The following is a 57,671-nucleotide window of genomic DNA, read 5'->3' as shown; positions in this document are numbered from 1 at the left end:
TGCAACTTGTTAGGAAACGTTTCACGCTGGTGGCGCCGAAGTACATTCGCACCCACGGCGACGGCCACGTAGGCAACATATTGTCACGTAATGACGAAACGTGGCTGGTAGATTTTGACGACAGCCGCATGGCACCCGCCATTCAAGATTTATGGATGTTTCTGTCTGGCGAGCAAGATACTCAACAGCGCGCCATCATGGAGCTAGTAGAAGGATACCAAGAGTTTTACGACTTTTCGCCCAGTGAATTGGGCCTCATCGAGGCACTCCGCAGTTTACGAATAATGCACCATGCAGCATGGCTAGCGCGACGCTGGCAGGATCCAGCGTTCCCTAAGGCCTTCCCCTGGTTTAATACCGAACGTTATTGGGGTGAGCACATACTGCAATTGCGGGAGCAGCTCTCACTTATGCAAGAAGCTCCTTTGCGAATGCCTTACTAGCATTCGCGCGCCACCGCGCTACCCCAAAACATTATTTATGTAAATTTAAAAACGGTGATCCACCCCCAGTGTTTACACGTATCACATCTGATATGATTTAAAAACCGTAGAAATAGCCAGCGATTAGTTATTTTCTGATCGTCGTTATAAGACCAATAAATAATTGCGCGAGGCAAACTCGCACCGACGTATTTTTCACCACCCAAATTAAACAAATCTTTCGGCTATGCTTGGCTGTTAGACACGATTGATGTTTAGCAAATCAAAAAATAAAACGCTCGCTTAAGAGTGCAGGAGCCTACATGTTTAACATCCGAGTGAACGGTGTTGCACGCACTGTCGACGCTGTAGAAGACAAGCCCCTATTATGGGTCCTCAGAGAAAACCTAAAGCTGACCGGCACCAAGTTTGGCTGCGGCCAAGCACTATGTGGCTCGTGCACGGTATACGTTGACGGTCAACCAACGCGCTCATGCGTAATGCCAATCAAAGCAGTTGGCGACAAAGATATTCGCACCATCGAAGATATCAGCAATGAGCACATCGGCAATCTTGTCCAGCAAGCATGGCAGGAACTCAATGTTCCTCAGTGCGGCTACTGCCAATCAGGGCAAATTATGGCTGCCACCGCACTCTTAATTGACAATCCCTCACCCACCGACCAAGACATAGACAAAGCAATGTCAGGCAATATTTGTCGTTGCGGCACCTATCCTCGTATACGCAAGGCCATCCATAAAATCGCCACTGAACAGCTATAGAGGTTGCCGTAATGACTGACTTAAGTACTTTATCTCGTCGCCACTTTATTCGCGTTAGTGTCTTGGCGGGCGGCGGCCTTCTGGTCGCCTGTGGTGGCGGTTCCAGTTCATCTGGGAACAGCGGCGCAAACAACTCGCCCGACGACAATGCTGGCACACCATCAACGCCAGCTGACGTGATTCAAGTGGGCGAATTTATGCGTATCAGCACAGATAATCAAATTACTATTTTGGTAGGCGCGGCAGAAATTGGCCAGGGTGCGCTAACGGCAATCCCTATGATTGTCGCCGAAGAATTAGACGCAGACTGGAGTAAGGTAACTTCAGAGCTATCGCCAGTTGCCATCAAATTCAACAACCCCTACTTCCAAAACTTACTTCAGTTTACTGTGGCTAGCTCCGCCATTCGCGGCTACTTTGAAGGCCAACGCCGTGTTGGTGCGACGGTTCGCCAAATGCTGATTAACGCTGCTGCAAAACGCTGGGATGTCAGTCCCTCTAGTCTAAGGACCGAAGCTAGTCACGTTATCGACGATGTCGGCGGACGCAGCGCCAGCTATGGCGAGCTATCAAGCGCCGCTGCTCTGGAAAACGTACCGAGCAACCCAACATTAAAAGACCCAGCAAGCTATCGCATTATCGGTACATCGCCACAACGTTTAGATGCAGTAAAAAAGACAAATGGCAGTTTTAAATACGGAATGGATGTCGATATTCCAAACATGCTCACCGCTGTTATTGCTCGTCCACCCAGGTTCAACGGGCAAGCGCTGAACGTGGATGACAACGCCGCATTAGCCGTGCCGGGCGTGCGCAGTGTGCATACTATCCTTAACGGTGTGGCCGTAGTTGCCGATGATTTTTGGGCCGCAGAACAAGGACGTAAAGCCTTGGTCGTTCAGTGGAACGAACTCCTTGCCGGCAGAACTGACTCAGCGACACAACGCACTGCCTACAACCTCAGACTCAACATACCCGGCGTACCCATCCGCAATGACGGTCTGGTATTGGCGGCTCAAACATTGGCCAGCCAAACCTTAAGCGCGGACTACTATTTTCCATTTATGGCCCATGCGGCAATGGAACCGCTGAATGTCGTGGTTGATTACGACGGAAGCAGCGCAGAAATATGGACAGGCACTCAATCTGCCAGCTTGGATAAAATTTTTGCAGGGCTGATCCTTGGCCTCCCACCTGGGCAAATAAACTTCCATGTCATGCCCTCGGGCGGTGGATTTGGAAGACGAGGCAATCCCCTAGCGGACTATGTTCGCGATGCATGCGCAGTAGCCAAATCCTTACGGCAACCGGTTAAGGTTATCTGGACTCGAGAAGATGATATGAAGGGCGGATTCTATCGGCCTGCTGCAGCGGTCAGGGTGTCTGCATCCATAGATAGCGCGAACAATATCAGCGCGTGGACCCATCGTTCGGTCACCCAAGATGTTACCGCCTTACTCTATGCCGAGAATCTCCTAGACAGCGTGGCAGACTTCACTTTACCCCCGCTAAAAGAACTGACCGATTTTGAAACCGGCATGCCCTACAAAATCGACAACGTTTTTATGGACGCACATCTCACTGTCAACCTCGCCATGCCGGCACTGTGGATGCGTTCAGTAAATAAATTCACTGATGTCTTCGCACAGGAAACATTTATTGATGAACTCGCTCTTCGCGTTAACAAAAACCCCTATAACTTTAGACGCGATTTACTGACCGAAAAACCACGCCACCTCGCTGTTCTTGACGCAGTCGCAGAGGCCGCAAACTGGGGATTCAGCGGCACAGGGATAAGCCAAGGCATCTCGGTGATGGGTCACTGGAATAGCTTTGTAGCTCAGGTCGTAGAAGTCTCGATATCAGCATCAAGAGAGCTAACCGTGCACCGCGTGGTCAGCGCCGTCGATTGCGGTACTGCGGTAAATCCAGATTTAGTGAAGGCGCAAGTCGAATCGGCTGTCATATTTGCCTTATCCAGCATCTTATTCGGCGAGATACTGCTCGAGGACGGAGTTGTACAGCAAAGTAATTTTGACGATTATCCAGTGCTTCGCATGTATCAGACGCCGATTATCGAGACCATCATTGTCGATAGCGGCAACCCAGTAGGTGGAGTCGGTGAACTCGGTGTCCCTTGCGTGGGACCCGCACTCGCTAACGCAATCTTCGCCGCCACAGGGGAACGTATTCGCGAGCTGCCGCTCACCCACAGCAATTTCAAAATAGTATAATTAGGGAGCCACCATGAAACTCAATTTTGCACACCGTGCTCGCCTAGTACTAGCATTCACTATTATCGGAGCCGCAAGCTTAACTACACAAAATGTACATGCGCAATCACCACTGTTCCAGCCACTGTACGAGGTATTAACCCACCCTAGATGCATGAACTGCCACACTATTACAGATTTCCCTCGACAAGGAGACGAACGCCGTCGCCATGCACAATTAGTTGTTAGAGGTGCGGACAACCACGGTGCACCAACCTTGCAATGCTCTGCCTGCCATCAGGATGAAAATGTCATCGATGGCGCTGTTCCTGGCGCGCCGCACTGGGGCTTAGCACCCTTAAGTATGGGTTGGGAGGGATTAAATGCCCGCGAGCTATGCCTCGTGTTAAAAGATACTAGCAAAAACGGAAATCGCAGTTTACAGGACTTATTTCTTCACATGAGCGAGGACGAATTAGTACTGTGGGGCTGGACTCCCGGCGGCAATCGTACAACACCACCGCTGAGCCAACCGGATTTTGTCAAAGCTTTACAAGCGTGGGTGAGTGCTGGAGGACCTTGTTAACGGGCAAATAAAAATACCAAAGGATATTTGGCACAAAGTCAAGTGTGGTTTAAAACAACAAGAGGAGAAACTTAGAGGGGCTTGTCTTTCATATCACGCAAATTGCTGATCACCGACTCTAAAGCACGATCAAACATGCGGTCATCATCAATCAACAGTACTTTTTGCTCAATTAGCGCCGCTTCGAGCTCGTCACGATTAAGCTCTGCGACCTTAATGCCCGAGCGATTGACAAAAATATATTTGCCAATGCCATTTATCACTGCTGCTAAACGGCAGCGTAGCATTCGGCCATCATCTTGACGAAAATCGACCCAATTCCCCACTCGCAAGGTTTGAATTCGACTGACAAGTTGCTCCAGCTCAGGCTTGCTGGTTTCAGATACCGTAGCTTTGGCAGGCACCTGCGGCATCAACGGCATAGAATGCACCGGTAACGTCTTATCTCTCTCATCATCCAAGCTTGCTGCCAATGAAGCATCCAAGCCAGCCAGCTCAGCATCATCAGAGCTCACTAAACTAGCCCCAGATTTCAACATCACTGGGTCAATGTCACTACCATTGGCAGAAGAATCAACACCTAGACCCTCGCCCGATTCGCTTGCGATATCCGTCTCATCGCTCAATGCAGAAGCTTGAACAGTCGCTTTTCGACTCAATTTAGCAAGATGCAAACGCTCAAGCTGATCAAACCAGCGATCGGTTTCGAAAGTATTTAAGGAAACACGCGTAAAGCCTAATCGAAGTGTTTCCACTAAGACGGGGAGCGCAGAAATAAGCTCGTTGCGATGGCCTGAATCATCAGATGGTAAAACACTCCACAACAAGCGCTCAATCAAACCCGCATCATCACTGAAACGTTCGCTGTCCTTGCCGTGCTGTATATAGCTTAAAAATAAAACCTTACTCCAACCCAGCTGTAAAATCTTAGTGACAACAGGTGGACAATCTACCCCACCCAATTTACTTTCTAATATAGCGGCAATATACATCCGTGCATTTTCAGCAGAGGCCTTGCCATCTTCAGCATCAATGGTGCGGCGAGCAACTAACTCGGCTCGGCGCTTTGCTTTTTCACTGAACGCCGAGAAATCTTCGTAGGCATCAACAAAAACCTGAGTATCGACGCCAAAGTCGCGTAAAACCCGCATAACGACTTCTTCGGTCTTCTTATAAAGGGGATCTTTATCTAGTCCCGCCACCGGTGACCAGCCAATACCTGCGCTGACTAAGGCACTAAGTAATTTACGTGCGGGATGCTCGTCGTGACTAAAGAAGCCCTTATCTAACATCGCCATTTTCAAAACAGGTATTTGCAATCGCGCGATCAGTCCTTTCAATGACTCCGCAATACCATCGCCATCAAGAATAAATTGAAACAACGCGCCGACAAAATTAATGGTGTCTTGATCACGCTGAAAAGACAGCGCCGATATATCCGTATTCGACACCCAATTCACTTGTTGTAAGCGCGCGACTAACTTTTGTCCCATTAGAGTAAAATCAGTTTGAACGCCACCATCTACGGGAATTTTTATATTGAACTGGGCATACTGCTCGTTCTGCATTTCCTGCAAAGCGACCATAAATGAGGGCTTAGAAATCGCTGTTTTTGGGCCAGTTTGATTAGTTGCAGCTTTACCTAGTAAATTATCTAAAGCATCAAATAAACGGGTAACTAGCTCAGCGGCTCGGGGAATATCTATCGATGCATTTTGACTTTGCGAGGCTTGAGAGGTTGCGTCTTTATCCGAGGCACTCTCTTTATGAGCATCAGCATTCTTAGCGGACTTTTTCTCTAGCTGCTCTAATGGCAATCCCTGCGCATCAAGCACTGGAACTACTATTTGGTATAAATCACCAAACGTCGCTATCACACTCTTATCAAATAACTTAAACAGTACCAACTTAGCTTTAATATCGATATCTAAGGTTTGGCACGCGACCCCCATGGCCGCGGCAATTTTAGCCGGTCCCATCGGTAATTCTTTTGCAGCAACGACTGGACCGCTAACGACCTGCTGCCACGCAGTACATAAAATCCATACTTCGTGCAGAAAACGCCGCTCTGCTTTATTCGCCATACCTTCCAGCGCAACAAGCTCTTCAAGGGCCTCAGATTCCAACAACTTCAATTTGGCCTGACCACGCTCAAGCGCAGAGCCAGCTTTACTGCCTGATGCTAGCGCGGCAAAAGCATTGAGAAATGTTTCCGAAAAACACTTTTCAATATTCTCGCGGTTAACCCTAATCTCCCGCATTGCATCAAAGTATAAATGCTGTTCACGGGCGTTACTCGCCTCGTCAGCTAACTCAAATAAAGTGTCATCAACTTCATCCAGAAATACCGCAATACGGCTCTGTAAAAAGCTATGTGACTTGTCACGAATCGCGACCAGCGCTTCTGGCAGCGGCGCAGAAGACAGTCCCGGCTCGCGCCGCGAATGTAAATTCACCACCTTTGAAGACTGATCAGTCATATAATCCAACTATTTATTGCTACATTAGCGCGATGAAACCTTCATACGGGTTCGCAACACTAGAGTAATTTAGCCTAACTCAGTACTAAGGCCAAGCGAGTTATAGTTATACTTTAAATAGTAAGTATACAACCATCGCTAAAACTACTTATGCCCCTTTATTACAAAGCATAATTCGCGCACATTTCAGTCGGTACTGGTAGAATACTTGCCACTCATTATTATCATTAAAATGCTTGGAACATCACGATGCAATTTTCAGACGCCCTACAACGCGACATCACGGAAACCGTGCGTTTCGCACTAGCTGAAGACATTGGTAGCGGCGATATTACAGCGCAACTTATCCCACCCGAGCACACCGCCACAGCACGTATCATTACCCGTGAATCAGCCGTCATTTGCGGGGTGAACTGGGTCAATGAAGTTTTTCAACAAATTGATAACTCCGTCACAATTACGTGGCATGTTGCCGATGGAGATAGTGTTTCCGCAGATACCGCCTTATTCGAGTTAAGTGGCCCAGCCCGCTCACTTCTCACCGGAGAGCGCACTGCGCTAAACTTTCTACAACTGCTTTCCGGTACTGCAACCATCTGCAAGCACTACGCAGACTTGGTTGCTCATACCAATGTAAGACTACTAGATACCCGAAAAACCATACCTGGCTTACGAACAGCACAGAAATACGCGGTTACCTGCGGGGCTTGTCACAATCATAGAATTGGTTTGTACGACGCCTTTCTGATAAAAGAAAACCACATCGCCGCCTGCGGTGGGATTACTGCAGCGATTGAAACGGCACGCAATATTGCACCACTGAAACCGATTGAAGTAGAAGTTGAAAACCTGGCCGAGCTAGACATCGCGCTAAGCGGCAATGCCGACATTATTATGCTCGACAATTTCTCCCTAGAGGACATGCGTAAAGGCGTTGCTATTACCGCAGGCCGTGCACGGCTGGAAGCCTCAGGCAATGTAAGCATGCAAACCTTAGCGGCAATTGCGGAAACCGGTGTGGACTTTATTTCAATTGGCGCACTCACTAAACATGCGCAGGCTATCGATTTATCGATGCGCTTTATCTAAACAAAGTAAATATCACGCCAAATGATCACTGCCGGCCCGATTTAACTACCCGGCGCAAGCGTTAAAAATTGCAGAAACAGAAGCCAATAGGCCATGTTTCATAAGCGATCACCGGAGAATCCAATGCAGAAAACCGTGCTTAGCAACAAAGCTACCCGACTTTTTATTCTGCTTGGCGGTTTCTTTGTTGCCAATGCCGTGCTCGCGGAATTAATCGGGGTCAAGATATTTTCCTTAGAGCACAGCATAGGCATTAGCCCTCTAAATTTCAGTGTATTTGGTATAGATGGCCTATCGTTTAATTTAACCACAGGGGTCCTACTTTGGCCCTTTGTGTTCGTGCTAACCGACTTAATTAACGAATACTATGGAAAGCGTGGCGTTCGCTTGCTGTCCTATCTAACCGCAGGACTTATCGTCTACGCCTTCGCGATGGTTTTTGTGGGCATACATCTCACCCCTGCAGACTTTTGGCCACAATCGCATATAAACCCAAACCTTCCTCTCGAAGAACAAGCCCTGCTACGTAGCCAAGTTGGGAATTATGACGCGGCCTTTGGATTAGTTTTTGGACAAGGTCTTTGGATTATTATCGGCTCGCTAGTCGCATTTTTAGTTGGCCAGATAATTGACATCACCGTCTTCCAGCATGTAAAAAAAATAACGGGGGAGCGCATGATATGGCTTAGAGCAACCGGATCCACACTGGTTAGCCAATTTATTGATAGCTTTGTTGTTCTATTTATTGCGTTTTACATCGGTGCAGACTGGAGCTTACAACTCGTCTTAGCGATTGGTGTAGTAAATTATATCTACAAATTTTTAATGGCCGTTTTGATGACACCGCTAATTTATTTGGTGCATTACTTGATTGAAGGCTATCTTGGCGAAAGTACAGCAACAGCCATGAAACACGACGCCCTGCTCGATTAATAAATTAACTGGTGATATGTCCGCACTGTGGTCGCAAAACAATATCTTCTATCACTACATTACGATCCATGCGGTAAATATCTACAAATGCTCTAGCAACATCTTCCGCAGGCATCAATTGTTCTTTAGCAACGCCGCTTGCCCGCCACGATGGCGAATAAGTCGGGCCGGGAGACACACAGGATACTCGAATTCCTTTCCCCCGAACCTCTTCTCTCAGCGCTTTAGTAAATCCGTTCACACCATGTTTGGCCGCGCAATAGGCCGACACACCAGCGTACCCTTCAAATCCTGCCGTTGATGACATGTTAAAAATATCACCAAATTGCCGGCGCAACATACTCGGCAGTACCATGCGACTCAGCAAAAACGTGCTCCGCAGGTTAACGGCAATAATGCGATCAAAATCCGCAACCGACATGTCTTGAATAGCTGCGCCATGCCAGGCACCGGCATTATTAATCAACACACTGACATCGCCCAACTCACTATCTAGCGTCGCTGAAAAGTCCTGTACTTGCTGTTCATCACTTACATCAACGACGTAGCTTTGCACATCCGTAGCCCCGCCACAGCGCGCTTTGACCTTTTCAAGCTCAATCTCATTTCGGGCAATAAGGGCCAAACGAACAGGAAAATCTGCGTTGGCAAAACACTCCGCAATAGCCGCGCCAATACCCTGCGACGCACCACTAATAAGAATTAGCGGCGTTTGAGTTTCTTCAGGCATAAAAGCTGTCGCTCACTTAAAGGCAATACTTATAGAGTGCTAACTAGATATCGCTAAGTCTACTTTCGCAAAATGTGATTATTTAGAAATAGTTAATTCTGAGAGTTTTCTGGCGCGCAAACGCTCTTGCCACGCGCCATGATCATTATTGCGAATATATAATTTTGTACTTATTTGAGTAAACTTAAATCCACTTGTTTGTCAGCATGGTACGACGAGCGCACCAGCGGGCCGCTAGCAACGCTTTTAAAACCAAGCTCTTTCGCAATACGTCCAAACTCATCGAACTCTTCCGGCGTCACAAACCGCTCAACCGCCAAATGATCGCGGCTAGGCTGTAAATACTGTCCCATGGTAATCATATCGATATCATGGGCCCGCATATCTTTCATCACCTGAATTAGCTCATCTGCGGTTTCACCCAAACCTAACATCAAGCCCGACTTAGTCAACACATCTGGACGTCGCTCTTTGTACTTTTTGAGTAAATCTAACGACCACTGGTAGTCAGAACCCGGACGAATTTTTTTGTATAAGCTCGGCACCGACTCAAGATTGTGATTAAACACGTCAGGGGCTTCTTTCTCTAAAATATCCAGTGCGATATCCATTCTGCCGCGGAAATCAGGGACTAAAACTTCGATACGAATTTCCGGGCTGCGAGCACGGGTTTCTCTGATGCAATCAGCAAAATGTTGCGCACCACCATCACGTAGATCGTCACGATCTACCGAGGTCACCACAACATACTTCAATTTCATTTCCGCGATAGCTTCTGCTAACTCGCGTGGCTCGCTTTCATCCAACGCATTCGGGCGGCCATGGGCAACATCGCAAAACGGGCAACGACGCGTACAAATTTCGCCCATAATCATAAAAGTCGCGGTACCGCCGCTGAAACACTCCCCCAAATTTGGGCAAGCGGCTTCCTCACACACCGACGCCAATTTATGCTTACGTAATATACTCTTAATACGGCTAACTTCGGGGCCAGTAGACATTTTGACCCGAATCCAAGCAGGCTTGGCAGGCAACTCAACTGTAGGAATGACCTTGATTGGTATGCGCGCGACTTTCTCCGCACCGCGCAGCTTTTCGCCTTGAACCACTTTTTTGGAGGCCGCTTTAGAAATCACACCCACCGCACCTTTTGCAGAACTATCTGCAGCGCTACCCGTAGTATTACCATTTTCTGACTTCATGAATTCCCCGTTACCGGCAAAATGTGCTCACTCACATCACGACAATGTGAATAGCCTAATCGCTTCGCTAATTCTTCGCTAAGCATCATTGTAAGTTCGTTTTGAGACCGCAGCTCCGCCTCATTCTGATGACGAATATCCGTCACCTCCAAGCCCCTATGGCCGCAGGGATTAATACGATCAAAAACACTGAGATCCATATCGATATTTAAACTCAGGCCATGGAATGTACTACCACGACGGACACGCAAACCAAGTTGCGCAATTTTCGCTCCGTTTTCCACATACACGCCGGGAGCATCTGGCCTAGGATGTGCGTCAATGTTCAGCCTTGCCAGCACCGCGACGATGCTATTCTCTATCGCCGTTACCAACTCGCGAATACCAACGCCCAAGCGACGCAAATCGACCAAGACGTAACCTACTAACTGGCCCGGCCCATGATAGGTGACCTGTCCACCGCGATCGACCTGCACAACCGGAATACTACCCGGCATGAGAATATGCTCTGCCTTGCCGGCCTGCCCCTGAGTAAACACTGCGTCGTGCTCTAAAAACCACAACTCATCGGCGCTATCAGCATTCCGCACATCAGTATAACTTTGCATAGCGCGCCATACTGGCTCATACGGTTGCCGACCAAGCTTACGCAGCCAAAGCGTATCGGGGCGACTCATTAAAGTACCATCTTAACAATGCCCGTTGCCTTTAATTCGGCAAATATCGTATCTAGCTGCGGCTTACCTGTTGCGGTAATAACTACGGTCACAGATAAAAATCGGCCTTCGCTGCTTTCACGCTCAGTAATCAGCAGTTCATCAATTTCACCGGCATGAATACGCATGATTTCAACAACCCGGTGACGGAGGTTTTGCCCAGTCACGCCAATAACTTTGATTGGATACTCACACGGAAACTCAAGCTTTGGCGCGCCACCTTCAGCATCGCTAGTTTCAGTCATTGTAAATTTATTCATAAGATAACTCGCGCGCTTTATAAGCGCGCATCTTCAGTAGATCAAGAAACTAGGTTAACAAAAAACAGTACGATACTGTCCCAAAGGCGTTTCAAAATACCGCCCTCTTCGACGGCCTGCAAGGCAACCAGCGGCACACGAAGTTTTTCTTCACCCGCCAAACTTACCACTAACTCACCGTGTTCCTGATCTGCAGTGATAGGCGCAATTAGGACTTCATCCACGTTAAGCTGGGCATCCAAAGCATCGCTTTTCCCACGCGGGATAGTGATATACACATCTTTTTGCACACCAAGGCTCACTTCCTCGCTATCACCTTTCCACACTTTCGAACGGGTCAGTTCAGTACCCGCTGCATAGAGCTGATGAGTCTCAAAATAGCGGAAGCCATAAGACAATAATTTTTGTGTTTCACGCTCGCGAGCTTGCGTACTACTCGTCCCCATCACCACCGAAATTAATCGCATACCTTCGCGCTTCGCCGAGGTCACTAGGCAGTACCCAGCCGTTGTGGTGTGGCCAGTCTTCAAGCCATCTACACTCGGATCGCTCCACAGCAAGCCATTGCGGTTACTTTGCTTAATATTATTGAACACAAAGTCGTGTTCACTATAGAGGGCATATTCATTTTTGTAGGCAATAATCGCTTTCGCCAAAATTGCTAGGTCGCGAGCCGACGTGTAGTGTTCTGGGTCCGGTAAACCGTGAGAGTTCACGAAATGGCTATTTGTCATTCCCAGCATAGCCGCATGCTGATTCATCATGCCCGCAAACGCGTCTTCGCTACCGGCAATATGTTCGGCAACTGCAACGCTGGCGTCATTACCGGAAGAGATAACAACACCCTTGTGTAATTCGCCAAGTGGAACCTGTTTGCCGACCTCAATCCACATTAACGATGAACCGTTAAAAATAGGGTTTTGAGCCCAGGCATTCTTGCTTATCGTCACCATGTCTTCATTGCTGACTTGGCCGCGTTCAAGCTCATAAGACAGCACATAGCTTGTCATTAACTTGGTTAAACTTGCTGGCGGTAGGCGTTCATCTGCGTTGTGTTCAATCAACACCTTTCCGCTATTCGCGTCCATCAAAAAATAGGCCGACGCCGCTACGCTAGGTGCTGCCGGAACCAAATCTGGCTGAGCCATAGCAGTAGACGACATTACTATTGTTGCCGCAAAGGCTGCAAACACGTGCTTAAACATAAGACCCTTATCTGCTCTCGTTAACTTCAGGAGTCACCGGCTTCGACCACTAAATGTGATTCGCCGGACCATTGTTGTTGTAGTATCTTTTTCGCAGCCTGTGCTGACGAATAATCGACGAACGGCCCTACTCTGACACGATGCATCGCCGATCCATGTGCGCCGCTAGACGCAATCATTACCGGGTAGCTAAGACCCGCACTTAACTGCCGCTGTAACGCATTCGCCGAGTCTAACTGAGTGAACGCAGCTACCTGCAAATAATAACGCGCAGCATCTGTACTTGAGGACGCGTAGGTATTATCCGTGTCAATGACCTCAATTTCCACCCGTGCGGTGCCCCGGTCTGCGTATCCTAGCTTCACGGCGGCGGCATATGAGAGATCTATAATCCGCTCTGAATGAAATGGCCCACGGTCGTTCACTCGTACCACCGCGGTGCGGCCATTATCCAGATTAGTCACTTTGACATAAACTGGAATTGGCAAAGTACGATGAGCGGCACTCATTTCATAAAGGCTATAGGTTTCGCCATTCGACGTAGCGTGACCATGAAATTTAGTCCCGTACCACGATGCGATGCCCCGTTCTTTGTAGCCGCGATATTGTTCAATTAGCTGATATTCTTGGCCATTAACAATATAGGGGCTAATATTCCCGGCAACACGCAATACCTCATGACGCGGCTCGGCATCCATAATACTATTGGGATCTAACTTCTGCAGTGGTGCGCCGTCCTTATCTAATTGATAACGAGAGCTGCCCTGACTGGTCACTGGCGGCTTGCTAGTGACGGTACTATCTTTCTTTTCTGAATCAACTTGCTGTAGCGGCGCGCACGCAGCTACAGCCAACATTGTCAGTAAGACAAGTGCTCTAGATCTCAAGATGATGACGCCTCATGCATTTGCGCAGCGATTAACTGGCTTAGCTGATACGCCGCCATCGCATACATCGCACTATGGTTATAGCGAGTAATAACATAAAAGTTTTGCAAACCGATCCAGTACTCATCGCCACTTTCACCATCTAACTTCATTGCTGTCGCTTTTAAACTCGGCGCGAACGCATGATCGGCGTCTATTCCTGCCTTACTTAATTCAGCAAGAGTTTTCTCTGGTTTCAGACCTGCATTGAACAAGCTTTCATCAACACCTTTCTTTATTACTGCGCCGGAAACAACCGGCTCACCATAGCGCCAACCATGGCGTTTAAAGTAATTCGCCACGCTGCCGATAGCGTCCACTGAGCTATTCACAATATCAATTTGACCGTTGCCGTCAAAATCAACCGCATAGGCACGATAGCTACTTGGAATAAACTGCCCGAACCCCATAGCGCCAGCATATGAGCCTTTTAGACTAAAAGGCTCAAGTCCCTGTTCGCGCACCATCAACATGTATTCTTCTAACTGACCCAGAAAAAAAGTTCCGCGACGGGGAAAATCAAAACCCAGCGTCGCCAGCGCATCAACTACTCGGTAGCTGCCTTTATTGCGACCAAAGCGAGTCTCTACACCAATAATACCGACAATCATCGATGCCGGAACGCCGTATTCCTTTTCAGCCCGCGCTAGCTCTTCTTTATGTTCATTCCAAAATTCAACACCTTGAGCAACGCGGGAATCTTGGATGAAAATATTACGGTAGCGCCCCCAGGTCATAACCGACTCGGCAGGTCGTGACATCGCATCTAATATAGATTGCTTTGGTTCTGCTTGTTTCAAAATCGCCATTACCCACTCACGATCAAAATTATGCTTTTCGACCATGGTGTTAACAAACGCTTCCGAACCAGGATGATGACTATAGTCGGCGTGTGCCGTGACCGATACCATCAACGCAACAACTGCTCCGCCAACTAACTTTTTAATGACCTGTCTTTGCTTATTTTGTTTTTTCACGTTGTGTCCTATCATTATTGATGCACCAATCGCTCATCAGCGCAAATACCCATCAAAACACCAAACCCTACCAATAAGCTGACCAGAGAGGTTCCGCCTTGACTCACCAACGGCAGGGGAACTCCCACCACTGGCAATAAACCTGACACCATGCCCATGTTTACAAATACATAGACAAAGAAAGTAAGAATAATACTCCCGCCTAAAAGGCGTCCGAAGCAATGTTTTGCCTGCGAGGCAATCCACAAGCCCCGACTAATAATCAAGCCATAGAGTAACAGTAACAGCAACACGCCTCTTAGGCCGAATTCCTCAGCCAAAACTGCGATGATAAAATCGGTGTGACTTTCAGGCAAAAAGTCCAAATGTGATTGAGTGCCGAGCATCCAGCCCTTACCCTCAAAGCCGCCGGAACCGATTGCAGTCTTTGATTGAATGATATTCCAGCCAGCACCTAGTTTGTCGAGCTCAGGATTAAGTAGGGTCAAAATACGCTGACGCTGATAATCATGGAGCACAAATTCCCACATGGGATACGCCATTAACGCGAGCAGTCCCATGCAAGAGGCGATGAAAGTCCAGCTAATACCCGACAAAAACAAGACGAAAATACCGGATGTCGCGATCAATATCGACGTACCCAGATCAGGCTGCATTACAATCAATATTGTAGGTAGAAAAATAAGCAACAAACTGATTAAGGTATGCCTAAACCCTGGTGGTAAGGGATGTATCGACAGATACCAAGCCACCGCCATCGGTAAAACTAATTTTGCCAATTCAGAGGGTTGAAAACGGAAACCGCCGACACCAAGCCAACGCTGGGCACCTTTGGCACCCACACCAACAAAGTCGACTGCCAGCAAAAGAAGTAGCACACCAATATAGGCGAAGGGAGCCCAGCGCTGTAATTGCTCTGGATGGAGCTGGGCGACTAAAATCATGACAACAAAGGCCACCGACAGAAAACGCCCCTGCCGCAATACCGCAGCCATGCTGCCATCACTGGCACTATAAAGTACCGCCAAGCCGACGCCGCTTAATATCAGCAGGAGTATTAACAGGGGAATATCAATTCGCAAACGCTGACTAATACTGCGCTGGTTGCCCATACTCCGGCTATCGCCCGGCATTTGCCGCAGAAAATCAGAATTATTCATGGTTTTCCGCTCCAGCTAAGGCGGCTACTGCGTCTTGGCTATTTTCAGTCTCGGGAACACTATCTTTTGGCTTACCTAGCAAATAAGCATCTATCACTTTCCGCGCCGCAGGGCCCGCTACGCTTCCGCCATGTTCGCCATTTTCTATAACAACCGCAACGGCAATTTTCGGATCATCGGCCGGCGCAAAGGCAATGAACAGGGCGTGATCTCGATTGCGAGCGTGCAGCGCACTCGAATCGTATTTTTCGCCAGCCGCAATGCCCACAACCTGCGCAGTACCGCTCTTCGCCGCCATCCGGTAAGTCAACCCTGCCTTCAAACCCCTACCTGTGCCACGCGCGCTATTTACCACTTGTTCCATAGACCGAGTAATCGCATCCCAATTGGCACTCGAGACATCTTCCATCTTACCCATCAAGGGAGCAACTACTGGTACATCCCCCACCGACGCCAATAAACGCGGCGCGCGCAACTCACCGCGCGAAGCAATCACCGAGGTCGCCACCGCTAGCTGTAATGGTGTTGCAAGCATGAAACCTTGACCAATGCCGACATTAATCGTCTCGCCAGGATACCAATGTCCACCGCGACTCTGTTCTTTCCACTCGCGGGACGGCATTAAACCCGAGCGCTCATTGGTATTGTCAATTCCGGTGGCATTACCGAGGCCAAAGCGAATACCAAAATTATGCAACCGATCTATACCGAGCTTGTAGGCAAGCTCATAAAAATACACATCGCAGGATTCAACTACCGCATCCTCTAAATTTATTGACGAACCGTGACCACCCCGCTTCCAATCGCGATATCTGCGGCTATCATCAGGCAAACTAAACCAACCGGGGTCATAAATTCTAGTCGTCGGTGTTATCACGCCGTAATGCAACCCTGCCAACCCCCAAATCGGCTTAATTGTTGAAGCCGGTGGATACTGGCCCTGCAGGGTACGGTTGTACAAAGGAAGATCAGGGTCGTTTTGCAAGGCGTTGTAGTCAGTTGAACTGATGCCATTTACAAATAGATTAGTGTCATAACCCGGCGCACTCACCATGGCAATCACGCCACCTGTATGGGGATCCATCGCCACGATGGCGCCCCGCTGCCCTTCAAGTGCGTCATAAGCAACCCGCTGGACATAGGCATCTACATTCAGCTTGATGTCGCCACCGGGCAAGGGGTCATGCCGCTCTAAGACACGCAAAATACGACCATGCGCATTACTTTCTACGTTTTGGTAACCGACCGTACCGTGCAGTAATTCTTCATAATATTTTTCCAGCCCAATTTTGCCGATATAGTGAGTGCCGCTGTAATTTACCGGATCAATTACATCGACTTCGCGCTCACCAATACGGCCAACATACCCCAACATGTGGGCAAATAGCTCGCCCTCTGGGTAATGACGTACCAACTGAGCGTCGATCTCTACGCCAGGAACGCGGTGGCGATTGACCGCCAATTTAGCGATATCTTCATCGCTAACACGAAATTTTAAGGGCACAGCTTCATAGGGACGGCGACGGCTTAAGCGTTTACGAAATTGCTCAATATCGTCATCACTTAGGGGAATAATTTCATTAATAATCGCCAAGGTGTCGTCCAAGGACTGCACCCGCTCTTTAACCACTGTCAGGGTATAGCTTGGAATATTCTCAGCCAACAACATGCCATTACGATCAAAAATAAGTCCGCGCTTTGGCGCAATTGGCAATAATTGGATTCTGTTGCGATCAGACTGGGTCTTATAAATATCGTAATCTGAAATTTGTAACTGCGAGTATCGCGCGACAACAATCGTCGTCATCGTCAACAGAATTAAGATCGATACAGTAACGCGATGACGATAAACACGACGTTCATGGAAGGTATTTTTAAGCTGCTGGCGTCGCGTCATATTACTCAGCCATTAGCGATGATAGGGATGGTTATTGAGAATAGTCCATGCGCGATACAACTGCTCTGCGAAAATCACCCGCACCAAAGGATGCGGTAAAGTCATCGCTGACAGCGACCATTTCTGCTTTGCCAGCGCTAAGCAAGACGCGCTTAAGCCATCTGGGCCACCCACTAAAATACTTATATTGTCGCCATCCATCTGCCAACTGCGCAAAGCCTCAGACAGCCCTTCTGTACTGACTGCTTTGCCAAGTACGTCAAGGGCGATCACTCTGTCACCCGCTGGAATCGCCGCCGTCATCGCCTCTCCCTCTTGAGCAATAGCGCGGCGAATATCAGTATTCTTGCCCCGTTTAGGCAGGGGTAATTCTTTAATCTCGAAATTAATTTCCGACGGAAGGCGCTTACGGTATTCCGCAACCCCTTCTTCAACCCAGCTCGGCATTTTAGTGCCGATGCAAATCAGACTAATCCTCATCGCTTCCCGGCACGGGTACTTGCCATAGACGCTCAAGATCGTAGAACAAACGCGCTTCAGGGAGCATAACGTGAACAACCACATCACCTAGATCAACCAACACCCAGTCGCCGGTATCTTCGCCTTCCATACCTAAAGGCACGATGCCACGTTTTTTTACTTCAACCCAGACATTGTGAGCCAGTGATTTCACATGGCGATTAGACGTGCCGCTGCACACCACCATAAAATCAGTTACGCCGCTCATTTCACGTATATCCAAAGCCACAATTTCGCGACCTTTTACATCTTCAAGCGAGTCAATAACTAGCTTTTTAAGTTGTTCAGCATCCATCAAACAGGAGTTCCTATGTCTTTCACTAAGTATATAAACCGTGTTCAGCGATATAGTCCGCGACGACGTCGGGAACAAGGTATCTAATCGACCTACCGGAGGCCAGCCGTTGTCTAATATCCGTCGCCGAAATTGGCAACTGAATTAGACCTAACTCAAAAAAACCACCGGCGCTCATCGCCGTCAGTGCTCTCGCGCTCAAAACACGCCGTGCAGATACAAATTCGTTTACCGACGAATCCGCCGCTAAAGGGTAATCCGCGCGATGTAATAGCAACACATTCGCCAAACCAAATAGCGACCGCCAATCCTGCCAGCGATGCAATTTATTGTACGCATCGCTGCCCATTACCACTGTTAATGACACCGCGGCCCCTAACTCAGCGCGCAAATCACGCAGCGTGTCCACCGTATAGGATGGCCCATCGCGCAATAACTCGCGGTCATCAACTCGTATACCAAACTCATCCCGTATCGCCGCGCTTACCATTGCCAAACGCTGGCGGCTCTCGGCTCCCGGCTCACCGCGCAGGGGCGGTCTATGGCTAGGCATTAGCCTCAGTTCATCTACACCAAGGGCTTCTTTAATCTCAATTGCTGAGCGCAGATGACCATTATGCACAGGGTCGAATGTACCGCCGAAAATTGCGACAGAACTCTCTATGCCATTAATCCCTGATGTTTGTTGCGACAACTCTGTCATTTAGCCACGGATATGGCCGTCGCCCAGCACAATATATTTCTGCGAGGTCAGACCCTCTAAACCAACAGGGCCACGGGCGTGAATTTTATCCGTTGAAATACCAATTTCGGCACCCAGACCATATTCAAAACCGTCGGCGAAGCGAGTTGACGCGTTGATCATTACCGAACTGGAATCCACTTCACGCAGAAAACGACGGCCCGTGGTGTAATTTTCAGTCACAATAGATTCGGTGTGACCCGAGCTGTAATGAGAGATATGATCCATCGCCTCGTCTAAACCCGACACCACACGAATCGACAAAATCGGTGCGAGATACTCCGTCGCCCAATCTTCATCCGTCGCATCGGCAGCCCCCATCAACACCTGCCGAGTACGCGGACAACCGCGTAGTTCAACACCCTTCTCAATCATGGCGTCGGCGATTCTAGGTAACAGCTCTTCTGCTCGGCTTTCAGCGATCAAAAGGGTTTCCATGGTATTGCAGGTACCGTAGCGATGAGTTTTCGCATTTAATGCAATCGCAAATGCCTTGTCGGCGTCAGCTGCATCGTCGATATACACATGACAAATACCATCTAAATGCTTGATCACTGTTACCGTGGCATCACGAGCGATGCGCTCAATAAGCCCTTTACCGCCGCGTGGTACTACCACATCGACGAACTCTGGCATGGTAATTAACTCACCTACTGCGGCTCGATCCGTTGTTTCCAATACTTGAACCGCGGTTTCCGGCAGTCCGGCCGCCGCTAAACCTTCGCGAATACACGCAGCCAAAGCCTGATTAGAATGAATAGCCTCGGAACCGCCACGCAAAATGGCCGCGTTGCCTGACTTCAAACATAAACTGGCCGCTTCTAAGGTGACGTTGGGCCGAGACTCATAAATGATGCCAATGACACCCAGCGGCACACGCATTTTGCCGACTTGAATACCACTAGGCCGATAATTCATATCCGTAATAGCGCCAACCGGATCTGCCAACGCAGCAACCTGTTGTAAACCTTCAATAATTCCGTCGATGCCCTTGGCATCGAGAGCCAATCGATCCATCAACGCTGGCTCCAAGCCGTTAGCTTCGCCAGCGATAAGATCCTTTGCATTGGCGGCAAGAATTTCAACGCGATGTGCGTCCACCGACGCCGCCATGGCGAGCAGGGCACTATTTTTTACACCGCTATCAGCGGCAGCAACCGCCCGCGACGCTTGCCGAGCTTGGCGCCCCAACTGACTCATGTATTGCTTAATGTCCACCGACATAGTCTTCCCCGCACTCCTCGCCGCACTCTTCAACAAAAAACAGCGAGGTTAAATAACCGATATCATCTCAGCAGCAATCTGCAAGACAACAAGCTGCAACGCAAAAACCTGCGCCGCGCATAAAAAAAGAGGACTAGTATAGCGGATTGGAAATGGTCTCACTATCGACAATATATGTATGTCGCGCTAAGCCTAGCTAGCGAGGCTGTCGAGAACATCGTGAAGCGCATTTAAACGAAGCAAGGGCTCGTCAATACTCAGCAGTTGATAGGCTTGCTCTGCTGGCAATGGGAGGATCTGAGCTAATCGATTGGCGAGGGCACCCGCCTCATCGATATCCATTGTCATGCCTAGGCGCTGAACATGGGGATGCTCTCCCAACTGAAGCAACATATCGTGCAATTCTTCACTGCGCGCCGGCAAAGGTTGATCTTCACGCTCAGGCAACCACGCAATATCGCCCAGATATAAACCGCTATCTGCTTGCCCTGCCTGATTAATTCTAAAACGACGACCACCCTCGACAACCACACCCAACAAGCCGTCTGGCAATTGATCCCAGTCAGCAATTCGCGCCTCAGTACCAATTAGCGCCAGCGTCGATGGCCGTTCGCCAGGAGACAGCACCTCTTTACCGCCCTCTGGCAACCACACAATCCCAAAACTATCTTGTGCGCGCAAGGTGTCGCGCACCATATCCAAATAGCGACGCTCAAAGATCCGCAAACCCATGCGACCACCGGGAAAAAGCACCGAGCGCAGCGGAAAAAACGGAAATTCCTTACGCTCGCCGGGCGTGACCTCAGGCATTAGGCCTTGTCTCCCGCCTCTGGCCCCAGAGGTTTAATCAGCAAAATCAACTTAGGCAGTAAGAGCATAGCGCCGAGCAATGCCGCTACCATCGCAAGCCCGGTCAGCAAACCGAAGTAAATACTGGGTGTAAAATTAGACAGTGCCAAGATGGAGAAACCAAAGACAATAATCACCGAGGTGTAATACATTGCCTTACCAATACTGGCATGACTGCGATACATCGCCGCCAGATAATTTCGGTCATGGGCAAATTCTTCTTTAAAACGATGAACATAGTGAATGGTGTCATCCACACCAATACCAACGGTAATCGCTGCAATCGTAATGGTCATCATATCAAGCGGAATACCCGCCAAGCCCATCCCGCCGAGCACCGCACCCGCCGCCAACAGATTTGGCGTCAAGGCGATCAAGGCCAAACTCAACGAGCGGAAAAGCACCACAAACATAGCGAGAATAGCCACAAATACCGCGCTCAACGTCATGATTTGCGAGGTAAACAAGCTTTGCAGCATATTGTTATAAAGCACCAGCATGCCGGTAAGATGAACCTGATCTGGCTCAAAACCCAGCTCATCGATTAGATGCGCACGAATATCCAATAACAACTGCTGACGATGCAAGGTACGGCTAGTTTCCTTAACCCGCACACTGATGCGCACCTGATCAACATCAGCTGATAAATACGGATCAACCAAAATTGAGGTTATCGACTCTGGCAGCGAACGCTGTGCCAACGCTAATTGCAAATCATCGACATTGCCCATCACGATCTGCATAACATCGTAGAATGTTGCCAATGACAGCACTTTGCCAGTCTCAGGTAGGCTATCGATGTAATCGTGAACAGACTGAATACGTTTCATACCCGCCACGGTAAACCATTCGCTCTGTGATGCTGCGTTATCATCACTGCCAAAATCATCACCGAAGTCATCGCTGAAGTCATCGGCAAAATCATTACTAAATTCATTGTCGGCGGCAGCAGGCATAGCCGCGGCAGGCTTGGCTTTTGGCAGATCGAGAATAATATCTAGCGGGATTGTGCCACCCAATTCAGAATCGATGGTCTCCATACCCTGATATATTTCGGTCGTATCATGGAAGTAATCGATAAAGCGATTTTCAACTTTTAACTGCGTAATTCCCCACACACTCAGTGCCAACAAGCCAAAGGAAACCACCAAAATAGTTTTACCGTAATGCTCGGCAGCTGCCGCAAAGTAGTGGGTTAAGGCAGCTGAGTTATCCTTGCTGAGTTTTTCTTCCCGCGGCTTCATCAGCATCAACACACAGGGCAATACAATAAAGGTCATCGCCAAAGCCGCGAGAACGCCAATTGCCATCATCCAACCAAAATCGATCACCGGCCGAATACCACTCACGACCAAAGATCCAAAAGCCACCAAGGTGGTCAATGACGTGTAAACACAGGGGCGTATCATTACACCCACTGTTTCAGAGATTAGGGTGAATTGATCTGCATCTGGCTGCGCAGACGCATACTCGCGAAAGCGCACCACCAAATGTATGGTGATCGAAAGCGTAATAATTAATAACAGGGCAACAAAATTCGCGGAAATAACCGTCAAACGCCAATCGAGAAAACTCAGCAAACCCAACATAAACGTCACGGTTAGCACGCAGGTCGCCAGGGGTAACAAGACCCATCGCCAGCTCCGGAAGATCACCACCAATAACGCGATAATAAACAACAAAATACCGGTACCAAACACCCGCAAATCGCTTTTTACAAAGTCGATCATGTCCACAGCGATCATCGGCACACCGCCCAAGAACACGGTAGCGTCGCCGCGATAGTCCTTCACGATATCCCTAGCCTGCGCGACCAATTCCGCCTGCCTTTCGTGGGCCTCGCTGGTGTAATCTGCAAATGTTGTTTCTAACTCAGCAAGCTCGGCTCTTTCGGCACTATTAATCGTTTCCTTAGTCGCTTTTTCACGCAGCGCGTCACGCGCGTTGAGTAATTCAAAGTAGCGTTCATCACGCTTCAAATTTACCTGTATCGCCGTAGTGGAGCCGTCAACACTGGTCAGCAAAGATTTATAAATCGGGCTATTCGCCAGCTCTTTTTTTACTAACTCAATATCAATTCCCGGCGTTCGGAGTGTCGGTATATCACCCGCGGTGACCTGACTCAGTGACACCCTTGGGCTTTGTAGTAGGGGAACATCCAGAATCGAATTTACTGAGGAAACATTAGGCAGCGCCGCCATGCGACCACGCAATTCATCCAGCGTTTTCAACTGTTCCGGTGCGAAAAGGTCACCTTTAGGCTGGTAGGTAACCAATAAGAAGTCTTCCGAGCCGTAGCGCTTACTAATTTCGCGATAGTATTCCAGTGACGTATCGCCCTCGAGTACGAGAGCATCCGCAGAGGCATCCAACTTCAGTGTGGGGATATATGTCGCCAAAAAGCCGACACCCAGCAGTAACAAGGCCATCACCCAAAATGCGTTCTTTAACACCACGCGTTGATACAATGAAAACAGCGCCGCACCCATGCCAAACCCTCAAGAAATCAATTATTGCCGGCGTAATTGCAACCGGTTCTTTTCGTAATACACTATCCGCCCAAGCGGTAAAATAACCTTCGATCTACTCACCCCAGCGCGGTACTAGGGTCTGCGCCACACCAAGATGATCAAGAATACGCGCCACAACAAAATCAACTAAGTCTGCCACGCTTTGGGGTTGCCGATAAAATCCCGGCGACGCGGGCATAATCGTCGCCCCCATCTGCGTCAAACTCAGCATATGCTGCAAGTGAATGGCCGATAGCGGCATTTCCCTTGGCACCAAAATCAATTGGCGACGCTCTTTGAGCGCAACATCCGCCGCGCGTTCAATTAAATTATTACTGGCACCACAGGCAATAGCAGACAAGGTTCCCGTACTCGCCGGACACACTACCATAGACGAAGGCGCTCCACTTCCCGAAGCTACCGGCGCCATCCAATCTTCTGGACCATGAACTTTAAGTTGTTCTGGGGTCACCGAAAAACGCTCGCACAAATGACGCAACAAGGCGCTGGGGCGCGCTGGCAAAGGCTCATCCATCTCCGTTGCAACGACTAACAGCGCGGCCTTCGAGATCATAAAATGCACTTCGCAGCCGGCATTGAGCAAACACTCTAGTAAGCGAAGACCATACTGCGCACCAGACGCGCCTGTCATCGCCAAGGTCACGGCTTTCATTACGTTGTCTCCCAGCGCGCCTTCAATGCCGCCATTATTCGCTGGTGCACACCGGCGAAGCCACCATTACTCATTATGACCAAATGATCACCATCGTTTAAGGAATCTGCCAATTCACGAACACTTAAGTCGAGATCAGTACTTAATCTAGCCGGTGTCGGGCTTCCCTCAATCACGGAATCTAAAGACCAGTCCAAGCCTGGGGGTTGATACCAAATAACCTCGTCTGCACAAGCCGTGGCGGGCGCTAGTCGATCTTTATACACCCCCATACGCATAGTATTAGACCGCGGTTCAATCAAGGCGACAATTCGACCACTATCGACCCGCCCGCGCAAACCCTCAAGGGTTGTCGCAATTGCCGTAGGGTGATGCGCGAAATCATCATAAACAGAAATACCGGCAACCGTTCCGAGCAACTCCATGCGCCGTTTAACGCCACCAAACTGGCAGAGTGCGGAAATGCCATCTTTCGGCTGAACGCCGATATGGTGCGCCGCCGCAAGTGCCGCAAGCGCGTTATTCACATTGTGCTCGCCGCTATGCGTCCAGTTCACCTGCCCCTGCACCACGCCACGATATAGCACGTCGAAGCTAGAAAAATCATCACTATGCACGTCGGCCTGCCACTCGGCAGACTTATCTCGGCAACTGCTTACCCGCTCGACTTCACTCCAACACCCCATCGCTAACACAGCATCAAGCGCCGGCTCATCCGCAGGTACAACAATGCGTCCTATTGCCGGAATAGTGCGAACCAAATGATGGAACTGACGCTGAATCGCCCCCAAGTCATCAAAAATATCCGCATGGTCAAATTCAAGATTATTGAGAATGGCAGTATAAGGACGGTAGTGAACAAATTTAGAACGCTTATCGAAAAAGGCGCTATCGTACTCATCAGCTTCAATGACGAAAAAGTCAGAGCCGCCAAGGCGAGCAGATAACCCAAAATCCCCAGGCACACCGCCAATCAAAAATCCCGGCTGAAAGCCACAGTCTTCAAGCACCCACGCCAACATACTGCTTGTGGTGGTCTTACCGTGAGTACCCGCGCACGCCAAAACCCAGCGACTCTGCAACACATGATCACTCAACCACTGCGGCCCAGAAGTATAGGGAATACCACGGTTTAACACATGCTCTACCGCAGGATTACCCCGTGACATCGCGTTACCGATGACCACTAAATCTGGCTCAGGGGATAAATGAGCCGGATCATAACCTTCCATTAGGGTTATACCCTGAGCCTCAAGCTGCGTACTCATGGGTGGATACACATTGGCATCTGAGCCAGTAACCGTATGGCCTAATTCCCGAGCGAGAATAGCCAAGCCACCCATAAACGTACCGCAAATACCTAATATATGGAGATGCATAAATGAAAACGCCACACGAAAAATTCTGTGTGGCATGGTATCACCGCTATCGCGCCAGCTCTACGCAAACGCAAGAAGAGCTGCGAGCAACTGTAATTTTACATAGACAAGGTCAGCCAGCGGCAAATCGGTCATCCGCGTAGACCGCAAAACGACAAACGGATGGGCGTGGCCGAGACACCAGCGCTGAACTCGGCTAGATTTACAAACCGACACCAACTACTGCACGGATCATTCGCCACACCACTAGCACAAATGCGCGCTAAGTCCCAAAACGTGACCGCGCTAATTGCTCATCAATACACATGCAGATACCCTTCAGCACACAACAATATCAATCGATAAACCACTTAGCTATTTACGACGTAATTGATACATCGACATTTTTTACACTTGGAGCTGACATGAACCCCTTGAAAATAATTCTAATAAGCACTGCCCTATCTATAGCGAGCACTGCTCACTCACAAGTTGGATCCGAAGGACTAGTAGGAGGCCTACTCCCTTCGGTAACAGGAATTGCAAGCCAATCACTTCTACCAGTTGTAAGCGGTCTTTCCGCCGAAAATGAACTTATTGGCAGCGTAGCGTCCATGGCCAGCGACCTACTAAACACCACACTCAATACCGCACTGCCTCTCCCTGTACAAGGCTTAGACGTGTTGATTACTGCAGTTGACGGGCTAACTGACAATGGCGCAACTCTGCAACTAGGTGGCCTTACACCTGTGATTCTTAATCTCACGGAAACGGCATCAATACCGTTGATAGGCGGCGCAGTAGAAGGTGGGATTTTTTAGTTCCTAGCAATCGCGCTTTACGGAGTTAGCTTGCTGTTCATCGATGAAATAAGAACAGCAAACCAACTCCGTTTTGACTCTCCAAATCAACAATTCTACTAATAATCCATCACTGTCACGCTAGCTATATGCTAACGAAATCAGCTTTAGTTACTCAGAAAAATTAATAATTAATGTTAAAGGTTAACCACACTTTTTGGGTATCAACCAAGATCAAACCACCGCCATTAAATGGCTTAGAATCACCAGCGCGGTAACTTGCGTAACGCAACTCCGCAGAATATGGGCCCCAGCTTTTGCCAATAAAGCCACCAAACTCCGTACCAAGGTCATCGCCGCCGGTCGCATTATCTTGGTCTGGGGTAAAATCGTGGTAGGCTACTTGCCAATTCATTCCGAAAGCGGCGCCGGACAACGTCACATAGGCGTCGTTTATACCTTCACTAATATTACCTAGACCCTTGTTAAGGAAGTTATCTGTCCAACCTTGAAATTTAAACAAGGTTGCCAAGGGAGTAATAAAAAAGCCATCGTCGTCGGCACTTAAGACTTCGTAACCAAGCCCAATGACAATCGGCGCAACATTAATATTTGCCTCAGCTAACATGTAATCAGCAGTGTAATCTGCTGGGTTATCGCCTGCACTTTCCTGCGTGGCATATTCAAGGTTATAAGAAACGACGCCCGCCTGCCCCTGCCAACGTAAACCGTAGGTATCGGTATCCATGCGCTTAAAGCCAGCAAAATTATCATCGGTTTCTAGTAGATAGGCGTAGCCGGTCAAACTGCCAGCCGGGAAGGTGTAATTAGCATTAAGTATATGGGAGTCCATTTCGGTATCACCGACGGGACTCGCTTCGCCAAAAATACGATTCACATTTGAAATATGCGCGTAAGTTATCTTTAAGTTTTCTACACTGCTATTTGCAAGGGTAAACGCATCATATGTCTGCTCATTTTGACGCCAGCCAACATGACCAACAAATCGATGATTATCCAAGGTTAAACGCTGACGACCGTATTTAAATTCGATATCCCAATTTTTATACGCTAAAAAGACTTGGTTAACTTCGGTGCCAACAGGATCCGCAATTAATGGCTCAGACACATTGCCATTGACACTATCGTTGGAACTACCTGCGAAATTACTTACGTCATCCATTTCGATAAAACCAGTAAAACCCTGATAAGCGTCAGTCTTAAAATTTAAACGCGTTCTAAGCGTTACAGCTCTACCGGTGTTTTCACCACTCGGCATATCCTCTGTCATGGACTCATATCGCAAACGCATATTCAAATGCGCTTCACCTTTGCTAAAGGCTTCGCCAAGAGATTCAGCGGAATAGGAATTTTGCGCGGCGAAAATTGCACACATAAAAAAAGCCAACCAAGGAAATTTAATAATATTCAAAACATATCTCCGAAAATTTAGGCATTAACGCCCTTAACTTAAGTAGCACTGCAATATTTTCTGAACGAAACACATTCACAAACTACCTTTAGCAAGGACAACGCCAAAACTTTCGAAAATAAAAAAATTATTATAAATCGTTATTTTTCATAAAGTTAAAATCTTAAAAATTATAAAAACAAAAAAACGCACCAAAAAATCCATCAGCACAAGATCAATAAGATTCATAAAAAAGCGCACCAGCACCAAACTAGCGCACAAACAAAAAATTACGCAAAATATATCGCACCGACATAATGCATAGTTATTTATATGGTAAACAATGGGAATTCAACAACATCTAACTACCGATAATTTTTATTTAATTTACGAAATATGATCTCGATAAATGTGATCGCTTAACGCTGCAAGCTCCACAGCAAACACACCAATAGGAAGAGGGAGATTGCCTGCCACGTACGCAACGGATTGCGTGTGAACAAGGGCTGAAATTCATTTTTCATGAACTCCGGATTCGGATGCTCTAGGTCATACACGAATTCTGATACATCGTTATAGCGCAGTTCAGGGCTAATACTTAGGGCGCGACTTAATGTAGCATCTAACCACAGAGGAACGTGCGGATTGTAATGACAAGCCGAAACGTACTCCAACCGAGAAAACGCAGCGGTCGTTGTGCAGTTTTGCAATCGACCCTGATAAGGCTGCTGACCGGTAAGCATCTCGAAAACAATAACGGCCAGCGAAAACTGGTCTGCCTTACTACTCGATCGCCGACCTAGCACGTGTTCCGGAGCCGAGTATTGCGCGGTCCCTAGCACCCTATCACGCTCTATCGGAACAGCTATCTCCGCCAAGCCAGCAACATAACAAGAGCCGAAGTCGATAATCTTAATCCCGCCATCGTCTCCCACCAGAATATTGTCAGGCTTTATATCTTGATGATATGTGTCTCGCCTGTGCATTGCTTGCAGCCCTTTCGCTACAGGCACAATGATATCTAGCATCGATTTCGTCGCGGGCTTTTGATTTTTTGTCATCCACTGCCTGAGCGTTAATCCCGGCGAATACGCAGACAAATAATATAAACAACTTGGCGCGTTTGGCGGCTCAATAACATCAATGACGTAGTCACTTTGAATACGCCGACCGATCCAACTTTCTAAAATAAAGCGCTCTATATAGGCAGGATCATCGTTAAAATTTGCCGACGGAGTTTTCATCACATAGTGACAATTTGCGGTTGCATCAAATACTTTATAGAGCTGACTGCGGGGACTGGCATGGATCTCTTCTTCAATAACCAAACCATCTACCACCATCCCCGCACTTAGGAGGGGAGGAAAAGACAACGCCGTTAACTTTCTATATACATCACCAGCATCTTCCAAGGGCAGGGCATCAACTAGTAACAACTGACAACTCAAATTGTCGTCGCTGCCCGCGGCCAAGGCCCCCTCTATTAAAAGCTGGCTAGCCGCCTGAAGATCCCCAGCACATTCACTAATTAGCGCCTGCATTCGCGAACTGCTAAGAACGTCGTGAATACCGTCTGTCGTCAATAAAAAAATATCATTTATAGCAACGTCAACTGCGCGATAATCGACGTCTAAATTAATATCTAGACCCATTGCGCGGGTCAGGTAAGACCGCCCACGGCCAATAGGCATTGCGTGATCACGGGTAAGCTGCTCGAGAAAGCCATCTCTCAAACGATAAATTCGGCTATCACCGACATGGAATAAATGCGCCGTTTGAGACTTAAAGATGGCGATGCTTAATGTAGACACATAGCCTTTTTCAGCCTGCAAATAATGCTGACCCCGACCATACAGCCAGCGATTAAGGGCATTTAGAATTTGCTGCGCAGAGCGCTTAACAGACCATGAATCTGGCGTAGAGTAGTAATCACTTAAGAAACTTGTCACACAGGTTTCCGCAGCTTCTTTCCCCGCCTCTGCCGCCGACACACCATCGGCAATAACGGCCACCGCGCCTTTTGTGGTAATTTGCTGATCTTCTGGCACCCGAATACCAAGACTATCTTCGTTAACCGCCTTTTGCCCAGCACTACTGTGCTGGGCAATGGACAATTTTAAACCGCCATCGAAATGCATCGGAGGGATTCCAAAAACTAAAGGCTAGGTCGCACTTTAGCCTACTTCAATCAGCGCAACACTACCGTCATCATGTAACTCTGCAGTATGTCCCTGTGGCTCCTCGAGAAATTGCACCGCCACAAACACCACCGCCGCACAGGCCGCAATAACCATAAAGAAGTTTGCATTACTCACAAACGACAACACCGTTAAGAAAATCACCGCACCGACATTACCGTAAGCCCCTGTCATGCCTGCAATTTGGCCAGTCATGCTGCGCTTAACTAAGGGCACTATCGCAAATACTGCACCCTCGCCCGCCTGAACAAAGAAAGAACAGCACATAGTTGCAATCACAGCCAACCAAACGGGCCAAGCCGATTCGATCTGACTCAACACCATATAACCCACAGCTAAGCCTGCAACCAAAATAGACAACGATTTACGACGACCAAATTTATCAGACAAGTAACCGCCACCGGGACGCGCCGCCAAATTCATAAACGCAAAACCTGACGCCAACAAACCGGCCTCAACCGCGCTCAAGGTAAACGTGTCCATAAAGAACAGGGGCAGCATAGAAACCACCGCCAACTCAGACCCAAAGGTTACAAAATACGCAACATTAAGAATGGCCACCTGCTTGAACTTGTACTGCTGCATTGACGGAATAGCAACATTATTAATCACATCACTATTCACCCGCAAAATTTGGCTGACCTGCACCACAAACAAAACCGCTAACACCACATATAGCGCGACAGAGGCAAATTCGCTGAGCAATCCCAAATTCACCGGCGACAACTTCCAAGTCAGCACGGCCAAGGCAAGGTACATGGGCACACACATGACAATGTAAAAGATCAAGTCGCGCTTACTGCTCACTACCAAGCCACCGGATTTCTTAGGCTTAAAGTAAGTTGACCCTTTTGGCGTATTGCGAGCGCGCCAGTAGAAGAAAAAGCCGTAGAGAAACGCCAGCAAACCCGTGCTTGCGATTGCGTAGCGCCAACCGTCATCGCCACCAAAATACAATGCCAAGGTCGGCAGGCTCATTGCCGCGGCGGCGGAACCGAAGTTACCCCAGCCACCGTAAACGCCCTCAGCCAAACCTACTTGACGCGCGGGAAACCACTCACCAACCAGGCGAATACCGATAACAAAACCAGCGCCAATAAAGCCCATTAAAAATCGCAACAGGGCGATCATTTCATAGCTATTTGCCATCGCAAAAGCGACGCACACCAGACCACCGGAAACAAGCAAGGCACTAAAAACAATACGTGGGCCGAAGCGGTCCACCAACATACCAACAATCACCCGCGCCGGTATTGTTAGCGCCACGTTCAAAATCATGAGCGCTTTAACCTGCTGAGTACTCAGATCAAAGGCTTCTTTGATAGCCGACAGCATCGGCGCAAAGTTAAACCACACAACAAAAGTCAGAAAGAACGCAAACCAACTTAAGTGCAACAAGCGAATCTTATCTTGCTTGAGATCAAGCACATTTAAGGTTGAAGAGGACATCAACGGCTCCTAAAAGGTCACAAAGGTATCTGCAGACCCAGGGGCAATCCCTATGCCAAACTAATTTTTCGCATTAATCAACAAAACATAAGCCATTGTTTTAAATAACCTTATTAGTATAAATTAAAATCAAATTTGCCAAAACGCACCAGAATGAATCACCCCAAGAGATAGATCTCAACACCCAGATCGCACCATAACAATGCGCAGCGCCCCAACACGCCCCGACCACCCAAGGATTTTTCTTTCGAAATCGCCCCAACAAAGCGCACAAACACAAGAAGACCCAATAAAATCAACGACTTAAATGCTCAACCATGCCATGGCATAGCTTTTGCTAATAACCTTTTAGATTGCATGAGCACCTAAAACAGCGACGGCCAGCGGCCAACGCATGAGTATGTATTAAAGGATGTAAAGATGACTGACAAACAACGCCTGCTTATTGTTGGTAACGGTCCCGTTGGCCACCAATTTATCGAATCCATAGTCGAGAGCGGTCAGTCCGATCAATTCGACATCACGGTCATCGGCGAAGAACCCCGCCCAGCTTACGACCGCGTTCACTTAACCGCTTGGTTTGAAACCCGCGAAGCCGACTCTCTTAATATGGTGAAAGAAGGCTTTTATAGTAATAACAACATCACGGCGCTGAGTAACGAGAAAGTCACCGAAATTGATCGCGCGAATAAAGTAGCCACCACCGACAAAGGCGAAAAATACGCCTACGACAAACTCATCTTATCTACTGGTTCCTTCCCATTTGTGCCACCGGTACCGGGTCACGACCGCCAAAACTGCTTTGTATACCGCACCATAGAAGATCTAGAAGCAATCACCGCAGCGGCAAAAAACGCTAAAGTCGGCGCAGTCGTAGGCGGCGGCCTATTGGGTTTAGAAGCCGCTAAGGCAATAAAAGACCTCGGCCTAAAAACCCACGTTATTGAATTTGCACCGCGCCTGATGGCGGTGCAAGTAGATGAAGGTGGCGGTGCCCTGCTGCGCAGAAAGATTGAAGATTTGGGTGTGTCTGTTCACACCCAGAAAAACACCCAGCAAATTATTGATGGCAACGATTGCATTCATAAACTGCAATTTGCCGATGGCGCAGAACTAGAAACCGACATACTTGTATTCTCCGCCGGTATTCGCCCACAAGACGCACTAGCCCGGCAAAGTGACTTGGAGGTGGGAGAACGTGGCGGCATTGTTATCAACGACAACTGCCAAACATCTGATCCAGCAATTTATGCCATTGGCGAATGTGCTTTATGGGGCGGTCGCATTTACGGCCTTATCGCGCCAGGTTGGGATATGGCCCGCGCCGCGGCCGACCACGTAATAGGTAGCAGCGAAAAAACCTTCACCGGCGCTGACATGAGCACCAAGCTCAAACTTATGGGTGTTGATGTCGCCTCAATCGGTGATGCCCACGCCAGCACCCCCGGCGCCAAGTGCTACACCTTTATCGACGAAAAAGCCGAAGTGTATAAAAAGATTGTCGTCACCGAAGACGGACAGCATTTATTGGGTGCAGTATTAATTGGTGAAGCAAACGACTACGGCACCCTGCTGCAGTTTGCCCTTAACAAAATCGAGCTACCTGAACACCCAGAAAGCATGATTTTACCTGCGTTAGACGGCAGCGCAGGAGTTGGCCTTGGCGTAGACGCACTACCCGACGTCGCTCAAATCTGTTCTTGTAACAACGTTAGCAAAGGTGATCTTTGTGCTGCCGTACAAGACGGCGCAATGACCGTTGGCGATTTAAAAGCCTGCACTAAGGCGGCCACTACCTGCGGCGGCTGTACTGCGCTGGTTGGCCAAGTGTTGAACGCAGAGCTCACCAAAATGGGCGTTGAGGTCAACACCGATCTCTGCGAGCACTTCCCTTACACTCGCCAAGAAATTTATCATTTGGTTCGCGTTGGCGAGATTAAATCATTCGATGAGTTATTGGAAAAGCACGGCAGTGGCCACGGCTGCGAAATTTGCAAACCTACAGCAGCGTCTATACTTGCCTCCTGCTGGAATGACTACATACTCGAACCCAAGCACGCTGCGCTACAAGACACCAACGACCGCTTCTTAGCCAATATGCAAAAGAACGGCACTTATTCAGTCGTACCGCGCATGGCGGGCGGCGAGGTCACCCCCGACGGCTTAATTGCCGTTGGCCAAGTGGCAAAAAAATACAATCTTTACACCAAAATTACCGGAGGCCAGCGCGTTGATCTATTCGGCGCCACCCTCGACCAACTACCACGCATTTGGGAAGAGCTCATAAGTGCCGGTTTTGAATCTGGTCACGCCTACGGTAAGTCGCTACGCACAGTAAAATCCTGTGTCGGCTCTACATGGTGCCGCTACGGCGTGCAAGACAGCGTGGGCAAAGCGATAGACTTAGAAAATCGCTATAAAGGCCTGCGCTCCCCCCACAAACTGAAAATGGCGGTATCGGGTTGCACACGGGAGTGCGCGGAAGCACAGAGCAAAGACGTCGGTGTCATCGCCACCGAAAAAGGCTGGAACCTGTACCTATGTGGCAATGGCGGTATGAAACCACGGCACGCGGACCTGTTTGCATCAGATATAGATACCGACACCATGGTCAAATATATCGATCGCTTCCTGATGTTTTATGTGCGCACCGCCGACCGCCTACAGCGTACCTCGGTATGGATGGAGAATTTAGAAGGTGGCCTAGATTATCTTCGCAAAGTCATCATCGACGACTCACTGGGAATTTGCGCCGACCTAGATGCGGAAATGGCACACGTGGTAGACACCTACCAATGCGAATGGAAAACCACTATTGAAAACCCAGAGAAAGTTAAGCAATTCCGCAGCTTTGTGAATGCCGACAAGAGCGACAAAGAAATCGTATTTATTCAGGAGCGCGGTCAAATTCGCCCCGCGACTGAGGCAGAGAAAATTGCCGATTCCGATTTAATCGCCGTTGCTTAAACACGCTTAATCAACACGCTGATCGGCACATAATTATTGTTGATCAGCACCGAATTTATATGAGGACTACCCAATGTCATGGACAACCGTTTGCAGTATCGATGACATACTGCCCAACACAGGTGTTGCCGCTTTAATTGAGGAAATGCAAGTGGCCGTATTCCGCGTTGACGATACAATTTATGCACTCGCCAATAAGGATCCGTTTAGCAATGCCAACGTCCTTTCCAGAGGCATAATCTGCAGCATTAAAGGCACCTTAGTTGTAGCATCACCAATTTATAAGCAGCATTTCAGTCTTGAAGCAGGCCAATGCCTCGAAGACGACAGCGTATCTATAGCCTGCTATGAAGCCCGCACCGAAGGCAATTCGGTACAGATTCGCATTGCCCATTAAACCAGAATACAACGACGCCCCGCGGCGGGTTTAAACTTAGTCTCCCCCTCGTCCGGCCACCACATCTGTGGTGCCGGCTTTTTTCCGCTATTCGCCTACCTTAAAAACGCCTAAGCACTTCGAAACTTATGGAGATATTTAGGAAAATATCACTAGAACGCGATGACATCGCCACGCCATTTAACTCACTCGCAATATAATTCAACGTCCACACAGTGCTAACCGAGGCACCAAGCCCGCCTGTGTTAAAACACCGCCTTAGCATCCGCAGCAAACAGCGGCAATAAACTTGTCACCATGCGGCCCGGCTTATCCGAGCCCCCATCACTCAAGGCTACATAGCCATGAGCTACAAAATTAAACCCATTGTGCAGCGCGGCGCCCAAAATAGCCGTAGCCAAGGCCTCCGTATCCGCCGACTTTGCTAAAACACCCATGCCCTGAAACTCTACAAAGCGTGCCACTACCATATCGTGCAAAGGATGACGTTTTTCTCCCATCGTACTGGCTGTGTATTCTTCCCTTCCCCACAGCGATGAGGTCAGTGGAATAATAGCTGTGTAAAACAATTGCGCCTTCTGATAGACATCTTGCAGCCACATGCCGATATCATCCTGAGGGTCTGCATTAACAGCAGCTTTTACTGCCTGCACCTCAGGTAGACGTTCGCCGACTAAGGCATAAAGTAAACCCGCCTTGTCACCAAAATTATTGAACACACTTGCTTCTGTCGTACCAGCACACTCTGCGATGCGCCGCGTCGTCATCACCGCAATACCCTCGCTTTGCAGCAACTCGTACGCGGCATCTAATATTTTCTCCCTAACTCGGGGTCTGGCCATCCATCTATTCCTCAAAATCACCGATACAGCAAAATTATTGTTGTCGGCGAAAAAGTCCGTTTTTAACAGCTAACGTAAACGCCACTATACGGCGCAAAATCCCATTAAGATGAGATAAAACGACGAAAATTTCAAAAGTACGCGGCAGACTCCTAAGCATAAAATATCTACCTAAGGCGTGACCACTAAAAAATGTGCCACACTAGCAGTGAAATAAAAACACTAAGCAAGCGGGGAAACAACATGACAACTGTACCCACAACAATAACAACAGAGCGTCGCCCGCCCCTGCTCTGGGTATGCATAAATCGACCCCATGCACGAAATGCCGTAGACGGCCAAACAGCACAGCTACTCGCCAAGGCCTTTAGCGATTTTGACGCAGCCCCAGAGTTGTCTGTGGCCATTCTACAGGGCGCGGAAGATAACTTTTGTGCGGGTGCAGATTTAAAAGCCGTTGCCAGTGAGGACCCATCCCGTCGAAACCCTCTTAGCGATGACGGCATTGGCCCGATGGGGCCGAGCCGGATGTGTTTGAGTAAACCTGTTATCGCCGCTATCGACGGCTACTGCGTTGCTGGCGGCCTAGAGCTCGCCCTGTGGTGCGATATGCGCATTGCTACCGAACGCACTGTATTCGGCGTATTCTGCCGCCGCTTTGGCGTACCACTAATAGACGGCGGTACGGTGCGCCTACCACGCTTAATTGGTATGAGTCGCGCTATGGATATGATCCTGACCGGGCGCCCAGTAGCCGCAGCAGAGGCGCTTGCAATGGGCCTAGCCAACCGGGTCGTTACTCCAGAAAACCTCCAAGCGAGCGCGGAACAACTTGCGCAGCAAATAGCCGCGTTTCCACAGCAATGTTTAAGAAACGACCGGCAAAGTGCCTACCAGCAATGGGGAATGAGCGAAGCTGACGCAATTAGAAACGAGTTCTCCCTGGGCATGGAAACCCTGTCAAGCGGCGAAACCGTAGCCGGCGCCAAAGACTTCACTAAAGGCCTTGGCCGTCACGGTAAAGATAAAGGCCAAAGCGGCTGAAATCACAAGCAAATCGAAAACACGGAACGATTAGCAACATCACCATTCTAAATTCTGGCGCTGGCATTCGTACTTAGCTAGCAAACCCCAACAACCTAGGTGAATGGATGCCTTTTTTCCGCCAGATTTCCACCAACACATCGCAGCGCGGCCACCGGCAAAAGCCCGCGTTGTGGCTGTTATTGACTAGCGCATTACTATTCAGCGTCACCGCATTCGCAGCGAACGACCTCACTGAAACCAGTAACACCAACAATTCCAAACACCACACTGAAATACCAAGCGACCTAGATGTAGACGAAATCACCGTCGTCAGCTATCAAGAAGAGGAATTCAACGACCCACTGATGGGTTTTAATCGCGCGATGTTTGCGTTCAATGACATCAGTTATCGATACGTACTCATTCCCGTTGCCAAAACCTACAACTACATTGCACCTAAGCCCGTCAGAACCGGCGTCAGCAACGTCTTCTCGAACATCAAAGCCCCCATCACCATCATTAACCAACTTCTGCAATGGAAGCCAGCAAAAGCAGGCAAGACAACCGCACGCTTTTTAGTAAACACCACCATAGGGATTGCCGGTATTTTTGACCCAGCCAAAGCATGGTTTGATTTACCAAAAGACGAAACTGGATTTTCAGACACCTTAGCCGAATACGGCAGTGGATACGGCACCTACCTAGTCCTTCCGTTTATCGGGCCATCTGACTTGCGCAGCGGCACTGGCGTGGTGGCAGACTATTTCCTAAACCCCATCCCCCACATCACCGAACAGCCAGACACCAGTTTGATTATGGCAGCAGATGCCGAACAAGAATTTGCACCGAAGGCCGAGAGCTACGAAACCCTCCACGCAAAAAGCAAAGATCCCTACCTATTTTTCCGCAATATGTACCTGCAAGGAATATTGCGAGATCAGGAATTTAAACATGAGGAATCACCAAGCAAACCAATACAACAATAATAGGAACGTCGTTCATGCTTGAAGCACTCATTAAACGCCACAAAATCATTTTGCTAATCTTCGCTTTACTCGTGATTTTCTTCGGATGGCACAGCAGAAGCTTTGAAATAAACGCATCGACAGACACATTAATATCTGAAAACAATCTCGAGTTTATAAAGAGCCAGAAAGTAAATCAGGCGTTTTCACCGGAAGAGTTTCTAATTATTGCCTATCACCCCAAAGATGGGGATATCTTCTCTGCGAAAAGCCAAGCCAATATCTCAGAAATTAGTCAAAAAATTAAGCGACTTAATCGCGTAAAATCCGTGCGCTCGGTAATGAATGTTCCATTACTGTCCAAGGCAAGTCAGGGGCTCAGCACGGAGATGAACCCAAGCGATTTCACCCAAGAAAATCTGCAACTCTCGGCATCTGAGTTACGTCGCATCTTCAAAGACCATCCAATCTACGACGGCCTTCTCATCAATCACGAGCAAACCGCCAGCGGCATCCAAGTCCTATTCAAAACCAGTATATTTTTACAAAATATCGACGCAGACATTCTTGCCATCCAATCAAAGCTATTAGACGGACCGCTGTCGAACGAAGACAAAGAAACACTAAATGAATTAAAAGCAAAGGCCGCCCCATTAGAAAAAAGATTGAGAGAAACCCGCAACAAAGAAATTGAACAATTACGTAAAATCACTAACGACTACAGCGACGAAGCCGACCTCTACTTAGGTGGCGCACATGTTCTTGGCTACCAACTAATTAATATTATTCAACATGATTTAGCTGTGTTTGGCAGCGCCATTGGACTCGCTATTTGTTTGCTGATTTTCGCTGTATTTCGCCGTATTAGCTGGGTAATTATTACGATTACATGTTGTGCCAGCTGTCTATTCATTACTATTGGCGCCTTTGGCTTAATTGGACTCAAGGCCACCGTTATTTCATCTAATTTTATCTCACTACAGCTAATACTCAGCCTCGCTATTGTTATCCATCTCATTGTGCAGTACCGCGAAGATATACAGAACAACCCGGAAATGTCACAGCAGGAGCTAGTACTCCTCACCTTAAAAAGTAAAATCGCCCCGTGCTTCTTTGCAGGCTTTACGACCTCATTCGGCTTTGCATCCTTGCTACTCAGTGAAATTGAGCCAGTCAAAGCGTTTGGCTTGATGATGATTATTGCCATGGCGGTATCCATCTTATGCACCCTACTTCTCTTTCCAGCCTTACTACTGCTATTTTCCCGAGAAGAATCGCCTAGCAATAACTTCATACTGTTAAAGCCGGTTCACTGGGTTCAGCGAACATGTATTAGAAATAGCTCAGCGATTATGGCGTTTAGCGCCGTCTTTTTTATCGCCAGTATTTTTGGATCACTTCGCCTTGACGTTGAAAACAGTTTTATTAATTACTTTGCCAGCGATACCGAGGTACACAAGGAACTAAGTTTTATCGACAAGGAATTTGGTGGGTCTACCCCCCTTGATATTATCTATACGCCACCAGAGGCACCCACCCCGTATAACAATCTCGTCCTCCATGCCCGCGATATTCACAACGTTCAGAGAATACAAAAAGCACTTGGTGAATTCGAGGCGATGGGAACGCGGCTATCGGTATTCAACTTCACCCAGCTCGCAAAGCAAATCAATAACAACAAACCTCTAACAGAGTACGAACTAACAGCAATTTATTGGACCTTAGACAAAAGTATTCGCGAAGACCTACTCAATAGCTTTTTAATCGAACCCCCAACCCAGCTTCGGATCAGCGCCAGAATTAAAGACAGCACCAAAAATCTAGACCGTGGCGCCATGCTGGCTGAGATTAACAAGAAAATTCAGGACTTAGGTATTCCAGCAGAAAACTACCAGCTAAGTAATTTATTTGTGCTTTATCAAGCTATGCTGGAACAATTATTCACCTCGCAAATACTAACCCTAGGCGCGGTCTTTATTGCCCTAGGAATTGCTTTTTTCTTGATATTTAAATCGGCTAAAATTGCCGTCATTGCCATTATACCCAATATTATTTCCGCTATTGCGATCTTGGGTGTTATGGGTTGGTGTGACATTCCACTAGACTTTATGACCATGACCATCGCAGCCATCGCAATGGGGATTGCAGTAGATGACACCATCCATTACATCCACCGCTACTTACTGGAACTGAAAACCAATACCGCAGAAAAAGCAGTGGAGCGCAGCCACCAAAGTGTGGGCTACGCCTTAATTTACACCTCGATTATTATCGCTATCGGTTTTGCACTGCTCGGCTTTTCAGACTTTGTACCCAGCGTATTATTTGGTTTACTCACCGGTTTAGCGATTATCATCGCACTGGTCGCCGACATGACTTTACTACCAGTGCTATTACACAAATTTGTACGCGGTAATGTTCGTGATAATACAACTGACACCCCCGATGAGGTCACCAATTAGCTTGCGTGCTAGACATCGGTAATGGCTGGCAGTCAAAAAACGCAAAATCCTGAGGAATTCAGGGCTGCCATTGCGCATTTAGTTATCGGCGAGGCTACCCGTGTAGCCTTAGGCAGTCGCGCAAAAGCACTATGGGGCAGCGGTGATGGCCTAACCCCTTTATTCAGTAGTTATTTCCTTGATGACAATGCAAAAAAAGCTGATAAGTAAATGCCCACAGGCCTGATAATCAAAAACCCGCGACAGACTCCTCCATCACGGGCCAATTTCAAACGCTATGTGTATCGCCTATAGAGCTTAAATTAAACCAGTTAGTGCGAGCGACCACCACGCCAATAAGCCCACCTGCACTAGAAACGCAGGGAAACGCACTAGGAAAATCATCAAATGATGAATTGAAATAATATGTGACACCGACTGCACCACCCGCGCACCAACATAGATTGGGGCCAGCCCGTCGGTGACCGCGGACTGATCGCTAACGTGAGCAAGCAAAATAACACCAACGAACAAGGGCACTGTTTCTAAACTATTGCTAAGCGCATCGCCTATACGCTTTACCGACTGACTGTCTTGTAACTCACGTCCGCGGGTCCAAGCGTCAGCCTTACGTTGCGCGCTCATTACCATAAAGCCGCGATAGGCAATCACAACAAAATACAATAGTAATACCCAGCCAATATAGCCAGCCATCGCCATTAGGGATGTAGTCATCTTATTCTCTCCGATTGTGCGTAAATTTATGGCGCAGTGTGCCACTAAGATTCAATAAAATCAGCATCAGGTTACGCCGATTCGAAAACTCAGATAAGATGCCAGAAAACAAATAACGGTTCTAATATGCCAATCCGCGTACAAATTTTATTGCTACCCGAGACCATGCTTTCCACGTTGACCGGCCCCCTAGATCTACTTTCAACTGCAGGTTCTCTCTGGCCGCTATTGATGGGCACCGAGCCTCAAACCTTGTTTGACGTAGAGCTGATTTCAAGTACACGCGAACCATTGTGCTTTGCTGGCGGCTTAACGATTCATCCCCAAAAAACCCTCGACCAAGCCGGCCCGACAGATGTTGTTTATGTACCGTCTATATTCATCATGCCAGACGGCGAGTTACCCGCCAGCGTATCACTGGCAAGCAACTGGCTTAACCAGCAACACAGGGACGGCGCCATGCTGTGCTCAGCGTGTACTGGCGCCTTTGTATTGGCCGAAACCGGCTTGCTAAAGGGCTTGCCTGCGACAACACATTGGGCCTTTAGCGAGCTATTTCAGCAGCGCTTTGCCAATGTGCAATTTAAAAACAACGCTGTGCTGGTTGTGAATAGTGATGCACGCCTAACGACTGCCGGCGCCAATGCCAGCTGGCAAGATCTAATTCTTCACATCATAAAAAGTACGACAAACGAGCGCGTGGCCGAAGAGACTCGGCGCCTGTTCTTGATCGACAATCATGACTCTAACCAGGGCGCCTATTCGCACTGCAATTTGCAGATCACGACGTCAGACAATGAAGTCGCCAAAGCCCAGTCTTGGCTTCAAGCTAATTTGGCTGCCTCCTTACCCGTAGAGAAAGTTGTTCAGCAAAGCGCCCTCCCTGAGCGCACATTCAAAAGACGCTTTAAACAGCACACCTGCATGACAGTGATTGCGTATATACAAATGCTACGCATCGACGCGGCTAAAACACGGCTAGTGAACAGCGACGACAGTATTGAACAAATTGCAAGTGACGTCGGCTACCAAGATTCGAGTTATTTTCGCAGAATATTTGCCAGGGAAACTGCACTAAGCCCATCACAATATCGACGAAAATGGAAATAGGATTAATGCAGATCTAATATTATGGTTTAGGCAAAGTGTACTAGCAAGAAAGCCAGCACTAAAACTTATCACGGTTGCGCTACTAACTCATTTACGTAAAGTCATAATCGAACTACTCAAACACATCGTTGCGCGACATATCGCAAATTTTGTAGATTCGTTTTTTAATTCGCTCCTTTTTCAGGCTACGGAAGAAGGACTCTACGACGGCGTTGTCCAAACAGTTACCCCGTCGACTCATACTCGGTTGTAAATTATGCTCCTTACAGAAGCGTTGAGGCTGTAGAAAAACCCACTAAGGTGTAGCCAGTTTAGAGTGAATCAACTTACGCACACAGTGTGAGTCGCATGCAATCCACCCTCGCGTTTTAGGTATCAAGCCACAGAGCTAGTATTCCGCTCAGGCGTAAACTCGGGGCCGAAGGGCTTGGTAATTAACAATAGCGCCGGCATAAACAGCATGTCCGCCAACAATGCCACGCAAATTGCGACACTGAGTAAAACTCCGAAACTAGAAATAATTTCTAGTTGAGATAATAGATAGCACGAGAAGGCACCAAGTAGAATAAGTGTCGTAATCACCAGCGCGGGCCCAACGTCGCGCATGGAGTCAGCCAAGGCTGCACGGTAGCTACCGGAATTCATAAAGCAGCGTCTGAACCGAATAACCAAATGCAAGGTGTCATCAACGGCGATACCAATAGCAATTGTGGCCAGCAACAACTTCATATAATCGAGATGCACGCCGAGCCAGCCCATTAAGCCCAAAACGACAATAACCGGGGCAAGGTTAGGAATCATCGCCAGCAAACCAACTTTAAACGAGCCGAAAGCTAAACAGAGGAAACCGGTGACCATTACAAAGAGCAGACTGTAGCCAAAGAGTTGTGTGTCGGAAATATACTCACCCATTTTCACCCACATTAGACCAATCCCGGTTTTACGCACGCTCGCACCAGGAATCGGATTTTTCTCGATATAGTCATCTATCGTCGCCAGCAACTTAGTAATCTCTGAGGAGCCGCTCATTTCTACGCGCATTTCCAAAACGGTACGACTGTAATTTTGGCCTACGAATTCCTGCAGTTCCTCTCCACCGGATATTTCATAGACTAAGAAATACTGCGCCGTTAAGTTGCGGTCTTCGGGTAGGCGGTACCACTGGGGATCATCACCATGAAAGCTGCGGTTAAGGTCTTTTTGGATATCGACAACTGAATAGGTCTTTTTAACTAAGGGCTGGGACTCAGCAAACTGTTGAATGCGATCAATTGCGTGCAATACCTCAGGGTTCTTAATACCTTCAGCTTCGTCGGTATCAATGACATAGGTCACATTCAAAATACCACCCATCACGTTCTCGGCAAGCTCCGTGTGCTGACGCCATTCGGTATGGGGCTTAAAGTCTTCGAGAAAATTAAAATCAACCTTTACCTGACTCAAGCCGACTAAGAAGATGACTAAAATTGATGCACCCAAACCCAGTAACGTTTTGGGATGATTCAAATTAATTGAGATGCAGCGCTCAACAAACCAAAGAATCGCCGGCTGGACAGCGGGCCGATGCTTTTTATCGGGATTTACCGGAGACGACTTTCCGAAGGACAGCGCCACCACCAATAAGGTCATCGACAAGATGAACGTAAACATGACCCCAGACGCAGCGTACAAGGCCATTTCGCTCAGAACTTTTAATTGCGAGACGGTCATCACCAAAAAGCCCACCGCCGTTGTGACCGACGCAAGTAGACAGGCGCCACCTACTTTCGATATCGCTATTTTTACCGACGTTTTACGATCACCGGTCTCAGCGAAGGCGCGCTGAAATTCCAATAAAATATGGACAGACTGGGCAACACCCACCGCGCACAGCAAGGTGGGCACAATACCGAAAAATAAACCCAGCACCCAGCCAAACGCGCCCATCATGCCCATTACCATAACGATACTGAGCACCACCACCGCCAATGGCCCGAATAGACCAAGCAAGCTGACACGAAATAGCAGAAAAGACAGTACTGCCAACAACACTAAGGTTACCAATGTTCCAATCGCCGCGTCTTCCATAAATATATGGTTGTATGCGGAGTTCATCGGCACATCGCCAGTAATAAAAAAGTCGATACCTGCGTATTCGGGCCGAGCCAATATTTCCCTCAGCTTATTATCGCTGACCTGCGGGTAGAGGTTCTCCAGCTCATTTCCTTTCGCTTCGTCGTAAATAATATCTTCGAGGGGATCAACACTACTGCGTTCCATTTCTAAAATAATGGCGGCGTAATCGGCTTTCTTGTTAATGAGGTAATCGACATATAGGGGACGACTTAGCACCTCGTCGCGCAGTTTTAAAAGCGCGTCTTGATCTGCGGGTAAATCCAGCATTAGCTCATCGACATTTATAGAATCACCGTCGGCGCGAATAAATTCGACGGTAGGTAGACTAATAACATCTCGCACATAGGGCACTTCATCTTCAAATGCCTGAGCAAGCTTCGCTATCTGCCCCATCGCCTCGTAATTGAATGGGCCATAGGGACGATCTGGTACGCGGTAAATAATATAGGCCACTTCGTCCGACAGGAATTCGTCAAGATATTCCGTATAGGCAACATAGACCGGATCACTCTTATCAAAATAGGCATCCAAGCTATTGTCGCTTTGCACTTTACCCGCAAAGAACACGCCCAAGCCAAGCATAGACAGGGATAGGAGCAGTACGAGGAAACGATGATTTACCGCCCAATTAGCTATAGAACCAAATACCGCATCTACCTTATCAACAAATTTATTCCCCTGAACCGACATGGGTATACAGCTCCGATTTATAATTATTTTTCCAAGTAAAAAAACAAATCACGTTTGCAAACCAAGCCGACATCGCTCCTAAAGCACTGTAGTGAAGCGAGCTAAATCGATTAATTCAGGACGTGTAGACAAGAACGTGTTATTTGTGGAACGATTATGCTGAGTTCATTAGCCACAAACAATAATCATTAACATTAAGTAATAATTAACACTCTGGAGCTTTCCACGTGAGTATCAAATTCCTCCCTACCGGCATTCTGTGCCTGCTATTTTTATGTGCCGCAAACGCAGCTACCGCTGACTCTCTCGAAAATGCGCAAGAAAAGGGATTAGCGATCGCGACAGAAATGAAAAGCCGAGATCGCGGCTGGGTAGACAGCAGTGCCGAAATGGAAATGGTTCTGCACACCCGTGGCGGTAGAGAAACCCGCCGAGAAATGCGAGTCCTCGCTTTAGAGGTGCAAGATGATGGCGACAAGTCAATGACCATCTTCGACAGCCCAAATGACGTTAAAGGCACCGCATTCCTGAGTTTTACCCACAACAATGCCGACGACGACCAATGGCTGTATTTACCCGCATTAAAGCGTGTTAAGCGTATTGCCTCTAAAAACAAATCTGGACCGTTTATGGGCAGCGAGTTCTCTTACGAAGACCTTAGTTCCTTTGAGGTGGAGGAATACGACTACCGCTGGCTGCGTGACGAAGAGGTAAACGGGGAATTATGTTATGTGGTCGAAATCATTCCCCGCGACAAATACTCAGGCTATAGCCGCGAAATTGTCTGGATAGATCAAGTCCACTATCGCGCTCTAAAAATTGAATTCTATGATCGTAAAGAGAGCGTGTTAAAGACCTTAACTCTGAGCGACTACCAACTGCACTTAGACAAGTTCTGGCGGCCAGCAAAGCAAACCATGGTGAATGAGCGCAACGGTAAAAGCACCGAGGTATTTCTGCGTAACTACCAGTTCCGCAGCGGTTTAGACGAACAAGACTTTACTGAAAACAGCCTCAAACGCGCACGGTAATGTAGGCCAAGATGATAAAAGTAAAACTGTGTGCCGGCGCATTATTGGCAAGCCTCATTCCATCGCTAAGCCATGCGGAATTTCTTGGTTATGTCGGCGTTCAAGCGCGGGCCTTTCCAAGCACCGCCGTCGACCCCGCGCAGGGCTCCGAAACTCTGTCTGGCATTCTCGCCCCCGAGTGGTATCAGCAGTGGAATGACGGTGAAGATAGTTTCAATATAAAGGCCTTCTTCCGCTACGACAGCCAAGACGACGAGCGCAGCCACGCTGATATACGAGAGCTATATTGGCAGCACGTTGGCAGCAACTGGGAACTCAGTGTCGGCATAAATACTATTTTCTGGGGCGCCACCGAATCACAGCATCTGGTAGACATTATTAATCAAACCGACGCAGTGGAAGCACCCGACGGTGAGGATAAGCTCGGCCAGCCGATGATTCACTATGCCAGCATTCAGGATTGGGGCGTAGTCGACGTATTTGTTTTACCCGGCTTCCGCAGCCGCGACTTTGTCGGCGAAGAGGGCCGCCTGCGCTCAATACCCATCACGCTTAGCGACAAAGAGCAGTACCAATCAGATAAGGAAGACGAGCATATCGACTACGCGCTGCGCTGGAGTCACTACCTTGGCGACTGGAACGTGGGGCTGTCATGGTTTCAGGGCACCTCTCGCGATCCGCTGTACATTCCCCAAATAACGGCAACGGATGCCTATTTGGCACCCTACTACGCACTCATAGAACAGAGCGGTCTGGACCTACAATATGTGAGCGGTGATTGGCTATGGAAGGTAGAAGCCATATACCGGCGCGGAATTGGTCACTCAATAGCAGAGGACTACGCCGCGACCACAGCAGGCTTTGAATACACACTAACCGGTATAAATAGCCTGTATTGGGACCTAGGCTTGTTGCTTGAATACTCCTACGACTCCAGACCCAGACTCAGCGCAGCGCCCTTTCAAAATGACATATTTGTTGGTGCCCGCCTCAGCCTCAATGATATCGCATCCAGCGAATTGCTCTTCGGATACAGCCAAGATGCAGACGATCAGCAAAGTCGGAATGCCTTCGTCGAAGCCAGTACACGGCTTGGTGACAGCACCCGCATCACTGTCGAGGCCTACCACTTTCACAGTGAAAGCAATCAAGACCCTATCTACTCATTACGCAGAGACAGCTATATTGAACTAGGCTTGGAATATTATTATTAGGCATATACCCAGACCGACGCGATTTTGCCGACAGACCTGTATACTCGAATACGGAAACACATCAATAATAACGATATTTGAATTCATACACTAACAACAAAGAAGCACCCTGTGCGCAGAACTCGCTACATTTTATTGGCTATACTTTGCCTCGCAATTGTGGGCGGATCACTCTATGGCTACTACGGCTATAGCCCTGCACCGCCACATCCAAACTTAAGCAGCAAGTTGCACGAAGGCAGTATTTCGATAGACGGCAGAGAGCGACACTATACATTTTATGTGCCCGCCAATATTGGCGATGATCCTGCCTTGGTTTTTATATTGCATGGCTCGCTGCAATCAGTAAACGACATTCGCAAGTTCACCGCTTATGAATTTGAACGCCTTGCCGATGAGCACAGCTTTATTCTCGTGTATCCCGCAGGTTACAAGAACAACTGGAATGATTGTCGAGCTACAGCGAGCTACCCTGCACGTAAAGAAAACATAAACGACATAAAATTTATAAGCACACTCATTAGCGAATTTCATCAGCGCTTAGGAAGCGACACAGCCAAAACCTTTATTGCAGGTTATTCGAACGGAGGCCATTTAGGATTTCGTTTTGCTATGGAGAGTCCCAACAGTGTTGCAGCTATTGCGGCGATAAGCGCAAGCCTCCCGACACCAGAGAATCTAGCCTGCACAGATAGCGGCGCGGCGGTTCCGGTATTAATCATGAACGGTACTGAAGATCCAATAAACCCTTACTACGGCGGCCAGGTCACCTTATTTGGCTTTGGCGATCGCGGTCAGGTTTTATCCTCCGTCGCGAGTGCAGAGTACTTCGCCCACAAAGCGGGATACCACGGCGCGCCTAGTGAAATTAAGCACTTCCCCAACGTTCAAAGGAATGATCCCACCGCAACTAAATACTACCGGTGGCGTGACGATAAACGTCCTGAAGTCATTCTATATACCATTACCGACGGCGGCCATACCATTCCGCAACCAGTATTTAGACCACCACGTATTTTGGGTGCCAGTAGTATAGAGATAAATGGCCCAGAAGAAATTTGGGCTTTTTTTGCGCGGCAAATCAAAAATAAAAATACGCCAAACAACGATGCAGAGCTGGGTTCTAATACAGACTTAACTGACGCTCTTGATAACTATTAGGCGGCATATATACCAGTTCGTCGCCGCATTTAATTTCGCCAGACTCCACTATCTTTGCACACAAACCACCGTAGCCCAGCATTGCCACAAGACCGCCCTTACCGAGTGCAGCCTCCATACGCGAGCACGGATGACATTGCGCTGTCGCCTGAAAAACCGCGCTGCCAATTTGAAAATACTGATGACGCAAGGCATTTAAATTAACGCCCGACACCAGCAGGTTACGCCTCAAGATGTTTGCGGGAATATTATCTATACCGAGGTTATCGGCAATGGCACGAATGAATTCAACACTGATGATACTCACCTGTCGCGCAGAACCTTTGCTACCCTCTAAACGACGATCTCCCTGCAAACCGCGGTCGGCAATTGCAATCGTCTTCGCTACCGAAACCATGGGCTCCTTGCGCGCAGGACGCAATCCGATCCACTCCAATTTACCGGGAGGAAGATTATCTAAAAAGCGAGCTATCAGTCGCCCTTGTGCATTCATTGCTATTCCTAAATTATCGTTTTACGTATTAAAAAGAAGCCAGCACGGACTCCTGCCAATCTGCTGGGAGATAGGCAAGATCCTCCACCTCATCTATATCATGAACCGTACTATATTCTGCGTAGCTAAACCCACACTCTGCAAATCGCTGACGAGTTAGTTCGGCGACTATGTGAGTGCTCCAGGGAATTTCGTCAAACACGCGCGCATCATGGCGTCGCAATCCGATTAGCGCGTAACCACCATCAGCACTTGGCGCCAAGCAGGCGTCATGTTTTTTTAATATTTCGGCAGCCCACACTAAAACCGATGAGTTAATTTCTGGGCAATCACTACCCACTATAATCACGGCATCCTGACATTGCAGCTGAGTTGCAGCGGCATTCGCCATTCGCGCGCCCAAATCTTCGCCAAGCTGAGCGCATTTCGCTATGCCATCAGGAATTGCAACACTGTGCCAAAGAGGTGATTCTGGCGACGGCGTCATCCATAGGGTAGTAGTAAATTCAAAATCGCGACGAATACTAGTACAAAGGAGTGCACAATCGCTCAGTATTTTTAATAGCATTTTTTTGGCTAACGCGGCGGCGCCATGAGCACCCAATGCAGGAATTAAACGGGTTTTTGCTAAACCTGCGGCGGGCGCCTTGGCAATAATTTGTATACCTATCCGCAATATCGACGTTGACGGGGGTGAAAATTCTGAAGTCGAACTATTCATAATATTTAGCTAATCGGAGCGGAGACACACCAAACCAATACATAAAACGCAGCCGCCACATTAGGAAGATCGTTTTCCATATCCCTCTCTGCTGCCAACGGCGCCCCGACGTTATTATCTTAGAACGCAAACATCTGGGTGCCGATACCTTGCCGAGTTTGGTAGATAAATCGATATCTTCCATCAAGGGCTGATCTGCAAAACCACCTATTTTATTAAACAAGGATTTCCGCACGAAGATGCCCTGATCGCCCGTGGCAATACCCGTCAAACGCGAGCGCCAATTTATAAAAAATGAAATAACGGCAAACATCTTCGCCTTACCGCTAACACGAATATCAAAACGACCCCATTGGTGATCATGTAAGGTATTTATTACCTCATCTAATCCGCCATTCGGCACCTCGCTGTCAGCATGCAAAAATAAAAGGTAATCTGCATTCGCTTGTGCCGCACCGGCATTCATCTGCTTCGCTCTGCCCTTGTCAGAGTTGATGCAGGAATAGCCGTGCCCAGTAATTATTGCGACTGAATTATCGTGGCTACCACCGTCGACAAATAAAACGTCAATATGATGTATTGAGCTCTGGCAGTGAGCGCCTAAACTCTCAATTTTGGAGGCAAGACCCGCAGCCTCATTCAGCACCGGAACAACGACCGAAAGTGCGGGTTTAGTCTTCGCTGCGCTGGTCATTTAACTGCCAATCATAATCGGTGTATGCGATGCCCAACGTACCGTTTTTTAGGCGTGTCGTAACAGGCACACCGTTGACGACAATACTTATTCCTCTCACTTCCAAACCTAATTCATCAACATACTTTGTTAAGAATTCTGATACTGAATGAATACCGCCCCAGCCCTTCTCGAAATCTTCCTTGTACCATTTAAATATGGGTGAAATATGCAACTCACCATTAAGAAAATAATTACGACTGCGATCACTTAAGAAGTTCCGCGTTACTAGGTCTAACTGGGAATCTAGTTTAGCCGCAGTGTAAGCGTGATTGAGTAATGCCGGGCAGCCAATGCTGGCGCAGTTAACGGCAAAGTGAATACGGCCTTCATCATAGCGACCCGATCCGCGAATAAGATCGTGTTCAATATTATCGAGACTTCGGGTTTCACCAAGCAAGGAAATAAACTCCTTTTTCCACGGTGAACTAAATAGGCTACCAAGGTCTTTTATCGAATCAATATCAGGGTATTCGGTTAACACAAACTCGATAGTCCACGCATTATAGGCGTTGATTAAAAATGCGAGCTGTTCGTCTTTTTTCCAGGAGTCGAAAGTCGCTACAGGTACCGCCGACAAGGCCGTTAAGTAGGCTTGTAAAGTTTTGCGATCATTTTTCATAGCCGCGTAGTCAACACGGCTAGCCTGTCCGTCTTTAATCATAACAACGTGTTGCTGCAGTAATCGTTCCCATAACTGATGAGAAAATCCCTGTGCAAAGGACGGTAGCGCCGCAAACAGTAAAAATACGCCGACAACTACGCCGCAGAAATTATTTTTTATTCTGTTTAACATTCTTATTCTATCCTCGTCGCCATGTATGAAATTTTGTCAACCATAGCAAGGCCCATTGGGGCGTATGTGCTTTCTGCCATTCACCGGCAACATATTTATTTGCCTCCGCCATACTGGGGTAACTGTGAATGGTAGCAAGTATTTTCTTCAATCCTAAACCATGCTTCATCGCCAATACATATTCCGCGAGTAACTCCCCAGCTTGAGCGCCGACAATGGTGACCCCCAAAATACGGTCTTTATTCGGCACAGTAAGCACCTTGATAAAGCCTTCTGCTTGGCTATCGCAAATAGCGCGATCAAGATCATCTATACCGTAGCGAGTAACTTCAAAGGCGATATCTTGTTCGATGGCCTCCGCCTCACTTAATCCGACCCGCGCCACTTCTGGGTCTACATAGGTTACACGCGGAATGAGCGAGTAATCGACTTTAAATTTTTTGAAATCGCCAAACAAGCCATTTACCGCTGCATACCAAGCCTGATGCGCGGCAACATGAGTAAACTGATACGGGCCAACCACATCGCCCGCCAGCAAAATATGAGGGAAGCGTGTTTCTAAGTAGTCGTTGCCTTCAAGCTTTGATGTATCAATATCCAGATTCTCTAATCCATAACCTTTGCTACGCGGCTTACGTCCCACCGCACACAATAAGGTATCGAACTCGATAATTTGCTCTACATCGTTGGCGTCGCATACAACCATACGCTTCTGCTGACCATTGCGCTCGCATCGAATAGCGCGCATACCCGTGATGATGTTCACACCATCGCTGCTAAGTGACTCAGCGACCGCAGCTGCTACGTCCTCATCTTCGCGGATCATTATTCGAGGCAGCATCTCTAATTGAGTTACCGACGAACCAAGGCGGGCAAAGCTTTGCGCTAACTCACACCCTATAGGTCCACCACCCAAAACCAATAACCGTTTTGGAGCTGACTCTTCCTCAGCGAGCGCCGACCACAAGGTATCGCTGGTGAGATAGCCAACGTCTTCGAGACCTGGTAGTGGAGGCACTGCTGGCTCAGCACCAGCAGCAATCACAATGGCCCGGCCCGTTAGCTTTTGAACCTCACCGCTATTCAAGGTGATCTCAACCGTCCACGGATCTATCAAGCGACCATAGCCCTGCAATACCTCAACACCGAGTTCAGTATATCGCTCAACGCTGTCGTGGGGCTCTATGCGAGCAATCACATCTTGGATACGAGCCATAATACGGCGAAAGTCGATACGTGGCTCAGAAGCACTTAAACCGTAGCGCTCACCATGTCGTTGTTGAGCCGCGATCTTTGCGGTTTTGATCAATGCCTTACTGGGCACACAGCCATAGTTGAGGCAATCGCCACCCATTTTATGTGCTTCAATTAAAGTGACTTTGGCTTTCACCGCCGCAGCTATATAAGCACTGACTAAACCCGCGGCGCCGCCACCAATTACGATAAGATTGCGATCAAATTTCTTAGGGCGCGACCACCTCGCGCTTGCTTGCTTCGCACGCAACCACCCGAGAATTTTCTTTGCTACCAAGGGGAATACACCCAGTAACACAAAGGAAAACAACAGGGACGGAGAGAGTATTCCTGACAGGCTTGTTAGTTCGCTAAGCTGACTTCCCGCATTCACATAGACTAGCGTACCGGGCAACATGCCAAGCTGGCTCACCCAATAAAATTGTCTAAGTTTTAACGGCGTTAACGCCATCAACATGTTGATTAGAAAGAACGGGAATAGCGGCACCAGCCTTAAGCTGAAAAGATAAAAACTGCCCTCACGCGCAACGCCCTCGTTAATCGCCTTTAAGCGTTCACCAAAGCGAGCCTGTATTGTGTCTCTCAATACATATCTGGTCATTAGAAACGCCAGTGTGGCGCCAATACTAGACGCGAATGACGCTATTAATAGCCCCCAGCCCAAGCCAAATATAGCGCCAACCAACAATGTCATTACCGCCGCACCGGGCAGCGACAAGGCGGTGATAAGAACATAAGACACAAACAAAATAAGGGCCAATATCAAAGGACGATCGGCCCTCCAAGAGGCTAAATCTATTTGTAGCTGCTTAACCCCTTCAAGGCTGAGGTATTGGTTAAAACCCAGCGCAAAAAAGGCAACAACGGCGGCCGCAATCAGGCTTAAAAACACCATCTTCTTTATCATCACGACCTCTTAATTGCGCTCAACTACCGGATATATGATCACAAATCGAATCACATCTATTACATTACTTCGACAAAAACATAATGGATCACGATAGTCGCTATATTACGCTAAATAAGCGCAGTGCAAATTTCACCACCGACCGCCACGACATGGATTTTTCAACTTATCAAAATAAAGGAGATCACAATATTATCGATATTTTAAGTGCCAGCTGAGACTTTGGCACGGGACTGCACAAAATGCGAAGATTAATACGCCTATAAATACCCTGCGACCGCCTGAATGATTTCCGGGGAGCTACTCTCAGATACCCACACCACCAATGCCGACCTACTTTGGCCTTCGTCGGGAATTTTCGGCTCGGCAATAGATTTACGTATGGTTTGGCCTGACTTACTTGAACCAAAGGGATACTGGGTATAGGACAAGACCACAAAATCATGACGCAGAACACGACCTCTATTTTCGCCGCGTCGCACATTGGTTTTCAGCCCCATGCCGACGATAGCTACGTGCAACTGCAGATCCTTAACATCTCCTATGTTTGGCGTGTAGCTGAACGATAGGGACTGTGTATTATCAGGCCATTGGGCCGTTAAAGTACCGACCTGTTTTTCACTTTGCGGCAATTTGTCCGCTGTCACGCTGCGGCCCCGGGTAAACCAGCCTCGCCATTCTCGGTTATTAATGACAAACCCCGGTGTGTAGACCTGCGACAAGACACCAACACGACTCAACTCACGCTGCCGATGTGAATTCATTGAAGTTGAAAATCGATCTTGCCAACCCAGCTGATTCCAGTAGTCGACATGAAAAGCCAAAGGGATGAAGCGGGAGAAAATAGCGGGGTCATTAGCCAAGGATGATAACCATGCATCGGCGCTAGGACAGCTGCTGCAGCCTTCTGAGGTATACAATTCAATGATGGTCGTAGCGTCTTTCTCACTACGTAATTCTAAAGCATGGGCCGGAAGACCGAGCAAAATGCTTATAAATAAGGTTACAAAGAAAATACCCCGTCCAATTTTCATACCATCACCCAATCTGCTCATCAGAAATTGGCGCACACAGACGCCTACTGACAAAGAGACGCGCAACATCGCATAAGGTTACAAATGACGGTTGAAAAGGTGGGGGCTAGACTTCAAAAGACTAAAAAGGAAAACTTGGCGGCACCAGAGTAGACGCCACCAAATAGACAGAAACTACTATTTATTAATCGCCCGCAACATCCACGCGGTTTTCTCGTGAATTCTCATCCTGTCTGATACCAGCGACGCGGTCGATTCATCATCGCCGTCTTGCGCTAACTTCAATACTGAACGACAGCTTTTAACGACTTGTTCGTGCCCCTTAGTCAGAATGTCTACCATAGACTCAGCATCGGGTACGCCGTCAGTCTCTTCAATTGAACTTAAGCGAGAAAACTCTTTGTAAGTACCTGGGGCAGCGACGTCTAAAGTTCTAATGCGCTCAGCAATATCATCTACCGCGAGCGCCAACTCGGTGTAATGCTCTTCAAACATCAGGTGGAGATCGCGAAAACGCGGACCAGTAACATTCCAATGGAAATTATGCGTTTGCAGATAAAGCGTGTAAGAGTCCGCCAGCAAGACCTTTAATCCACCGGCAATCTGTTCTCGATTCGCTTCATTGATACCAATATCAATTGCTTTCATTCATATTCTCCCTTTGGTGGTTTTAAATTGCTATGCGCTATGTACTTTGATCTTGAAAAATAGCGTAGCAAGAAATTCATCATACCTAAAATATTAATTTTAAATAAAATTAATAGTCGATAACTATGACAAACCAATCAAGCACGAGTTCACTACTTGCACAAATCAGCCTTGAGTATGCCGCCCGGCATGGTTAAGCTGAGGCCACAAAATGCGATCTGCACTGATTATCTGGGGTACAGCATGAATTTACTGAAAGGACGCAGTTTTCAAACCAAGCACTCTTTTCGACTTAGTATCGCGACAGCGGCACTCCTCGTGATGAGCGCCTGTTCAACCACACCAAAAGAAGATCCAACACCACCGGGAATGCAATCTGGTTTCACCCAATGCCAATCGCCAAGATCTCAAATGTGTACCCGTGAATACCGCCCCGTTTGTGGCCATGTTGATACGGGTATACGCTGCGTCACCGCTCCATGCCCCTCAGAAAAGCACAAAACCTATAGCAATGGCTGCGAAGCCTGTGCCGATGAGAAAGTGATTGGCTTTGAACTAGGTGATTGCGCTAGCTACGGAAAATAAGGCGGTAAATCGCAGACAATAAAAAGGCCCTAAGCGCGAGCTCGGGCCTTTTCTATAAAAAGGACTCAAGGATAATTTTAGCGTTCAATAATCGCCGTTATACCCTGGCCACCAGCCGCACAAATTGAAATCAATCCGCGACCGCTGCCTTTTTCTTCAAGCATTTTCGCCAAACTAGCGACGATTCGACCGCCCGTTGCCGCAAATGGATGACCAGTAGCCAAAGAGCTGCCGTTCACATTCAGCTTTGTAAGATCAATACTGCCCAATGGGCGATCAAGACCTAATTTGTCCTTGCAGAAAGCTTCATCTTCCCAGGCTTTCAGCGTTGCTAACACCTGTGCTGCAAACGCTTCATGGATTTCGTAATAGTCGAAATCTTGCAATGTCAGACCGGCTTTTTCTAACATACGCGGCACAGCATAAGCTGGCGCAAGTAATAGGCCTTCTTTTTCTGACACACCATCTTTACCGAAGAAGTCTACAGCTGCCGTTTCGACGATGGTTAAATAAGCGCGAACAGGCAAGCCATGTTCTTTCGCCCACTCTTCACTCGCCAGCAGCACTGCAGAAGCACCGTCAGTCAACGTAGATGAGTTACCTGCCGTTAAGGTGCCTTTGCCGCTTTCTTTATCGAATGCGGGCTTTAAGCTAGCCAGCTTCTCGATGGTGGTATCGGCACGCAAAATATTGTCCTTGCTCACGCCGTTAAAGGGCGTAATCAGGTCATCGAAGAATCCGCGATCATAGGCCGCACCTAGATTTTTATGACTAGCGCAAGCCAGCTCGTCTTGCTGATCGCGAGGAATTTGCCATGCCTTTGCGGTCACTTCAGTGTGCTCCCCCATAGACATACGAGTGCGTGGCTCAGCATTTGCAGGAATCAATACGCCCACATCTTTGGGACGCAATTGCAAAAATGGCTTAACACGATCGCCAAAAGAGCGTGCTTTATTCACCTGAAGCAGTATTTTACGTAAGCCCTCACTTACACCGATTGGCGCGTCAGACGTGGTATCAACACCGCCTGCTATACCTGCTTCAATTTGACCAAGGGCAATCTGGTTGGCAATAATATTCACTGCTTGCAGTCCGGTACCGCAGGCTTGCTGAATGTCGAAGCACGGCGTGTTTGGGTCAAGCGACGTGCCGAGTACCGACTCACGGGTTAAATTAAAATCACGGCTGTGCTTCATTACCGCACCGGCAACCACGTCGCCAAGACGCTCACCTTGCAGATTGTAACGCTGCACCAAACCTTCTATTGCGGCCGTCAGCATTGACTGATTGCTGACGCCAAAATAGGCCGTATTGGACCGGGTGAACGGAATCCGGTTACCACCAATGATCGCAACGCGTTTAATTGCCTGAGACATATTCGAACCTCAAAATCGTACAAAGTGTAAAGTGGGCGCAGTTTAACAAGCCTGAGTGTGCCGACATTGGCTGAATCGACCGCGTGACACGGCGGCACTGTCAATCAACTTCTAGCGCGGTGCAGCTACAATGCAGCAATAGAAGAAAGGAAAACATGCCCTTTCCGCAGCCAGACACTGGTAATGTAAACCGAATCACAGTCATTAACACCCCTCACGGAGATCTAAGCATGACCGATAGAATCGAAAAATTGATTAATTCGACGGCAGGCAAAAAACTGCTTGGCGCAATGGGGGTTACTGTAGCAACGGATTTACAACGCTATAATGCCAGTCAAAACAGCTATTTCGCAGGCGCCGTACTCGTTGGTGCGGGTGAAAATGCAAAATTGCTCAACGCCATTCAAAGTAATCTAAGCGATAGCGACGCACAGGTTTTCTACAACCCAGACGCGGCTGCCCAGCTCTGCGACAAAACCGATAGCAACGCTACCAGCGACCGTTACCAAGCACTCATTTTTGACGGCAGTGGCTTTGTCGATGGCACTGAACTGGTATCAGCTTACCGTTTCTTTAATGCGAATATTCGCAAATTAAAAAGCAGCGGCCGTATTATTGTGATCGGCCGTCCACACCTTCAATGCAAAACCGCTGAAGCCGCCGCGACCCAACGTGCGCTGGAAGGTCTAAGTCGTTCACTTGCCAAAGAAGTCGGCGCCAAAGGCGCAACAGCGCAACTCATTACCGTTGCAGAAGGCGCAGAAGCCAATCTCGATAGTAGTCTGCGCTTTATTCTGTCACCCAAATCAGCGTATATCAGCGGA

Annotated in this window: 52 protein-coding genes and 1 pseudogene (2 of these 53 cut by a window edge); 20 read left to right on the top strand and 33 right to left on the bottom strand. The window is 48.2% G+C overall.

Annotated features, from left to right (window positions below; genetic code table 11):
* The 4 genes from O9X78_RS11115 to O9X78_RS11100 form a co-directional block, all read left to right on the top strand.
* A protein-coding gene (locus tag O9X78_RS11115) for a serine/threonine protein kinase (RefSeq protein ID WP_269619754.1) crosses the window boundary here: on the top strand, positions 1 to 443 show its final stretch. The gene continues 547 nt to the left of window position 1, outside the view; only the last 443 of its 990 coding nucleotides appear in the window; the start codon falls outside the window, past its left edge; the stop codon is at positions 441 to 443.
* A gap of 302 nt (positions 444 to 745) precedes the next feature.
* The gene (locus O9X78_RS11110; RefSeq protein WP_269619753.1) at positions 746 to 1,204 is read left to right on the top strand and encodes a (2Fe-2S)-binding protein; all 459 of its coding nucleotides are present in this window, start codon (positions 746 to 748) and stop codon (positions 1,202 to 1,204) included.
* Positions 1,205 to 1,215: 11 nt separating this feature from the next.
* On the top strand, positions 1,216 to 3,438 hold the full coding sequence (locus tag O9X78_RS11105) for a xanthine dehydrogenase family protein molybdopterin-binding subunit (protein ID WP_269619752.1): 2,223 nt from the start codon (positions 1,216 to 1,218) through the stop codon (positions 3,436 to 3,438).
* A 13-nt stretch (positions 3,439 to 3,451) separates the two neighbouring features.
* Positions 3,452 to 4,003, top strand: coding sequence for a hypothetical protein (locus O9X78_RS11100; protein WP_269619751.1), 552 nt, complete (start codon positions 3,452 to 3,454; stop codon positions 4,001 to 4,003).
* A gap of 71 nt (positions 4,004 to 4,074) precedes the next feature.
* Here the strand turns inward: O9X78_RS11100 and O9X78_RS11095 are convergent, their stop codons facing one another.
* Positions 4,075 to 6,483, bottom strand: coding sequence for a DUF1631 domain-containing protein (locus O9X78_RS11095; protein WP_269619750.1), 2,409 nt, complete (start codon positions 6,481 to 6,483; stop codon positions 4,075 to 4,077).
* A gap of 249 nt (positions 6,484 to 6,732) precedes the next feature.
* On the opposite strand from O9X78_RS11095, the gene nadC reads away from it, so the two are divergent.
* Both nadC and O9X78_RS11085 read left to right on the top strand, forming a co-directional pair.
* Positions 6,733 to 7,572 (top strand): carboxylating nicotinate-nucleotide diphosphorylase, encoded by an 840-nt coding sequence (nadC, locus tag O9X78_RS11090; protein ID WP_269619749.1) that lies wholly within the window; start codon positions 6,733 to 6,735, stop codon positions 7,570 to 7,572.
* 123 nt (positions 7,573 to 7,695) lie between these two features.
* Positions 7,696 to 8,505, top strand: coding sequence for a queuosine precursor transporter (locus tag O9X78_RS11085; RefSeq protein ID WP_269619748.1), 810 nt, complete (start codon positions 7,696 to 7,698; stop codon positions 8,503 to 8,505).
* 4 nt (positions 8,506 to 8,509) lie between these two features.
* Here the strand turns inward: O9X78_RS11085 and O9X78_RS11080 are convergent, their stop codons facing one another.
* The 17 genes from O9X78_RS11080 to mpl all read right to left on the bottom strand — a co-directional run bounded on the left by O9X78_RS11080 (position 8,510) and on the right by mpl (position 25,769).
* Positions 8,510 to 9,235 (bottom strand): SDR family oxidoreductase, encoded by a 726-nt coding sequence (locus O9X78_RS11080; RefSeq protein WP_269619747.1) that lies wholly within the window; start codon positions 9,233 to 9,235, stop codon positions 8,510 to 8,512.
* A gap of 170 nt (positions 9,236 to 9,405) precedes the next feature.
* Positions 9,406 to 10,437, bottom strand: coding sequence for a lipoyl synthase (gene lipA / locus O9X78_RS11075; RefSeq protein ID WP_269619746.1), 1,032 nt, complete (start codon positions 10,435 to 10,437; stop codon positions 9,406 to 9,408).
* Positions 10,434 to 11,114 carry a lipoyl(octanoyl) transferase LipB gene (gene lipB / locus O9X78_RS11070; protein WP_269619745.1) on the bottom strand — a complete coding sequence of 227 codons (681 nt, stop codon included), beginning with the start codon at positions 11,112 to 11,114 and terminating at the stop codon, positions 10,434 to 10,436. The genes lipA and lipB overlap by 4 nt, the downstream gene beginning before the upstream one ends.
* On the bottom strand, positions 11,114 to 11,413 hold the full coding sequence (locus tag O9X78_RS11065) for an HP0495 family protein (RefSeq protein WP_269619744.1): 300 nt from the start codon (positions 11,411 to 11,413) through the stop codon (positions 11,114 to 11,116). Before O9X78_RS11065 ends, lipB begins: the two co-directional genes overlap by 1 nt.
* A gap of 41 nt (positions 11,414 to 11,454) precedes the next feature.
* Positions 11,455 to 12,618, bottom strand: coding sequence for a D-alanyl-D-alanine carboxypeptidase family protein (locus tag O9X78_RS11060; RefSeq protein ID WP_269619743.1), 1,164 nt, complete (start codon positions 12,616 to 12,618; stop codon positions 11,455 to 11,457).
* A gap of 26 nt (positions 12,619 to 12,644) precedes the next feature.
* On the bottom strand, positions 12,645 to 13,505 hold the full coding sequence (locus O9X78_RS11055) for a septal ring lytic transglycosylase RlpA family protein (RefSeq protein ID WP_269619742.1): 861 nt from the start codon (positions 13,503 to 13,505) through the stop codon (positions 12,645 to 12,647).
* The gene (mltB, locus tag O9X78_RS11050) at positions 13,502 to 14,455 is read right to left on the bottom strand and encodes a lytic murein transglycosylase B (protein ID WP_269619807.1); all 954 of its coding nucleotides are present in this window, start codon (positions 14,453 to 14,455) and stop codon (positions 13,502 to 13,504) included. Before mltB ends, O9X78_RS11055 begins: the two co-directional genes overlap by 4 nt.
* An 80-nt stretch (positions 14,456 to 14,535) precedes the next feature.
* Positions 14,536 to 15,681 carry a rod shape-determining protein RodA gene (rodA, locus tag O9X78_RS11045; RefSeq protein WP_269619741.1) on the bottom strand — a complete coding sequence of 382 codons (1,146 nt, stop codon included), beginning with the start codon at positions 15,679 to 15,681 and terminating at the stop codon, positions 14,536 to 14,538.
* Positions 15,674 to 17,578, bottom strand: coding sequence for a penicillin-binding protein 2 (gene mrdA / locus O9X78_RS11040; RefSeq protein ID WP_269619740.1), 1,905 nt, complete (start codon positions 17,576 to 17,578; stop codon positions 15,674 to 15,676). Before mrdA ends, rodA begins: the two co-directional genes overlap by 8 nt.
* A gap of 12 nt (positions 17,579 to 17,590) precedes the next feature.
* The gene (gene rlmH, locus O9X78_RS11035; protein ID WP_269619739.1) at positions 17,591 to 18,058 is read right to left on the bottom strand and encodes a 23S rRNA (pseudouridine(1915)-N(3))-methyltransferase RlmH; all 468 of its coding nucleotides are present in this window, start codon (positions 18,056 to 18,058) and stop codon (positions 17,591 to 17,593) included.
* Positions 18,048 to 18,392 (bottom strand): ribosome silencing factor, encoded by a 345-nt coding sequence (gene rsfS, locus O9X78_RS11030; protein ID WP_269619738.1) that lies wholly within the window; start codon positions 18,390 to 18,392, stop codon positions 18,048 to 18,050. The genes rlmH and rsfS overlap by 11 nt, the downstream gene beginning before the upstream one ends.
* Positions 18,393 to 18,417: 25 nt before the next feature.
* The gene (gene nadD, locus O9X78_RS11025; protein ID WP_269619737.1) at positions 18,418 to 19,095 is read right to left on the bottom strand and encodes a nicotinate-nucleotide adenylyltransferase; all 678 of its coding nucleotides are present in this window, start codon (positions 19,093 to 19,095) and stop codon (positions 18,418 to 18,420) included.
* Positions 19,096 to 20,352, bottom strand: coding sequence for a glutamate-5-semialdehyde dehydrogenase (locus O9X78_RS11020; RefSeq protein WP_269619805.1), 1,257 nt, complete (start codon positions 20,350 to 20,352; stop codon positions 19,096 to 19,098).
* Positions 20,353 to 20,550: 198 nt separating this feature from the next.
* Entirely contained in the window at positions 20,551 to 21,168 is a 618-nt protein-coding gene (locus O9X78_RS11015; RefSeq protein ID WP_269619736.1) for an LON peptidase substrate-binding domain-containing protein, read from the bottom strand.
* Complete coding sequence (locus O9X78_RS11010) at positions 21,168 to 23,696, bottom strand: efflux RND transporter permease subunit (RefSeq protein WP_269619735.1); 2,529 nt, start codon at positions 23,694 to 23,696, stop codon at positions 21,168 to 21,170. Before O9X78_RS11010 ends, O9X78_RS11015 begins: the two co-directional genes overlap by 1 nt.
* Positions 23,697 to 23,790: 94 nt before the next feature.
* A complete protein-coding gene (locus O9X78_RS11005) occupies positions 23,791 to 24,390 on the bottom strand; it encodes a flavin prenyltransferase UbiX (protein WP_269619734.1) in 600 nt (199 codons plus the stop codon).
* Positions 24,390 to 25,769 carry a UDP-N-acetylmuramate:L-alanyl-gamma-D-glutamyl-meso-diaminopimelate ligase gene (gene mpl / locus O9X78_RS11000; protein ID WP_269619804.1) on the bottom strand — a complete coding sequence of 460 codons (1,380 nt, stop codon included), beginning with the start codon at positions 25,767 to 25,769 and terminating at the stop codon, positions 24,390 to 24,392. The genes O9X78_RS11005 and mpl overlap by 1 nt, the downstream gene beginning before the upstream one ends.
* A 404-nt stretch (positions 25,770 to 26,173) precedes the next feature.
* Here mpl and O9X78_RS10995 point away from each other — a divergent pair, with 404 nt between their 5' ends.
* Complete coding sequence (locus O9X78_RS10995; RefSeq protein ID WP_269619733.1) at positions 26,174 to 26,569, top strand: hypothetical protein; 396 nt, start codon at positions 26,174 to 26,176, stop codon at positions 26,567 to 26,569.
* Positions 26,570 to 26,732: 163 nt separating this feature from the next.
* On the opposite strand, the gene O9X78_RS10990 is transcribed toward O9X78_RS10995, so the two are convergent.
* The 3 genes from O9X78_RS10990 to O9X78_RS10980 form a co-directional block, all read right to left on the bottom strand.
* Positions 26,733 to 27,980 carry an alginate export family protein gene (locus tag O9X78_RS10990; RefSeq protein WP_269619732.1) on the bottom strand — a complete coding sequence of 416 codons (1,248 nt, stop codon included), beginning with the start codon at positions 27,978 to 27,980 and terminating at the stop codon, positions 26,733 to 26,735.
* Between the two features lie 398 nt (positions 27,981 to 28,378).
* Positions 28,379 to 30,097 carry a bifunctional protein-serine/threonine kinase/phosphatase gene (locus O9X78_RS10985; protein WP_269619731.1) on the bottom strand — a complete coding sequence of 573 codons (1,719 nt, stop codon included), beginning with the start codon at positions 30,095 to 30,097 and terminating at the stop codon, positions 28,379 to 28,381.
* A gap of 36 nt (positions 30,098 to 30,133) precedes the next feature.
* A complete protein-coding gene (locus tag O9X78_RS10980; RefSeq protein ID WP_269619730.1) occupies positions 30,134 to 31,606 on the bottom strand; it encodes a NarK family nitrate/nitrite MFS transporter in 1,473 nt (490 codons plus the stop codon).
* A 420-nt stretch (positions 31,607 to 32,026) separates the two neighbouring features.
* Here O9X78_RS10980 and nirB point away from each other — a divergent pair, with 420 nt between their 5' ends.
* Both nirB and nirD read left to right on the top strand, forming a co-directional pair.
* Positions 32,027 to 34,573 carry a nitrite reductase large subunit NirB gene (gene nirB, locus O9X78_RS10975; RefSeq protein ID WP_269619729.1) on the top strand — a complete coding sequence of 849 codons (2,547 nt, stop codon included), beginning with the start codon at positions 32,027 to 32,029 and terminating at the stop codon, positions 34,571 to 34,573.
* Between the two features lie 73 nt (positions 34,574 to 34,646).
* Positions 34,647 to 34,970, top strand: a complete 324-nt coding sequence (gene nirD / locus O9X78_RS10970) for a nitrite reductase small subunit NirD (protein WP_269619728.1) — start codon at positions 34,647 to 34,649, stop codon at positions 34,968 to 34,970.
* A 245-nt stretch (positions 34,971 to 35,215) separates the two neighbouring features.
* On the opposite strand, the gene O9X78_RS10965 is transcribed toward nirD, so the two are convergent.
* On the bottom strand, positions 35,216 to 35,812 hold the full coding sequence (locus O9X78_RS10965; protein ID WP_269619727.1) for a TetR/AcrR family transcriptional regulator: 597 nt from the start codon (positions 35,810 to 35,812) through the stop codon (positions 35,216 to 35,218).
* Positions 35,813 to 36,055: 243 nt separating this feature from the next.
* Here O9X78_RS10965 and O9X78_RS10960 point away from each other — a divergent pair, with 243 nt between their 5' ends.
* The 4 genes from O9X78_RS10960 to O9X78_RS10945 all read left to right on the top strand — a co-directional run bounded on the left by O9X78_RS10960 (position 36,056) and on the right by O9X78_RS10945 (position 40,475).
* On the top strand, positions 36,056 to 36,856 hold the full coding sequence (locus tag O9X78_RS10960; protein WP_269619726.1) for a crotonase/enoyl-CoA hydratase family protein: 801 nt from the start codon (positions 36,056 to 36,058) through the stop codon (positions 36,854 to 36,856).
* A 107-nt stretch (positions 36,857 to 36,963) separates the two neighbouring features.
* A complete protein-coding gene (locus tag O9X78_RS10955; RefSeq protein WP_269619725.1) occupies positions 36,964 to 37,824 on the top strand; it encodes an MlaA family lipoprotein in 861 nt (286 codons plus the stop codon).
* Positions 37,825 to 37,838: 14 nt separating this feature from the next.
* A complete protein-coding gene (locus tag O9X78_RS10950; RefSeq protein WP_269619724.1) occupies positions 37,839 to 40,265 on the top strand; it encodes an efflux RND transporter permease subunit in 2,427 nt (808 codons plus the stop codon).
* A gap of 21 nt (positions 40,266 to 40,286) precedes the next feature.
* On the top strand, positions 40,287 to 40,475 hold the full coding sequence (locus O9X78_RS10945) for a hypothetical protein (protein ID WP_269619723.1): 189 nt from the start codon (positions 40,287 to 40,289) through the stop codon (positions 40,473 to 40,475).
* An 87-nt stretch (positions 40,476 to 40,562) separates the two neighbouring features.
* Here O9X78_RS10945 and O9X78_RS10940 read toward each other — a convergent pair whose 3' ends face one another.
* Positions 40,563 to 40,979 carry an MAPEG family protein gene (locus tag O9X78_RS10940; protein ID WP_269619722.1) on the bottom strand — a complete coding sequence of 139 codons (417 nt, stop codon included), beginning with the start codon at positions 40,977 to 40,979 and terminating at the stop codon, positions 40,563 to 40,565.
* 126 nt (positions 40,980 to 41,105) lie between these two features.
* Between O9X78_RS10940 and O9X78_RS10935 the strand changes: the two genes are divergently transcribed.
* Positions 41,106 to 42,089, top strand: a complete 984-nt coding sequence (locus O9X78_RS10935; RefSeq protein ID WP_269619721.1) for a GlxA family transcriptional regulator — start codon at positions 41,106 to 41,108, stop codon at positions 42,087 to 42,089.
* Between the two features lie 115 nt (positions 42,090 to 42,204).
* On the opposite strand, the pseudogene O9X78_RS10930 reads toward O9X78_RS10935, so the two are convergent.
* Positions 42,205 to 42,366 (bottom strand): annotated as a pseudogene (locus O9X78_RS10930) (IS3 family transposase); the annotation flags it as partial.
* A 98-nt stretch (positions 42,367 to 42,464) separates the two neighbouring features.
* Complete coding sequence (locus tag O9X78_RS10925) at positions 42,465 to 44,894, bottom strand: efflux RND transporter permease subunit (RefSeq protein ID WP_269619720.1); 2,430 nt, start codon at positions 44,892 to 44,894, stop codon at positions 42,465 to 42,467.
* 227 nt (positions 44,895 to 45,121) lie between these two features.
* Here O9X78_RS10925 and O9X78_RS10920 point away from each other — a divergent pair, with 227 nt between their 5' ends.
* From O9X78_RS10920 to O9X78_RS10910, 3 genes are all read left to right on the top strand, one after another.
* Positions 45,122 to 45,925: an outer membrane lipoprotein-sorting protein gene (locus tag O9X78_RS10920; RefSeq protein WP_269619719.1), complete on the top strand. Its 804-nt coding sequence runs from the start codon at positions 45,122 to 45,124 to the stop codon at positions 45,923 to 45,925.
* An 11-nt stretch (positions 45,926 to 45,936) separates the two neighbouring features.
* Positions 45,937 to 47,139, top strand: a complete 1,203-nt coding sequence (locus O9X78_RS10915) for a hypothetical protein (RefSeq protein WP_269619718.1) — start codon at positions 45,937 to 45,939, stop codon at positions 47,137 to 47,139.
* Positions 47,140 to 47,250: 111 nt separating this feature from the next.
* Positions 47,251 to 48,300: a CE1 family esterase gene (locus tag O9X78_RS10910; protein WP_269619717.1), complete on the top strand. Its 1,050-nt coding sequence runs from the start codon at positions 47,251 to 47,253 to the stop codon at positions 48,298 to 48,300.
* On the opposite strand, the gene O9X78_RS10905 is transcribed toward O9X78_RS10910, so the two are convergent.
* Genes O9X78_RS10905 through O9X78_RS10885 form a run of 5 tightly spaced genes read right to left on the bottom strand, consistent with a single transcriptional unit; the run spans position 48,263 to position 53,204 of the window.
* A complete protein-coding gene (locus tag O9X78_RS10905; protein ID WP_269619716.1) occupies positions 48,263 to 48,793 on the bottom strand; it encodes an MOSC domain-containing protein in 531 nt (176 codons plus the stop codon). The genes O9X78_RS10910 and O9X78_RS10905 overlap by 38 nt on opposite strands.
* A gap of 28 nt (positions 48,794 to 48,821) precedes the next feature.
* On the bottom strand, positions 48,822 to 49,514 hold the full coding sequence (locus O9X78_RS10900; RefSeq protein WP_269619715.1) for a TIGR04282 family arsenosugar biosynthesis glycosyltransferase: 693 nt from the start codon (positions 49,512 to 49,514) through the stop codon (positions 48,822 to 48,824).
* On the bottom strand, positions 49,507 to 50,208 hold the full coding sequence (locus O9X78_RS10895; RefSeq protein WP_269619714.1) for a TIGR04283 family arsenosugar biosynthesis glycosyltransferase: 702 nt from the start codon (positions 50,206 to 50,208) through the stop codon (positions 49,507 to 49,509). Before O9X78_RS10895 ends, O9X78_RS10900 begins: the two co-directional genes overlap by 8 nt.
* Positions 50,186 to 51,043 carry a DUF547 domain-containing protein gene (locus O9X78_RS10890; protein ID WP_269619712.1) on the bottom strand — a complete coding sequence of 286 codons (858 nt, stop codon included), beginning with the start codon at positions 51,041 to 51,043 and terminating at the stop codon, positions 50,186 to 50,188. Before O9X78_RS10890 ends, O9X78_RS10895 begins: the two co-directional genes overlap by 23 nt.
* Before the next feature lie 7 nt (positions 51,044 to 51,050).
* Positions 51,051 to 53,204: a dihydrolipoyl dehydrogenase family protein gene (locus O9X78_RS10885; RefSeq protein WP_269619711.1), complete on the bottom strand. Its 2,154-nt coding sequence runs from the start codon at positions 53,202 to 53,204 to the stop codon at positions 51,051 to 51,053.
* Positions 53,205 to 53,287: 83 nt separating this feature from the next.
* On the opposite strand from O9X78_RS10885, the gene O9X78_RS10880 reads away from it, so the two are divergent.
* The gene (locus O9X78_RS10880; protein WP_269619710.1) at positions 53,288 to 53,422 is read left to right on the top strand and encodes a hypothetical protein; all 135 of its coding nucleotides are present in this window, start codon (positions 53,288 to 53,290) and stop codon (positions 53,420 to 53,422) included.
* A 42-nt stretch (positions 53,423 to 53,464) separates the two neighbouring features.
* Here the strand turns inward: O9X78_RS10880 and O9X78_RS10875 are convergent, their stop codons facing one another.
* Both O9X78_RS10875 and O9X78_RS10870 read right to left on the bottom strand, forming a co-directional pair.
* Positions 53,465 to 54,238 (bottom strand): DUF1223 domain-containing protein, encoded by a 774-nt coding sequence (locus O9X78_RS10875; protein WP_269619709.1) that lies wholly within the window; start codon positions 54,236 to 54,238, stop codon positions 53,465 to 53,467.
* Between the two features lie 177 nt (positions 54,239 to 54,415).
* Positions 54,416 to 54,886, bottom strand: a complete 471-nt coding sequence (locus O9X78_RS10870) for a Dps family protein (protein WP_269619708.1) — start codon at positions 54,884 to 54,886, stop codon at positions 54,416 to 54,418.
* Positions 54,887 to 55,129: 243 nt separating this feature from the next.
* On the opposite strand from O9X78_RS10870, the gene O9X78_RS10865 reads away from it, so the two are divergent.
* Positions 55,130 to 55,471: a Kazal-type serine protease inhibitor family protein gene (locus O9X78_RS10865; protein WP_269619707.1), complete on the top strand. Its 342-nt coding sequence runs from the start codon at positions 55,130 to 55,132 to the stop codon at positions 55,469 to 55,471.
* A 77-nt stretch (positions 55,472 to 55,548) separates the two neighbouring features.
* On the opposite strand, the gene O9X78_RS10860 is transcribed toward O9X78_RS10865, so the two are convergent.
* Complete coding sequence (locus O9X78_RS10860) at positions 55,549 to 56,847, bottom strand: acetyl-CoA C-acetyltransferase (RefSeq protein ID WP_269619706.1); 1,299 nt, start codon at positions 56,845 to 56,847, stop codon at positions 55,549 to 55,551.
* Between the two features lie 230 nt (positions 56,848 to 57,077).
* Between O9X78_RS10860 and O9X78_RS10855 the strand changes: the two genes are divergently transcribed.
* Positions 57,078 to 57,671, top strand: the 5' end (the start) of a protein-coding gene (locus tag O9X78_RS10855; RefSeq protein ID WP_269619705.1) for a 3-oxoacyl-ACP reductase. It continues 792 nt past the right edge of the window; the window shows 594 of its 1,386 coding nt (coding positions 1–594); it begins with the start codon at positions 57,078 to 57,080; its stop codon lies beyond the right edge, outside the window.

The sequence above is a fragment of the Zhongshania aquatica genome (assembly GCF_027257955.1).
Taxonomy (GTDB): Bacteria; Pseudomonadota; Gammaproteobacteria; order Pseudomonadales; family Spongiibacteraceae; genus Spongiibacter; species Spongiibacter aquatica.
Note: the sequence above shows the minus strand (reverse complement) of the source record. Positions and strands in the feature narration are given on the sequence as shown.

Coding starts and splice junctions, on each gene's coding strand:
- O9X78_RS10955 (WP_269619725.1), top strand. CDS start 36,964: ATGCCTTTTTTCCGCCAGATTTCCACCAACACATCGCAGCGCGGCCAC.
- O9X78_RS11080 (WP_269619747.1), bottom strand. CDS start 9,235: ATGCCTGAAGAAACTCAAACGCCGCTAATTCTTATTAGTGGTGCGTCG.
- nirB (WP_269619729.1), top strand. CDS start 32,027: ATGACTGACAAACAACGCCTGCTTATTGTTGGTAACGGTCCCGTTGGC.
- O9X78_RS10900 (WP_269619715.1), bottom strand. CDS start 49,514: ATGAATAGTTCGACTTCAGAATTTTCACCCCCGTCAACGTCGATATTG.
- O9X78_RS10985 (WP_269619731.1), bottom strand. CDS start 30,097: ATGCATTTCGATGGCGGTTTAAAATTGTCCATTGCCCAGCACAGTAGT.
- O9X78_RS10965 (WP_269619727.1), bottom strand. CDS start 35,812: ATGGCCAGACCCCGAGTTAGGGAGAAAATATTAGATGCCGCGTACGAG.
- O9X78_RS11100 (WP_269619751.1), top strand. CDS start 3,452: ATGAAACTCAATTTTGCACACCGTGCTCGCCTAGTACTAGCATTCACT.
- O9X78_RS10980 (WP_269619730.1), bottom strand. CDS start 31,606: ATGTCCTCTTCAACCTTAAATGTGCTTGATCTCAAGCAAGATAAGATT.
- O9X78_RS10870 (WP_269619708.1), bottom strand. CDS start 54,886: ATGAAAGCAATTGATATTGGTATCAATGAAGCGAATCGAGAACAGATT.
- rsfS (WP_269619738.1), bottom strand. CDS start 18,392: ATGGATGCTGAACAACTTAAAAAGCTAGTTATTGACTCGCTTGAAGAT.
- O9X78_RS10890 (WP_269619712.1), bottom strand. CDS start 51,043: ATGTTAAACAGAATAAAAAATAATTTCTGCGGCGTAGTTGTCGGCGTA.
- O9X78_RS11110 (WP_269619753.1), top strand. CDS start 746: ATGTTTAACATCCGAGTGAACGGTGTTGCACGCACTGTCGACGCTGTA.
- O9X78_RS11065 (WP_269619744.1), bottom strand. CDS start 11,413: ATGAATAAATTTACAATGACTGAAACTAGCGATGCTGAAGGTGGCGCG.
- rlmH (WP_269619739.1), bottom strand. CDS start 18,058: ATGAGGATTAGTCTGATTTGCATCGGCACTAAAATGCCGAGCTGGGTT.
- rodA (WP_269619741.1), bottom strand. CDS start 15,681: ATGAATAATTCTGATTTTCTGCGGCAAATGCCGGGCGATAGCCGGAGT.
- O9X78_RS10880 (WP_269619710.1), top strand. CDS start 53,288: ATGGATCACGATAGTCGCTATATTACGCTAAATAAGCGCAGTGCAAAT.
- O9X78_RS10950 (WP_269619724.1), top strand. CDS start 37,839: ATGCTTGAAGCACTCATTAAACGCCACAAAATCATTTTGCTAATCTTC.
- O9X78_RS10860 (WP_269619706.1), bottom strand. CDS start 56,847: ATGTCTCAGGCAATTAAACGCGTTGCGATCATTGGTGGTAACCGGATT.
- O9X78_RS10945 (WP_269619723.1), top strand. CDS start 40,287: ATGGCTGGCAGTCAAAAAACGCAAAATCCTGAGGAATTCAGGGCTGCC.
- mrdA (WP_269619740.1), bottom strand. CDS start 17,578: ATGACGCGACGCCAGCAGCTTAAAAATACCTTCCATGAACGTCGTGTT.
- nirD (WP_269619728.1), top strand. CDS start 34,647: ATGTCATGGACAACCGTTTGCAGTATCGATGACATACTGCCCAACACA.
- O9X78_RS10895 (WP_269619714.1), bottom strand. CDS start 50,208: ATGACCAGCGCAGCGAAGACTAAACCCGCACTTTCGGTCGTTGTTCCG.
- O9X78_RS11085 (WP_269619748.1), top strand. CDS start 7,696: ATGCAGAAAACCGTGCTTAGCAACAAAGCTACCCGACTTTTTATTCTG.
- O9X78_RS11015 (WP_269619736.1), bottom strand. CDS start 21,168: ATGCCTGAGGTCACGCCCGGCGAGCGTAAGGAATTTCCGTTTTTTCCG.
- nadD (WP_269619737.1), bottom strand. CDS start 19,095: ATGACAGAGTTGTCGCAACAAACATCAGGGATTAATGGCATAGAGAGT.
- O9X78_RS11095 (WP_269619750.1), bottom strand. CDS start 6,483: ATGACTGATCAGTCTTCAAAGGTGGTGAATTTACATTCGCGGCGCGAG.
- nadC (WP_269619749.1), top strand. CDS start 6,733: ATGCAATTTTCAGACGCCCTACAACGCGACATCACGGAAACCGTGCGT.
- O9X78_RS11105 (WP_269619752.1), top strand. CDS start 1,216: ATGACTGACTTAAGTACTTTATCTCGTCGCCACTTTATTCGCGTTAGT.
- O9X78_RS11005 (WP_269619734.1), bottom strand. CDS start 24,390: ATGAAAGCCGTGACCTTGGCGATGACAGGCGCGTCTGGTGCGCAGTAT.
- O9X78_RS11060 (WP_269619743.1), bottom strand. CDS start 12,618: ATGTTTAAGCACGTGTTTGCAGCCTTTGCGGCAACAATAGTAATGTCG.
- O9X78_RS10960 (WP_269619726.1), top strand. CDS start 36,056: ATGACAACTGTACCCACAACAATAACAACAGAGCGTCGCCCGCCCCTG.
- O9X78_RS10915 (WP_269619718.1), top strand. CDS start 45,937: ATGATAAAAGTAAAACTGTGTGCCGGCGCATTATTGGCAAGCCTCATT.
- O9X78_RS10875 (WP_269619709.1), bottom strand. CDS start 54,238: ATGAAAATTGGACGGGGTATTTTCTTTGTAACCTTATTTATAAGCATT.
- mltB (WP_269619807.1), bottom strand. CDS start 14,455: ATGGTATCGGTCACGGCACACGCCGACTATAGTCATCATCCTGGTTCG.
- O9X78_RS10935 (WP_269619721.1), top strand. CDS start 41,106: ATGCCAATCCGCGTACAAATTTTATTGCTACCCGAGACCATGCTTTCC.
- O9X78_RS10940 (WP_269619722.1), bottom strand. CDS start 40,979: ATGACTACATCCCTAATGGCGATGGCTGGCTATATTGGCTGGGTATTA.
- O9X78_RS10885 (WP_269619711.1), bottom strand. CDS start 53,204: ATGATAAAGAAGATGGTGTTTTTAAGCCTGATTGCGGCCGCCGTTGTT.
- mpl (WP_269619804.1), bottom strand. CDS start 25,769: ATGCATCTCCATATATTAGGTATTTGCGGTACGTTTATGGGTGGCTTG.
- O9X78_RS10995 (WP_269619733.1), top strand. CDS start 26,174: ATGAACCCCTTGAAAATAATTCTAATAAGCACTGCCCTATCTATAGCG.
- lipA (WP_269619746.1), bottom strand. CDS start 10,437: ATGAAGTCAGAAAATGGTAATACTACGGGTAGCGCTGCAGATAGTTCT.
- lipB (WP_269619745.1), bottom strand. CDS start 11,114: ATGAGTCGCCCCGATACGCTTTGGCTGCGTAAGCTTGGTCGGCAACCG.
- O9X78_RS11010 (WP_269619735.1), bottom strand. CDS start 23,696: ATGGGTGCGGCGCTGTTTTCATTGTATCAACGCGTGGTGTTAAAGAAC.
- O9X78_RS10925 (WP_269619720.1), bottom strand. CDS start 44,894: ATGTCGGTTCAGGGGAATAAATTTGTTGATAAGGTAGATGCGGTATTT.
- O9X78_RS10865 (WP_269619707.1), top strand. CDS start 55,130: ATGAATTTACTGAAAGGACGCAGTTTTCAAACCAAGCACTCTTTTCGA.
- O9X78_RS10905 (WP_269619716.1), bottom strand. CDS start 48,793: ATGAATGCACAAGGGCGACTGATAGCTCGCTTTTTAGATAATCTTCCT.